The following is a 57,671-nucleotide window of genomic DNA, read 5'->3' as shown; positions in this document are numbered from 1 at the left end:
ACCCTTACTCGCATTCCAAAGGTACTGATTTGAAAGTGTTTGTCGCTGTTTTGCCTTTTCGTTCCAATATTCAAAAGTATAGGTTTTTCCCACAGCTGTTTTAAAATTATCGTTGAACTGTGTTTTGATTACATGCGCAAAATCTGTTTCATATTTATACAGTAATGCGTTGAGTTCAACCAAATTAAAATCTGCACAATTACCTTCTATTCTGTATGAGGTATCATGACCAGATTCTCTTACGGTTCTATCATGCAGAAAATAGGTATCTAAAAAAGGATTATCAATTTCGTTATTTTGGTACTTACGAATATAATCTTCAACAGTACAAGGTTGCTTATTTGCAAAAGGTTTTAAAATAGCATCGTAATGTCCCTCTTCTACTTCTGGTGGTATTCCAATTCCCTCGGCAAAATACCTGTTTAATTTATTGGCGGTAAGTCGTTTTCCTTGAACCATCCAAACTGTTTCATATTCGTGTATAGCGGTTTCTAAATGAGACTTTAGCCAATCTTTATCTTTAGTGATATTAAAAACCTCTTGAATAAGACTTGTATAAAACGGAGGTTGCGTTCTAGTGAGGTAATACGAGCGATTCGCATTCAATATTTTTCCATAATGTTCAATTTCATACTGAAAGTTATCCGCCATGGCTTTTGCTAAATCCTCTCTACCATCTATGAGCAAGCCTATGGATTCAAAATAACTGTCCCATCCATACATTTCGTTAAAGCGTCCTCCTGGAACCACAAAAGGAACACCTTGTATTTTTCCATTTTCCGATGTTAACTTTAAAGATAAAATCCCAGGTTTATTGTTGATGGATTGAACATATTCTGGTGTGATGGTTTCGGGTAACTTACACGTTTTTATCGGTAGTTTTGTTTCTAAGTTTTTGTAATAATGAAACGCTAAGGTATCGTGAAATGGAACATAAATACGCAACGTTGTTGCCGTAAGTGTTTTGTTTTTAGTATCGCTTATAAGCCTTTTAATACCTGTTTCATCCATTTTCCTTGTTAAACTTTCCCAATAATAATCGCGAATCATTCGAGAGGTTCTTTGTACGGGTGGTTCAACAATCTTAGTTAATGGTATTTTTGCTATTGTGTTTCCTTTGTTTTTTGAAATGACCAATTCTTGCAATAAATTGGAAAGATGGTACGTTCCTTTCACCATATATTTTTCACCTGTAACAGATACTATTTCAAAAGCTTTAGAACCCTTATCTTCAATAGTAATTTTTTTATCACCATCGGTATCTTCTTGTTGCAATAGTTTCTGCAAAATATGGTCTATGTTTAATGAAAAAATCATGGTTATCTAATAACTTGCTCTTTAGACATTTTATTAATTAGTAAAACAAAAATTATTAATAGTCCCATCGGAATCAACAAAAAATAAAAGGCACTGGCTCCTCCAATGTTTTCGAATAACTCACCTACTATTCTAGAACCAATGGTACCTCCGAAAGCAGAAAATATAATAATTAAACCCGACATTGGGGAATGTAAACTTTTAGGAAGGGAACTTAATACCGTTGAATTTAAAAGAGGGTAAATTGGTGCTATAAATAACCCTATTAGCGGTAAAATAAAGCCTAGCCACGGTACATTCGATAAGCTAGAAATCTCACCAATGACTTTAGCTTCGCCTTGCAATTGTGGTAAAATATACATTAAAATGCCTCCAGAAATCACGACACAAATCACGACCAAAAGTACCCAATTAACATACTTTGTTAAAAATCCTGCGATAAATCTTCCTAAGGCTAACGAAAGTGCTAATATACTGGCCATTTGTACACTTAATACTGAATTAAAATTGAATATTTTCTTATTGAACGTGGGCAACCATGTCATTATGCCCTGCTCTACCATTACAAATAGAAATGCAGAAATAATAAAAACCAATACCAATGGCACCACCATAAGTTTAATAGATTCCTCTATATCTTCCCTTAAGGTCGTACCAATAGGCTCTACTTCATACGGAATTTTAGAGAACAGCAAGAACAAAAAAGAGATGGCTATAAACCCACATAGCAAATAATACACATTAAGCCATGAATTTTCATCTTCTGAATAAAAAGCAGGAAAGAGAAAATAAGCCAAGGCAATTCCAATCATAAAAAAACCTTCGATGGAACTCATCATCGAGGCATGTTCTTTTTTAGAATCTGTTAAAATTCCAATGAGAGAATACACCGAAAGCTTTACTAATGCAAAGCTAACACCAATTGTTAAAAACAAAACTTTGGTATGTAAAAATGAATTTCCAAAAACCATCTGCGTGCAGCCAAGAAATACAATGACCAAGGCTGTGAGCATCGCTTTTTTATAACCGAAGCGTGGTAAGAAGGATGCTACTAGAAACGATACCAAAGCAATAGGTAAATCTTTAAACGCTTCTAAAACAGAAGCTTGAGATTCGGTGACTTTGTATACATCAATAGATTTTTCGATAACTATACCAACGCTATTCAATAAAATGGCAAATACAAAATAATTGAGGTAAATAGCTATTTTAGCACCTATATTTCTCATCTACTTAAATTATTAGGGTTAAAGTCTTCTGTACGACCTGAAAAATCAATAGTATCATTATCGCTAATTTCTAACGGCTCTTTAAGACGCAATGCTAACAGTGCTGCTATTACAAAAAATACACCACCAAAAATAATAGCGTTAATCGGGCTATCGTTTAATGTGTATTTTACAATGGGGCCAAAGCTCACAGTTTGTATGAGCATGGGAATAACTATCATCATATTAACAATACCCATGTAAACGCCTCTTCTTTCAGATGGTATAATTTTAGACACCATAGCGTAAGGTATGCCCATCATAGCTGCCCAACCTATACCGAGCAACACCATGGGCAACAAAAGAGCATATTCATTTTTTATATGAGGCATACTTAACATGGCTATTCCTGTTAAAAATAGGCTTATAACATATACTTTTTTAGAACCGTATTTTTTAGCAAATGGTACCAATGCCAACGCCACGATCATAGTAACAAAATTGTACGTACCATTCATTAAACCAACTTGTGCCAGCGCCTCATTGGCTGTAATGTTAGGTAAAGAACTTTTTAGCATAGGAGAAATAAATTGCCAATATACAAACAAGGCATACCACTGAAAGAAATAGACACCAGCTAATTTCCACATAAATCTTGGCATATCTTTTATGGCTTCTGCAGCTTCTATAAGTGGCATTAATAAGTCACCAAATTTTCTAATGAAATTAACCTCTGGATTATTTTTTATTAAGCGATATAGCAAAAACAACCAAGCAAAAGCAAAAACCAATATAATGATGGCCAAAAGATTGTAATTCTCAAACAAATAAGGAGCTAGTGAAGCTACACTAAAACCAAGCAAAATAGGAATAGATAGCACGACCAATAAAGCACTAAAAACCTGAATTAGTGGGTGTGGCTTTCCTTCGTTAAATTCCTTGATTTCTTGCAATTCTTCTTGAGATGGAGGTATTTCAGGAGTCTTTAAAACAGACCATAGCACCGTTGCCACAGATGCGAATGCACCTAAAAAGAAAGAATAATATACCCAATTAGGAATGGTATTCACAGCCTCTATACCTGATGTATCGCTGAACCATTTTTGAAAAACAAATAACGAAAAATTAGCGATAGTGATTCCCGCTCCTACAAATAGGCTTTGCATTTGGTAACCAAAAGTTAATTGTTTATCGGGTAATTTATCTCCAACAAAGGCTCGATAAGGTTCCATGGCTATATTGTTGGCTGCGTCCAATACCCAAAGCAAACCTACTGCAAACCATAGACTTGGACTGTAGGGAAAGGCAAACAAACACAAGCTTGCCAGAATGGCTCCTATTAAAAAAAACGGTTTTCTTCTTCCATATTTAGGTGACCATGTCTTATCTGAAATGGCTCCAATAATAGGTTGAATTAACAATCCGGTCACTGGACCTGCTAAGTTTAATAAGGGTAATTCATCGTGGTGAGCGCCAAGAAATTCAAAAATTGGATTTACTGCTGATTGTTGTAATCCAAAACTGAATTGAATTCCAAAAAAACCGACATTCATATTCCATATTTGCCAAAATGACAATCTCGGTTTTGTTAGTTTCATTTGTTTCGTTTTTGCGATATTAAAATAAGGTTAAAATATCGTCAGTCTATCTTGATGATTTTATAGAAAAAACTTGATGACGTATTTTAACCTTATCGTTGAATCTAGTTGTTTGTTATGTTTTTTTCTATTTTTCCATAATACTTATGGCAAATCCGCCTCCTGCGGCTAATTGTATATCTAATTTAGAGGTGTTGGTTACGTCTATTTTTTCAATTTCAAAAGCTTGTGGATTATCATCCCAGTGTGAATCGGGTGCATCTTTATAAATAATAGCTTCATAAGTTTTATCAGCTTCTAAAAAATCGAAGTTTACAGTCTGTTTTCTCGCATTGTCACCGGTAATACCTCCCACAAACCAATTTCCTGTTTTACGCTCTTTACGTGCAATAACAACGAAATCGCCTACTTCACCATCTAGTACTTTGGTTTGTTGCCAATCAACCCCAACATCTTTAATAAATTGAAGCATTGGATGTGTTTTACCATCTAACATATAATGTTCTGGCAAATCTGCCACCATTTGTATGGGGCTATAAATAACTACATAAAGTGCTAGCTGATGTGACAATGTGGTACTTACTTGATTGTTCTTTTTATACTCATCAAATTTTATATTGAATATTCCTGGGGTAAAATCTATTGGGCCAGCCAACATTCTGGTAAATGCTATTATTGGTAAATGTTCTGGTGGGTTACCCCCATCAGTACCCCAAGCGTTAAACTCTTGACCTCTTAAACCTTCACGAGAAATAGCATTAGGATAGGTTCTGCGCTTACCTGTTGCCTTAATAGGCTCGTGTGCATTTACGGCGACTTTCTTCTCTGCCGCTTTTTCCAATACTTTCTGATAGTGGTTTACCATCCATTGTCCGTGGTGATATTCTCCTTTTGGAATAATTTCACCAACATAACCTGTTTTTACTGAGTTCATACCATTATCTTTCATAAAAGTATACGCTTCATCCATTTGCTTTTCATAGGTTAATGGTGCTGCCGAAGTTTCATGGTGCATAATTACTTCTACACCTTTGTCTTTCGCATACGCCATAACTTCATCAAAATCGTAATCGGGATATGGTGTCATAAAATCAAAAAGCCCTTCTCTAATATCGCCATTGGCTCGCCATTTTTCCCATCCAGTGTTCCAACCTTCAACTAATAACCCTTTGAAACCATTTTCTGATGCAAAATCAATATATATCTTGGCATTTTCGGTCGTGGCACCATGTTTTGATCCGCTTTCTTTATCACCCATCCAAGTGCTCATATCTTGCGTTGCACTCATGTCCCAGGTAGATTTACCTATATGCATTTCCCACCAAATACCAACATATTTCATTGGGGTAAAATAACTTACATCGCCTATTTTATTAGGGTCGTTTAAGTTTACAATAAGTTTCGATTCTATTAAATCACCAGCACGTTCTGCAATTTGGATGCTTCGCCATGGTGTATTAAATGGTACTGTTAGTTTTGCCTTACCTCCTAATCGTTCTGAACCTACCAACTCACTTTGTAAAGCTAAATTTTCACGATCGACTTTTAAGGTCATTCCTGCGTAATTTGTTAGGTCGGCTTCGTGAAAACTTAAATACATACCATCATCTGTTTTCATGGTAACAGGTGTATTTACTGCGTTTTGTGGTATGTGCACTGCATGTAAGTCAGGATTATCTTTTAAGGAAATGGCATCTATTTTAGAAAGTTTTGTTGCATGGTATAAATGCTCGTAGAGATCCCAATCTCCAGGTTGCCACCATACATCATGATCGCCAGTTAAATTAAACTGAGTGTTTTCATCTGTTATTAAAACTTCTTTTAAGTTGGGTTGCTCAGGAAATTCGTATCTAAAACCTACACCGTCATCATACACTTTAAAATGAATGTTAAGCTGTCTTTTGGTTTGAGAAGTCTCTTCTAAGTTTACAACAAATTCGTTGTAATTATTTCTAACGGTAAGTTGTTCACCCCAAGGCATCTCCCAGTTTTCATCAACACTATTAGTAGATGTACCCACAATTTTAAAATCATCTTTCATCGCTGGCAAATCTTTAAATTCGAAACTCATAAATGATGAATCGATAATAGTTTTGTTTTTATAGTCAACCTTATACATGGGCTGACCAGAATTTGTAAGCGCAAATACTACTGAAATATTGGCATCTGGTGAGTTGACTGTAAAACTACTTTCTTGTTTTTGACAAGACATAAAAAACGGTACACTTGCAAAAAGTGTGACGTACATGAGTTGTTTTAATTTATTCATAATTGGTTTTTGTATTTTAAATTATTATTTAATTGAAAGTAGTACCGCTTGGTAAGCTTTCAATGTAACTTGTTTTTCTAAAATTGTTAAAACATCATAATTATTGATAAGGATTTCTTTGTTATTACTAATTTCTGATAATTCTATACTTGAATCATGATCTGTAAAATTTAATAGAACCAAGACTTTTACGTCATCTAAAGTTCTTGTAAAACAGTAAGTTTCGTCATTTTCTGCATCTAGTAATTGATAATCTCCATACACCAAAACTTCGTTTTCTTTTCTTAATTTGACCATTTTTCTAAAGTGATTCAATACACTATTAGGAGACTTTTCTTGGTTAGCAACATTAATTTCTTTGTAGTTATCATTTACTCGTTTCCAAGGCGTTCCTGTGGTAAAACCTGCATTTTCAGAGTCATCCCATTGCATGGGTGTACGTCCGTTTTCTCGAGAGTTATAATTTAACTGTTTCATAAATTCCTCCATATTATCACCTCTTGCCTTTGCCATTCCATATTCTCCTATTGCAGATACATCTACATATTCTTCTATCCTTGGCATATCTATATTGGTCATACCCAATTCATCTCCGTAATAGGTATAAGGTGTACCTCTCATACTTAGTAAAAACGTATTTAACATTTGGGTAGACACCCTTCGGTAAGCTGTACTGGGGTTTCCAAATCGGTTGACCAATCTAGAATTATCATGATTCGATAAAAAGATGGCTAACCATCCTTTTTCAGCAAAAGAGGTATCCCACTTTGTGAAAACAGTTTTGAAATCAGTCAATTTATAACCAGCTGTGGTTCTAGACATATCGACATATTCAAAATGGTAGGCGGTTTGCAATTCTTTTCTGTCTTCATCAACAAGGTCGTGCGCATCTTGTAGCGTACTTCCTGCTCCTTCGGCAACAGCAAAAATGTTATATGGTTCTATCACCTCTTTATACATTTCTTTAAGATAAGTATGTAATTGCGGGCGCATGCCATGCCATTTTATAAAATCTTTTTCATATCCTTCTGGAAATTCTGGATATGTAGTGTCTTTACTTGAAAATTGAAATGCATCTAAACGAAAGCCATCAACTCCTTTTTCAGCCCAAAATTTCATTATATCATACACTTCTTGACGTAACTTAGGGTTTTCCCAGTTTAAATCAGGTTGAGCTTGGGCAAACGTATGTAAATAGTATGAATTCGTCGCTTTATTGAAATGCCAACCACCTTCAGGGTCGAAAATACTATGTCTATGTGGCGGTTTTCCTTTTTCTGCCGGCCACCAGTGATAGTAATTATAATATTTGTTATCTCTAGAACTACTTGCCTGTTTGAACCATTCATGTTCGTTACTACTGTGATTTACAACGATATCTAAAACAAATTTGATTCCACGGGCTTGCATCTTTTCAATCATTTCCTTAAAATCATCCATGGTACCATACCTAGAATGAACTGCTTTATAATTGCTTACATCATATCCATTATCGACTAATGGAGATTCGAAAAAAGGGTTCATCCAAACCATTGTAATTCCTAAGGATTCGAGATAATCTAGTTTTTCAATAACACCTCTAAAATCACCAAAGCCATCACCATCGGAATCTTTAAAACTCTGTGGATATATTTGATATAAAACTCCTTCTTTCCACCATGTTTTTGAATCTTTTGATATATTCTCTTCTTTAAATTCCTCCATTTTTTTCCCTTTGTTTTTGCAGGCTGACGTAATTAAAATTATTAAAACAATCGCTATTAGTTTATCCATTTACTTGACTTACAGTGTTCGTCAATTGATCTACACCTCTACAATTTCTAGATAAATAAAATATTTAACAATTTTAGACACTAAAAAAGGATGATTTATCAATCGAAATCGTTTTCGATTTTTGAATATTTTTTAAGGCTTGTGATCTGAAATTTTTTCTAAATAAAATACCCAGATGCAAGCATACTGGGTATTGAAAAAAAATAGTTGCGTATTTCGAAGCAATCCTCTGTTAATTAAAAGCTTGGCTATTGCCTTGCAATTAAAACAAAACTAGATTTTCTAGGTTAATTCTTTAATGGCACATATATTTCTGCTTGCCAATCTAGTTCATTACCTCCCGAATGCGGATCATTTAAAAAAACTTCAATAGGTAAGGTTTTAATAGCTATATTTTTTCTATCGGCATAATCTAACAAGGTAAACCAGCCTCTATCTGATATTTTGTAGTTTCCGTTGAAAACTGTTTTTAAAGCTTTTGTTTGTTCAACAGTTTTAATTTTTATTAGTTTTGATTTTGGGTAACTTTTATCATTTGCGATTGGAAAGCAAAAATCAAATGTGATGAAATCTTTGTTCAAATCCCATTGTGTAACTTGAAGAAAAGGGTTACCAATACGTTCAATTTCGTTGTTTCTTAAATAGTCCATAACATCAATAGTATGGGCTATCATTAGTTTTGCTTTTTCATTCATCTTGCAACTCAAAGTAATGTATGCACAGGTTTGCTTAGTAAAAACAGCTTCTTCTACTAAAGACAACTTATATTCTGTATTATGTATTTTGAGTCCTTCTCTAATATGTTTTACTGTTGTAAGACTTCGTTTTACAAAATCTGTTTTAGAAAATGGAATCATCATTTTTTGATGCAAGCTATGTTTTACATCCTTTAATAGGGCAGTTACTTTTGTAATGGAATCTGATTTTCTTTCGATTAACCAATTAATAGTAATAATAGAATCTGAAACATTCAGTTGCTGAGTCAATTCTGAAAATGGAACTTTATAATTTGTAACCACTGCCTTTTTGTTTATTGGCTCCCAATTATTCCATCCCAAAAGAGTATTATAAACGATACCAGGTGCTTGATTTGTACTAAATGAAATTTTATAATCGTAGTCTTTCACAAAAAAGTACCAACCTATAACTATTAGAAATACTATTATGCTTCCTGATACAATAATTTTCTTCATACTTTCTATAATCTATGGCTTCATCTTGATTTTTTCGACAACTAATTCTCCTACATTTTTTCCTTGTTTGAATCCTTCTTCTATGGCTGCTTTGTAGTGAATACCTCCGTACAATCTACTAATTGCGGCTTCTTCTGCTGCTGCATTAAATGAGGTAAATGTTCTCTTGGGCAATCCAAATTGAACTTCTGTGTCATCAATAAATCTAAAATTATCTCCAAAAATTGATGTGAGTATTGCGGATGCAGACCCCGATACTACCGAATGTCCACTGGTATATTCTGGAAACGGTGGTGTTTGCAAGATTGGTTTCCATTTTTCATCAAGATGTTGATTAATCAAGGTTTCTGGTCTTATCAGATTACTTCTATACTTTTCATCCCAGCAGCTAATAAAGGCTTCAAAAATACCTATAGAGGTTTTTGTAAATGCATAAACAGTTTCGTTAAAATCAAAATTTTTATTTTTCGATGCTATCTTCGTAATACCAATCCAATGGGCACCTGGTGAAATCTTTTTTGTTGCAAACATTAAATGACCACGGGTAACCGACACAAATGGGTTACAATCCCAAAACTGAGCAATCTCTATTTCTTCACAATCATCTCCTTTTTTTGTGATATCTTGACTTACCGTATAAACCTCCATTAGCTCCTTGTGGAATTGCGAGCCCTCCTCTAAAGAAAACTGCGGAGGCGGAATTGGTTTAAACTGCGAAGCGGAATCTAAAACCATAGTTCTAATTTTGTTCCAATGCGGTTCAATTCCATCCATATATGCAGGTGGTGTTGGTTGCCAACGTGATGGGTCGTCGGTATCTACATTAAACTTATGCATTGTTCTAGTTTGGTTATAGTTATCCGAATCCATCCAATTTTTAATATGATCGGCAACTTTTAATCCATAGGCTTCTGAAGCTTTAAACTCCGCTTCATTTTTATCACTCCATACCCCGTACAAACTATCTCTTAAATGAATCATTTTATCTTCAGAAAAAATGAGGGCCTTACTTAGCTCCAGGTGAGCCACCAAAGCCGAAACTTTTAAATTTACGCTTGGGTTTTCTGTCTTTGGTATTGGGGTTAATCCGTTTAGTTGTTCAGATAAAGATGTATACGCTTCATTATTTTGAGCTATAATTTCAAAAGCAGCTATGTTGGGATATACATAAACCCGGCTTGCTACTGGAGGTGAAAAAACATCGTGAATCATGATTTCTGTAACCAAATCAACAGCATCAAAATAATTTAAGGGGGTTACTTCGATGGGCTCTTTTTTAGTGTTACAACTTTGTAATATTGCACATCCTGCAAGTATTACACATGCCTTATTTAATTTCATAAATTTGAACATCGTCATTATGTATTACAGCGATTAGGTATTGTTTGTTATTGAAGGTTACGGTTGTTAGTTTTGTAACAGCTTTGTTGAAAAAGTCTAACCCCAAAGTGTTTCCTAATTCAATTTCATTTTCGCTTGAAATGAGCGCTCCTAAAAAACCATCAAAACGACCGTGATATGGTTTTACCCCAAAATAATTTCCTGCACAAAGCACACGGTCTTTTCCTGATACAGTAATTTTGACAAAACTATTTATGGGGGCAACCTGTAACTGGTTACTATAGGGTTGAAAAGTAAACTTTCCGTTATTATTTTTTAAAATGCCTGAGGCCAACGTATGAACTTCAAAAACTTTCGCTTCATTCAAAACCGAGCTATCAAAAACCTGATTGATTGGTTTCCCTGCAAAATCTTTGTAAGCCGTAAATTTCTTTTTGGTTAAACTAACTAGCTGAGAACTTAATTCATCCAATCCTTCTAAGGTATAATATTTTCCTTCTTTTTCGGTAGCTAAAAGTGTTTCCGTTTTTGAATTTTTATCAAAATCGGCATAGTACATAAGCATTGGGAATTTTTCAGAGGCTTTAAACTTTGTGTTGGTTCCCCAATTACCGAGCATATAATCTAAATCACCATCATTATCTACATCAAAAGGAATAATAGCACGCCATAAACCGTTTAAATGAGTCGATAAATAATGGTTCGTTTTATCAATGAAATTACCGTTGTTATTCTCAAAAAACACGGGTGACATCCACTCACCAACTATGATTAAGTCTACTTGATTATCGCCATTAAAATCTGTCCAAACGGCATCTCTTACCATTCCTACCTTACCCAACGATTTTTTACTAAACGCAGCACCATCGTTCTGCAAAAGGTAACTTTCTGGAATCTTCCCAAAATCATTGGAGATACTTGCATTTCCTACAAACACATCCAAATCACCATCAACATCAAAGTCAACTGCTTTAATTATAGCGGTATCTTCATAGCCTTCAAGAATGTTTGTAGTTTCCAGCCCTGTTTCTGAAATGGTATATACGCTATTTTGAAGTGCTTTTGATTTGCCAAAAAACTCACCGCCTCCAGCTGCAATAAACAACTCATTTTTTTTATCGTTATTGAAGTCTGAAATGATAGCTGAGCTCTCTTCGACAAGGGCATTGCTTTGTAAATGTTCATCTTGATATTTCTCAAATCCAACGTTGTTTTGGAGGTATATTTCAGCGGGCACGTGTTTGCCATTGCCAAAAAACACATCGTGTTTTCCATCGTTATTTATATCGCCTAAAGCGATTGCTGGACCTCTATCAGAAATTTGATAAGGGATTAATTTATTGCGATTGGAATCGATATAATTATTATCGGTATGCCTATAATTGATACCTAAATTGTCTTCAACTTTTTTAAAAACTTGAGGTTTTTGATTTTTTAAAAGACTGTATTCATAAGGTTTTGCGTTTTCATACGAAACGGTCAAGTTTTGATTTGTATGTATGTTTTTTAGCGTTTGATATGTTTTATTTGGCCAAATTATTTTTATAGAGTCAATGGTTTTTAAACTATCCAATCCAAAATGCAACATAGGTTGCGAAGAAGACTGAAATCCGCGTTGCTGAAACAGTTCTTTGAATTGAATACCTCCCCTATTATATAGCTTAACTTTTGTACCTATACCAAAGCTATTGTTTTTTAGATAGTTGAATTGAATTTTTAGATAGTTTTTTTTAGTATTGGTATTGTTAATGTACACCGTTGCTGGCTCACCAATATTATTTGTTACCAAATCTAAATCGCCATCATTATCTAAATCTCCATAAGCCGAACCGGTAGAATATGACGCCTTTTCTGTAACCCAAGTTGCTGTTTGATTATTGAATTTTAAATCGATGCTTCCTTGGTAAAAGCCATTTTTCAATTTCCCATCGGGCATATAATTCAGGGCTTCTTTATCTATTAAATTGGTGGTTTCTATTTTCTTTTTAATTTGACTGTTTGAGATGTATTTGATATAGTCTAAATCGTTTGGACGTTTAGGAATTCCATTGGCGATAAACACATCTTGATTTCCATCCTGGTCATAATCTGCAATTAATGCGCTCCAGCTCCAATCTGTGGCAGCCATATTGCTTAAAAACCCTATTTCTGTGAAACTGTCGGCTCCTTGATTTATCTGAACCATGTTTCTGGCATATTGATAATAGTAACCAAATTGTTTGGTGCGTAAGTTTTGCAATTGAATGTTATCATCTCCAGCCGATGATTTTAAAACCTTTTCATCGTCGGGAAGCATATCTAAGGTTATTAAATCGGTATATCCATCGTTATTGATATCGGCCGCATCGTTACCCATTGAAAATTTGCTAACATGCCCAAAATAATCTTTTAAAGATTCTGAAAATGTACCATTACCATTATTCAAATAGTAATAATCGTCTTCATGAAAATCGTTACTTACATAAATATCTGGATATCCATCTTGGTTAAAATCTGAAATCGCTAATCCTAATCCATAACCATTTGCTCCACCAAAAACACCTGCACTTTCACTAACATCAACAAACTTATTGTTATCATTCCTCAATAGTTTATCACCACTTTCATAAGTTCTATGGGTTCTTACACTCGCTTTACCAAAAGATTCTTCGGTATGAATGGCATGGTTTAGTAAGTACAAATCTAAATCGCCATCTAAATCATAATCGAAAAACGTAGCAGAGGAGCTATAATTATCAAAATCCAATCCAAATTCTTCTGCTCGTTCGGTAAAGGTAAGATCTCCATTATTTATAAAGAGTTCATTTTTACCAACAAATCCATTGGTTCCAGTTACAGCGCATACATATATATCGAGCAAACCATCGCCATTTACATCGGCCATAGTTACTCCTGTACTCCAATCATTTTCACCACCAATCTTAGCTTTTTCAGTAATATCTTCAAATTCAAGGTTTCCTTTGTTTAAATACAGTCTATTCTGGTTTTGGTTTGATGTAAAAAATATATCAGGAAGTTCATCATTGTTTATATCGCCAATAGCTACACCACCACCATTATAATAATACAAGTAATCTAATATATTTTGACCAACAGTATCTTTTAAGCTATTGTTAAAATGGATTCCAGAGTCTTGGGGTGATAAGACAGAAAATAACTTTTTTGGCTCTGTATTACAACTCAAAAGAATTATTGAAAAAATGATATATACTATGAATTTATTCATTGTTTATTCTAAATATTCTTGGCTGTTCACTATTAATACCAACGATTAAACCCGTGCCCTGTTTTGTTTTTATAATTGAAATATTTTTGACTTCACCTTTGACAAAAAAACCAGAGTCTTCATAAGCTACCCAATCGAACATACCGCTGCCGTCACCTAACAATAAACTGCCATAATTGGCGTCTAATCTGGCATATTGGGGTTTAAAGTTGTATTGGTTGCCTCCTAAAACTAAATCTAAATTCGAATCATTATTTGCATCTAATACCGCAATAGCTTCTACACTTGAAAACTGTACTTGATTGGGTAGAGGTAGTATTTTAAAATCGCCTGATGTATTATTTAATGCGACAACTGATTGAGAAGTAGTAACCTCCCTAACAATAGACTGCGCAATGATTTCTTCAGAAAACAATTCTTCAATAGATTTTGTAGCGTATTCTGAAAATTTTAAGTTTTTCTTTTTTAATGAAACTATTTGTGCGGTGAGTTCGTGTTTGGTAATAATTGGTACATTCTTGCCATCAATGGTTTCGGTTAAAATTTGTTCGATGGTACCATTATTGTCAAAATCGTTAATAAATACTTTTATTGGTTTTTCCTTTGAAGGCTTATAGGGCAAATTCAAACCATTATTACCCAAAATCAAATCAGGCAATCCATCATGATTAACATCGACAACTTTTACGGCATTCCACCACCCTTTAAACTCACTTAAATTAGTACTGAGTTCGATTAACTGTTTGCTATTGTTTTTAAAAACTCGTGGGCTTCCCCAGTCTTCTGTTAGAATCAAATCTTTTTTTCCATCACCGTCAAAATCATGCCAACTTGCATCTGTTACCATGCCTATGCTATTAAAAGCATAGGCTCTATTTTTGGTAACATCTTTAAAACCGCCTTCGCCATCATTCTCCAATAATTGGTGTTTAGCATTAATGCCGTAAATAGCTGGAACACTTCTACTTCCTACAAAAACATCGATATCTCCATCGTTATCAAAATCACAGGGGGTAATGACTGATGCATTGTGAAATGTCGCCTGAATAGTCTTATTGGCAATACTAAAATATCCTTTGCCATTATTAAGATACAATCTAGTTTTGTAGTTTTTTTCATCCTGTGTCTCATTTCCTCCTGTTCCCACCATAAGGTCTAAATCACCATCATTATCAGCATCAAAAAAAGCCGAAGCAGTATCTTCAAGGTCTTTGTCCTTTTCAAACCCTTGTGATTTTGAAATCACAAAATCTCCAGAGTTTGTTTGAAAAAATAGTTTGCTTTCCTGTCCTTTTGCGCCTCCAATAAAAACATCGTCTAGCCCATCACCATTAACGTCAGCAACCGATATCGTTGGTCCTTCTTTAGACATCATTTGCGGTATTAAGCCTTCATAATTAAAATCGTTATGACGATTTTCTTTATGCGATTCTAAATTGGTATCTATCTCAGAAAAAATTGTGTTGTTGTTGTTGTTTGAAATTGTTAACTTTTGTAAAGCGTCTTCTTGTTTAAAAATATACTTCTTATCTGAAAGGATACCTGTTAGTGTTTGAAAAGAATCATCTGGCCATATAACCTGAATGGAGTCTATTTTTTTCGTCCCTATTCCAATAGTTTGGAGATAATCAACGGATGATTGAAATCCTCTAGAAGGAATAACTTCTTGAAGAATGATTTCTTTATTTGAGAACAGTTTTATTTTGCTTCCTATAGCATTGCTATTTGGCGATTTTCCTTTTAATTGGATTTTAATATAATTATTTTCGGTTAGGGTCTCAGCATTGTTTCTGTAAACCAGTGCTTGTTGATTTACATTATTAATAACTAAATCTAAATCACCATCATTATCTAAATCACCATAAGCTGCACCATTTGAAAAGGTTGGCTTATCAAAGCCCCATGATGTGGTCACGTTGCTAAACGCTAAGTTTCCCGAATTTTTAAATGCATAATTGGTTATTGGGTTGCTGGGCATTTTATTTATAATGTTTGAAACTTCCTCTTTTTTTCCTGTTAATACCATATTTTGGATAATATCATTTGCAAAAAAGGTCATAAAGTCTTGATTGGTTAAATCATGGTATATACCATTGCAAACATAGATATCTTTATAGCCGTCGTTGTCCATATCGAACAAGAGTGCTCCCCAACTCCAATCGGTTTTAGCGACACCACTAAAATTAGCTATTTCTGCCATGTGATTATCTCCTAGATTTAGCTGTAAACTATTTTGCATGTACTGATGGTCAAAGTCTAACCCTAGCTTTCTTTGATACACATCATAAGTTTCAAATTGGGTAGTTTCTTTAACCCTTTTATTGTGCTCAGGCAACATATCTGTTACGAACACATCTGGATTTCCATCATTATTGATGTCTGCCATATCGGCTCCCATTGAGGATTGGCTAATGTGTGCTGTCCAATCTTTTATTGACTCTTTAAAGGTTCCATCTTGGTTATTTATATATAAATAATCATGCTCATAAAAATCATTTGAAACATAAATATCTAGGTAACTATCGTTATTAATATCACCTACTGTTACCCCCAATCCAAAACCAATTAAACTACCAAAAATTCCTGCTTCTTCACTTACGTCAACAAATTTTCCATTATCGTTACGCAGTAACTTATCGCCTCCTCCCTTCAGTAAATTTGGCACATCCCAATCTTTAGCTCGAAGCTCCCTTTTGTTAGCATAGTTTAACGAGCTTACGGGGATGAAACTATTGTTGAGGATGTAAACATCCAAATCACCGTCTTTATCATAATCAAAAAAGGCGGCATGAGTTGTTAAACCATTTTCAGCTAAATTGTATGCAGCTGCCTTTTCAGTAAACGTTAGGTCGCCATTATTTATAAAAAGCTCATTCTTTAGATTGTCTCCTTTAACGTTCCCAGCATTACACACATAAATATCTAACAAGCCGTCATTATTAATATCTACTAGTACTACACCTGTTGACCATAGATTTTTACCCCCTATATTTGCTTTTTTAGAAATATCTTCAAATTCAAAATTCCCTTTATTAAGATATAATTTATTAGGGCCTTGATTGGCTGTAAAGAATATATCTGGCAAGCTATCATTATTAATATCTCCTATTGCTACCCCTCCACCGTTATAAAAATTACGATAGGTAAAAATGTTTAACTCTTTTTGATTTTCTATGGCATTGTTGAAGTTAATACCCGTTTGACTTTCGTCTAATTTTGTAAAGAGCTTGTTCTTTTCTTTAACTGAAACAGAATTAGTACAGGAAAATATAGATAGTGCTATAATAAGGTATATAAAGGGATTTTTTAATTCCATAATAATAAAAGGGCTCTAAGTTGTTTCTAATTTCAAGAAGATAATCAAAGATTTGATTTACAGATAATTACATTGAAATTTTTAAATATTTTTTCTGAATACCCAGTATGCTTGTATCAGAGTAGTTTATTATCATCTTAAATTTAATCAATAATTTTAAAAAACGAGAATTTTTTATCTCTCTTTTTCGTTTTAAAATAAAGAGTTTCTTGAAACGAGCAATCCTCGAGGCAGAGCCATCGAGGTGTTTCGCTCTTTTCATTTCGGTTTTATCAAACCAAAAACCTGAATTTTCTTATTTAGATTCAAATGATATTTTCAATAGAAACCCCGACGCAAAACGTCGAGGAATCCTCTTTTAAAAACTACCAATCAATAATTAATTCAAATATTTAATATCCTGGATTTTGCGTTAAATTAGGGTTTGTACTCAATGCTTTTGCAGGAATTGGATATATAATCTTTGTTCTATCTGTAGATTCAGGCTTTTCCTGAACAGGATCTAAGAAGGTACTAAAACGAATTTGATCCTGTCTTCTCCAACCTTCCCAATACAATTCCCTAGCACGTTCATCTAAAATATCATCTAAAGTAGCTCCTGTATAAACGCTTTCAACACCTCTGGCTGTTCTTAATACATTTAGCGGTCCTGAAGCATCTCCTCCCATTCTTGTCATGGCTTCTGCTTTCATTAAATAAACATCTGCCAATCTAAAAATTACAAAGTCATTGGCTGGCCTATTTAAGTTAGCATAATCAGGCATATACTTGATAACTCTCATACCTTTTTCTTCTGTTGAGTTGGCCAAAGAAAACTCTTTTGTAAAAGCCAAAGGCTGACCAGCTCTGTCTTCGATTTCATTACCCGCTTCATCATACTGCTGGCCAACCAAAAATCCTGTTTTCAAACCTGATACGTCTGTTAAACCATCATAATCTCCTCCAATACGAGGATCGCTGTCATCAAATTTATCATATAAATCAGTTAGTGCTACAAAACCATTCCATCCACCCGGATTATTATTGTAATGCAGTGTCATGAAATAGAATCTAGCCAGCTCACCACCAGTTTTGTTATCGTTTTCAGAGGCAAAAATAATTTCTGTACCTATATCTGTGTTGTTTGGTGCAAAAGCATCAAAGTAATTGGCTTGTAATGAAAACGGACCAGATAAAACAGTATCACAATAATCAACTACTTTTTGCATGTCTGCATTATCAAAAGCAAATGGTCCTGTTTGTGGCGTACCATCTTCATCAGTAGCTTTATACACGGCGCGATTTAAATACATTTTAGCTAATAACGTTGCTGCTACATATTTATTAACACTATTACTAGCCGAACCGCTAGGTAAATTGTCATAAACAGCTTCTAATTGCGAAATAGCTATATCTATAGCTTCTGTGCGCTTTAAAACCGTTGGGAAGTCTCCATAGCTTGTGCCAATCTCTCTGTTTGGTACTTGGCCCCATAAATCTGTTGCTGTAAATATATAGAAACTAGAATAGAATGTAGCCATGGCTCTTTCTTCATCATTGGGCTCATTGTTGAGAGCATCAATTGCTGAAAACAAGCCACCTAAAATCTGATCCCAAGCACCAGAAATCCTTGGATGAGATGAGTTCCACTGATGCAGGTGAAGTGCTCTCCATGCACCACCATCGTCCCAATCGGCACCTCTGGTAGGACCCGCCATTTCATCTGTAGGGTGCTGTTGTAATACATATTGAAACTCCTGATGTTGAAATGAGCGCAACTGGCTGTAAGCATTCACCAATTGTCCTGTAACGATTTCTTGTTTAGTTAGACCACTTTTGTCTAAAAGTCCATCTAACTCCTTATCTAAATCAGTACACGAGAAGATAAAAAATGTACTAATTGTAAAAATTAAATATTTTTTCATGATTCTTTTGTTAGAAATTTAAATTTAAACCTAATGATAATGAACGTGATCTTGGATAACCAGAATATTCAATTCCAAAAGAAGGTACACCATCTACTTGTTTGTTTGTATTTACCTCTGGATCAAACCCACTATACTGTGTAATGATGAATAAATTCTGACCCGTTAAAGCTAAGCGCATACCTTTTAAATAGTTACCTACCTTACCTAAGTTTTCGGTATCGAATGAATAACCTATGCTCAAATTCGACAGTCTAAAAAAGTCACCCGATTCCAAAAAGCGAGTAGATACTTTTAGGCTTGATCCTGGATCTTCACCATTATCTACAACACTGGTTATTACATTTTCACCTCTAGTATAAAGCGCATTGGCATTGAATAATGCGTTTGCTGTGTTATTGTAAATTTGATGACCATAAGCCCCGTAACCATTAACGGTGAAATCCCAATTTTTATAATTACCTCTAATATATAATCCAACATTAATATCAGGATTTGGATCCCCTACAAAAGCTCTGTCACTATCCCCTCCTGGTTGGTCAAAGTCGGTATTGACAACACCATCACCGTTTGTATCTGCATACACAGCATTGCCACTAGAATCGAATCCTTCAAAAACAGGTAAATAGAAGGCATATAATGGCTGTCCATCATATAATAACTGTAAACTATCGCCAGACAGGCCTTGACCACTTGCGGATCCCGTAGACGTTCCAAATCTCGCAAATGCTTCTTTCCCATTTATCTCATTTTTTAAGAAAGAAATGTTTCCTCCAATTTCCAAAGAAAAATCTTCTTTATCAAAGGCCTTATAATTTAGGCCAATCTCCACACCTGAGTTGATAATTTCATCATCAAAATTAGACCAGCTAAATGATCCTACAGGACCGGGCTGTGCAACAGGAAGTCTGAATAATAAATCATTGGTCTTTTTGTTAAAATAATCTAAACTACCAGATAATTTGCTATCGAATAATCCAAAATCGAAACCAAAGTTCAACTGGGTGGTCGATTCCCATTTCAAATCAGCACTACCTATATTAAGGCTTGATGGCTGGCCAGTATCTTTAATAACATAAATATCGCTAGCTGCTTCAGCACTAAACTCTTGATTTCCAGTTTGTCCCCATCCTGCTCTAAACTTTAACTCATTAATTGTTTCAGGCAAGAAACCTTCCTCATGAATTTTCCAAGCTGCCGCAAAGGATGGGAAATACCCATATTTGTTATCTGATCCAAATCGACTTGACCCATCTGCTCTTACAGTAGCCGTTAAAATATATTTATTGCTTATATTAACGATACTTCGTGCAAAATAAGATTGCAATGAAACTGGCAGAAAACCAACATTAACAATTTGATTTCTGTCTATGCTATACCCGAAAGAAGAATAGTCATTTCTTTCAATAGTTTGAGCAGCAAAAATATTATCTAAATAGCCTTGTTGATCTTCTTTTGAAAAATCCCTAAAAGTAATATTTTCTCCACTACCTTGGTAATCTTCATAACTATGCCCGATAACAGCATCGATGTTTACATTTTCTGAAACATCTTTTTTGAATGATAATGTATTGGTTATCAGTATGTTATTAAATCTTGAGTTCTGAACATTTGCATAACCTCTACCTAACGTTTCCTGCGTATTAAAAGCACTTGAGGCTGCAATACCTCTGTAAGCATTGGTTTTGTCAAAACCATAAGTAAACTCATACTTTAAATCGTCGGTAAGTTTGATATTTGCCTTCACATTTCCAAAAAGCTTGGTTGTTTTGGTATTGTCATTAAAATAGTTTAAAAACGCTAATGGATTTCTTTGATTCGCAGAAGGTTGTACAAAAGACCCATCTGCCGCATAAAAAGATTGCGTAGGATTCCATTTTAAAGCAGACATCATTATATCGCCTTCGGCACCAATAGATTCTGAAAGTGCAGTGGCTTCATTTTCTATTTGAGAAGCTGTTAAGCTGACAGAAACCTCTACTATATCTTCAAAAAACTTTTGCGAAATGTTGGTATTTAAGGTGTATTTGTCCATTCCAGTGTTTTTTATTACACCCTCTTGGTTCAGCGCACCTAAAGATACTCTGTACTTGCCCTTCTCAGAACCACCAGAATAAGATAAATTATGCTCTGTAGTTAATGCGGTCTTGCTAATGGCATCAAAAGCATCTACACTACCACCAGCATCAGCACTGGGATTCGCTGCTGCAAACTGATTGGCATTTAAAAGATCGTAAGAATTGGCTACACGAGAAGAGGTAGTAGTAATCGAATAATTAAGTTTTCCTTCACCTCTTTTACCAGATTTCGTGGTAATTATAACTACTCCATTTGCCGCTCTTGCCCCGTAAATAGCTGTTGCCGAGGCATCCTTAAGAATTGAGATAGACTCAATATCGTTGGAGTTGATAAAGTTTAATGGGTTTTTAGCACTGGAAGATCCAGAAATTGTACCGGTATTTGAACCTGGTGCATTGCTACTATTATTAAAGGGTACCCCATCGATAACGTATAAAGGATCATTTCCTGACCTTACGGAAGACGAACCCCTAATACGTATGGTAGCACCAGCTCCTGGTTCGCCACTAGAAGTCGTTACTTGTACACCGGCAGATCGTCCCTGTAACAATTGCTCTGGTGATGTAACAACACCTTTATTAAAATCTTCTGTACTTACAACATCTACAGCTCCCGTAGCATCTTGTTTTTTTACAGATCCATACCCAACAATAACAACTTCATCAAGTTTATCTGTATCTTCTAGAAGAGTTACATTCATTGTTGTATCTGACACAACAACTTCTTGAGTTTGATAGCCAATAAAAGAGAACACCAAAATGTCACCCTTATTAGCTTGTATCTCAAACTTACCATCAAAATCAGTTGCAGTTCCAACAGTTTTCCCTTTTACCAAAATGTTAACTCCTGGTAAAGGTTCTAAAGCATCAGAAACTGTTCCTGTAACAGTTTGTGCATAAACATAATTTCCGAGTAAAAGAATAAACGGTAGGAAAAATGTTTTAAGTAATTTGCTTTTCATAATTAAAATAAATTGTTTACTAGTGTGTTTTTTAATGTCTGTTGGATTTTTAATCTGTCTTCTGATTTAAACTAATCCGCCAAACGATAATAACAAAGATGTTTATTAAGTTCTTCCATTGTATAAAATTTTAAAAAAAACATTTAAAAACGAGCCGAAAACGTTTTCGATTTTGATATATCAACAAAAGTTAGTTAGCTTTTTTATATAATACTCATAAATTTGTGAAAAATTTAACCAATATTATTATTTTTAAAGTAAGTTATGATAATTTGTTTTTAAGAATTTTATTTGTAACTTATTTGTTCAAAAATCCCTCGATATGAAACATATTACTTTAAAAGATTTAGCAAAACAACTTGGTTTATCTACTGCTACCGTTTCCAAGGCTTTAAAAAATTACCCCGATGTTAGTGATGAAACAAAAAAAAGTGTTCAAGATTTAGCAAGAGAATTGAATTATGAGCCTAATTCATTTGCTTTGGGTCTTCGTAGCAAGGAATCTAAAATCATAGGCGTTATTATTCCAACAATGATTCATTATTTTTTTTCAAGCGTACTTGATGCAATTTTTAAAGAAGCTGAACAAAGAAACTACATGGTTATTGTCATGCAATCGAATGAAGAATATTGTAACGAAAAAAAGCAAGTAGATTTATTATTAAACAAGGGGGTTGATGGTATCTTAATTTCTTTATCTAATAAAACAAATGATTTTAAACACTTGCAAAAAATAATCGATTACGACATTCCTCTTGTTCTGTTCGATAAAATTGCCAAATTAGTAAATTGCTCCAAAGTATTTATAGATGACAAGAAGGCCGCCTACGAAGCCGTTTCTTATTTAATAAGTAAAGGGTACAAACGTATCGCCCACTTTAGAGGTGATCTTAATCCCCAGAATTCCATTGACAGGTTTTTGGGGTATAAAAAAGCACTAGAAGACCACGGCATCACTTTTGACCCTTCCCTAGTTTATTTATGCGATAATAATTCTGATTTTTCAGATGGTTATTCATCTGCTAAACAAATACTTCTTGACCATGGAGACAATGTAGATGCTATATTTACTGTTAATGATTTAATGGCAATTGGTGCGATTAATTATTTTAATGAAAAAGGTATAAAGATACCAGAACAAATAGCCCTATTTGGGTTTAGTAATTGGTTTATGGCTTCTGTTATTACTCCTTCCTTATCATCAATCGATCAAAACGCCTATCAAATGGGGAAAAAATCTATTGAAATTTTGTTTGAAGAAATATTAAGCAAAAAAAGTAACAAACCCTTTACCCATAAAAAAATCGTCATCGACACCGAACTAGTTATACGAAATTCGTGTTAAACTAGTCATTACCAAAAGAGTACATTTTTACCGCCCCGCCTTTTTAAATGAGATTGTAATCTACTAAGATTATATTCACGAAATACCATAAAATTTTTATATTTGCACCAGCAAAAATCAATTCAACTTAATTGAGAATGAAGTAACGTTCACGAGTTGTATACACGATTTTTGAAATGAATCAAAAAGCTTATCAATACTGAAGAAAATGGCTTAAGTTATAGCTTCAGTTTGGTTATGAAAGTTAAGCTCAAGTTTCACTTTTTTAGTTTATGCACGTATGGCGGAATTGGTAGACGCGCAGGCTTGAGGGGCTTGTTTCCTACGGAAGTGCAGGTTCGACTCCTGTTACGTGCACGATAAAATCACAAATAGTTCTTCAATGAGCGTTTGTGATTTTTTTTGTGGAATGATCTTTGTTATCATGTTAGCAATTTCACAGATAATTAACGAAATAACCTCTATTAATTCTTATTATTGCAGTATGCAAAAAAAGTACCTCATTTTAGTATTGTTGTCAATATCATCATTTATAACAATAGCACAAAACACAGATAGTGGCAAGCTTAAAGGACAAATAATCGACTCCGAATCTAAAAAACCTTTAAGTGCAGCTCATATACTAAATCTTAATTCTGTTATTGGTACGATAACTAACGAAAAAGGTCTTTTTGACCTTGTAGCACAAGCAAATGATACTGTACTCGTTTCTTATTTAGGCTACGCCTCTATAAAATTAAAAATTACAAACGACCTTTTAAAAGGAAATGAAGTCGTAATTTCACTAGAAGAAAAACCAGAAGAAGTAAAAGAAGTCGTCATTAAATCTACTCAATTAATCGGAGTGCTAGAAGTAGATGTTAAACAAGTACCTAAAGATCGTTTTACAAGAATACATATTAACGGGTTGCCGCAAACATACGAAGTAGGAAGACCTCAAAAAATCTCCTCTCCTATTGCAAAACTCTTAAATCCTGTTGATTTGGTATATAATCTCTTCGGAAATAAGCCCAAACAACTTAAAAAATTAAAAAAGCTTAAAAAAGAAGACGATTTGCGTAAAATGTTAGCGGGTAAATTTGACCGTGAGGTGATGATGGAATACTTAGAAATGGACAGAGCTGAGTTAAACAAACTACTTTCTGATTGTAATTATTCTGAATACTTCATAAAAAAAGCCAGTGATTTACAGTTGATTGAAGCTGTATTAAACTGTTACGAAAGCTATAAAGCCGTGAAAAAAGGAAAAATAGAAAGAGATAGAATACCTGATAGAGATTAACATAAAAGCAGCAAAATTTTGCTGCTTTTTTTATGTTTATATTTCAACCAAAAGAACTAAATTTACACCTTCAAAAAACACACAAACACAACTAATAATGATTCATTTCTTTGGAAACGTAAACAGTAAGGTCTTTGCTGTTCAAACAACAGAAGAATTAACATCTGAAACAATTTCGAAATTAACTTGGTTATTTGGCAACCAACCGAAAATAAATGCGGCGTCTCTCGACGCCTTTTTTGTTGGACCAAGGGCAGCAATGATTACTCCTTGGAGTACCAATGCAGTTGAAATTACTCAAAATATGGGGATTTCTGGAATTATAAGAATCGAAGAGTTTGAAGCAGTTGCTGATGATTTTTCTGATTTCGACCCAATGATTTCTCAAAAATTTAACGGATTAAACCAAGAGACTTTTACAATCAATATTCAGCCAGAACCTATTTTAGAAATTGAGGATATTGCTGCATATAACGAGCAAGAAGGATTGGCGTTAAGTGAAGAAGAAATTACCTATTTAGAAGAAGTTGCCACAAAAATTGGTAGAAAACTAACCGATTCTGAAGTATTTGGATTCTCACAAGTAAACTCAGAACACTGTCGCCATAAAATTTTTAACGGAACTTTTGTAATTGATGGTGAAGAAATGCCTACTTCACTTTTCAAATTAATTAAAAAAACTTCCGAAGAAAATCCAAACGACATTATTTCTGCTTATAAAGACAATGTTGCTTTTATTCAAGGACCTAACGTAGAGCAGTTTGCTCCGAAAAGTGCTGAAAAACCCGATTTTTACGAAACGAAAGATTTTGAATCTGTTATCTCTTTAAAAGCAGAAACGCACAACTTCCCTACCACTGTTGAACCGTTCAACGGTGCTGCCACTGGTTCTGGAGGTGAAATTCGTGATAGATTAGCTGGCGGAAAGGGATCGCTACCATTAGCGGGTACGGCGGTGTATATGACCTCGTATTCTCGTTTAGAAGAGAATCGACCTTGGGAAAAAGGAATGGACGAGCGCCAATGGTTGTACCAAACTCCCATAGATATTTTAATCAAGGCTTCCAATGGAGCTTCTGATTTTGGAAATAAATTCGGACAGCCCTTAATCTGCGGTTCTGTATTAACTTTTGAACATGACGAGCAAAGCGATAGCACACTAGAAGGGGCTCAACCTAGAAAACTTGGTTTCGACAAGGTTATCATGCAAGCTGGGGGTGTTGGATATGGAAAAAAAGAACAAGCGTTAAAAGATACTCCGAAAGAAGGAGATAAAGTGGTCATCTTAGGTGGTGAGAACTACCGCATTGGTATGGGAGGAGCTGCGGTTTCTTCTGCCGACACTGGAGCGTTTTCTTCAGGAATTGAGTTAAACGCTGTGCAGCGTTCCAATCCTGAAATGCAAAAACGTGCTGCCAATGCCGTTCGTGGTATGGTAGAAAGCGACGAAAATTATATTGTTTCCATTCACGACCATGGAGCTGGTGGACACCTTAACTGTTTGTCAGAACTGGTGGAAGACACGGGAGGAGTTATTAATTTAGATTCGTTACCCGTAGGTGACCCTACCCTATCAGATAAAGAAATTATTGGTAACGAGTCACAAGAAAGAATGGGATTGGTAATTGCAGAAAAGCATATCGATTTCCTTCGTCAAATTGCTGAACGTGAACGTTCACCTATGTATACAGTAGGTGATGTTACTGGAAATCATCGTTTTACTTTTGAATCTAAAACTCATTGTAACAAACCAATGGATTTGGCTTTAGAAGATATGTTTGGAAGCTCTCCAAAAACAATTATGACGGATAAAACAGTCTATAGAAACTATGCCGCCATTGACTATTCAAAAGAAAACTTTACGAGTTATTTAGAACAAGTACTGCAACTAGAAGCTGTAGCTTGTAAAGATTGGTTAACCAATAAAGTAGACCGTTGCGTGGGTGGAAAAGTAGCCAAACAACAATGTGTTGGTGCCTTACAACTTCCTCTAAACAATGTTGGTGTCATGGCGTTGGACTATAAGGGTAAAGAAGGAATTGCAACTACGATTGGGCACGCTCCTATTGCTGGTTTAATCCACCCAGAGGCTGGAAGTAAGAATTCTATTGCAGAAGCATTAACAAATATCGTTTGGGCACCTTTAAAAGAGGGGTTACAATCGGTTTCATTGTCCGCAAACTGGATGTGGCCTTGTAGAAATGAAGGCGAAGACGCGCGCTTGTATAAAGCGGTAAAAGCTGTTTCTGAATTTGCTATTGATTTAGGAATCAATGTTCCCACAGGAAAAGATTCGTTATCAATGAAACAGAAGTACCCAAATGAAGAAGTTATTTCTCCAGGAACTGTAGTGATTTCTGCAGCTGCAAATTGCAACGATATTACCAAAGTGGTAGAACCTGTTTTACAACCTAACAAAGGAAGTATCTACTATATTAATTTGTCGCAAGATGAATTCAAATTAGGAGGAAGTTCGTTTGCACAAATTGTAAACAAAATAGGGAGCGCTACTCCTACTATTACCAATACCAAATTCTTTAAATCTGCATTTAATGTAGTTCAGAATTTAATCAAAAAAGGAAAAATAGTTGCGGGTCACGATGTGGCATCTGGAGGATTCATCACAACTTTACTAGAATTGTGTTTTGCAGATGTTAATGTAGGTGCTAACATAGACTTGTCTTCTTTAAATGAAACAGATAGCATTAAATTGCTATTTGCTGAAAACTCAGGAATTGTTTTCCAAGCGACAGACAATTCAGTTGAGCAAATTTTAACTGAAAACAATATTGAATTCTTTAAAATAGGTACTGTAACAGAATCTGATCGATTGAATATTAAAAACGGATCTGATGTTTTTGCCTTGTCAATTGCTGAATTAAGAGATACTTGGTATAAAACATCCTATTTATTAGATCAAAAGCAAACAGCGAATGGTTTAGCCAAAGATCGTTTTGATAATTATAAAAATCAGCCGTTACACTATACCTTCCCAACGCATTTTACAGGAAAGTTAAAAGACGTCATTGCGAGTAAAACGAAGCAATCTGTTCGTCCAAAAGCCGCTATCATTCGAGAAAAAGGTTCAAACTCTGAACGTGAAATGGCAAACGCAATGTATTTAGCCGGTTTTGATGTAAAAGATGTTCACATGACCGATTTAATTTCTGGTCGTGAGACGTTAGAAGATACTCAGTTTATTGGTGCTGTTGGTGGTTTTTCTAATTCTGATGTGTTAGGTTCTGCTAAAGGATGGGCGGGTGCATTTTTATATAACGAAAAAGCAAATACTGCGCTACAGAATTTCTTTAAAAGAGAAGATACGCTCTCTGTAGGTATTTGCAACGGATGTCAGTTATTTATGGAGTTAGAGTTAATCAATCCAGAGCATACCAAACATGGAAAGATGTTACATAACGATTCTAAAAAGCACGAAAGTTCGTTTACTTCTGTAAAAATTCAAGAGAATAACTCCGTAATGTTATCTAGTTTAGCAGGAACTGAGTTAGGTGTTTGGATTTCTCATGGAGAAGGAAAATTTCATTTACCAGAAACTGAAGAAAATTATAACATTGTTGCTAAGTACGGATATGAAGGATATCCTAACAATCCGAACGGTTCTGATTATAACACGGCTATGCTGTGTGATTCAACAGGGCGCCATTTGGTAACCATGCCACATATTGAACGTTCTACTTTCCAATGGAATTGGGCAAATTACCCACAAGACAGAGAAGATGAAGTTTCTCCGTGGTTAGAAGCTTTTGTAAACGCTAGAAAGTGGATAGAACATAAAAAGTAATAATATAAATACTTCTTTCAATTTTCGATATAAAAAAGGCACTCTGTAAAGGGTGCTTTATTGTTTTACAAAAGTAAACAATTGTAAAATAGATTATTTACAAATGTAAATATTTGTTTAATTTTATTCATTGTACTCTTGTATACAATAACCTTTTTACTAAAGTAATGTGAACTCTGTATGCTATATACTGATTTTAAGTTACTTACGATTATAATCATAAATCGAATTAAAAGAGAAGTCTGATTTAAGTAAATAACTCTTGCTTTTAAGAGGTTATTAGTCACACTTCAGTCAATCGACATAGCACATTATTGATTTTGGGATTAATAAAGTATAAATCTGCTAAAATTAGGTTAAAATAGAGTCTTAGACCTCTTGTATCTTTTATTTAAGTAAACAATCTATTCTATACTGATTTTATGGAACTTATGGGTAATATATAGTCCTCTATTAAGGCAGCTAATCGCACATGAGAGAGGGATAGCTATAAAGTATATTATATATGTGAATCAATTAGACAAAGAAGTAATCTTAACTAAATATTTCACTGTTTACAAAAGTAAATTAATCAAAGAATCGCACATTTGTTTACGATTGTAACTTACTTATTCTTGTTCGCTTATAAGGTGTTAAATAACTTTTATCTATATTAAACAAATAAAATGCTGTTTTTTAGTATTTTATATATATTCAACTAAAGTATTTGTTTATATTTTAAACCTTTCTACTTGTAATATTACCCTTTTTATTTTTTTACATGTGTTAAATTGCATATATTTACATAAGTAAACAACTTGTTATTGTTACATTTGTAAACAAATGATAGAAAGATTAAAAAAAATATTAGCGTATTACGATTTATCAGCTTCTAGTTTTGCAGATAAGATCGATGTGCCCAGATCTAGTATTTCTCACCTACTTTCGGGAAGAAATAAACCGAGTTTAGATTTCATTATAAAAGTTGAAAAGGCATTTGATGAAGTTGAACTCAACTGGTTGGTATATGGCAAAGGTAGTTTTCCTCCTAACATAGAGAAGCCTGAAAAAAAGGAAAGCATTGAAAATTACAGCACTCCTTCTCTATTTGCTGAAAATCCTGTATTTGAGCAAGACTCCGAAGAAAAATCAAATACGCAATTCTCAGAGAGTCATCAAAAATCAGAAAAAGTAGCTACATCAAAAGAAATTAAAAATATTTTGGTTCTATACAATGATGGAACTTTTGAAGATTACAGAAAAAGATAACACATCATTGAATACCATTTACAATTTGAAGTAACTGGGATGAACGAAAAAAGTCTGTATCAGAATTGATACAGACTTTTTTTTATTTAGTATAATGTAAAAATTTTATGTTAACATTCCTCCATCTACCGATAAGGTTTGTCCTGTGATATACGAACTCATATCTGAAGCCAGAAATACACAAGCATTGGCAATATCTTGGGGAGTTCCTCCTCTTTTTAAAGGAATTTCATTTCTCCAACCTTCCACTACTTTTTCATCAAGTTTTGCGGTCATTTCAGTTTCAATAAAACCAGGAGCAACTACGTTGCTACGAATGTTACGAGAACCTAATTCTAACGCAACCGATTTTGAAAAACCTAAAATTCCTGCTTTAGAAGCAGCATAGTTTGCTTGCCCAGCGTTTCCTTTTAAGCCCACCACAGAACTCATATTGATTATTGAGCCTGCACGTTGTTTCATCATTGGTCGGATAACTGCTTTAGTTAAATTGAAAACCGATTTTAAATTTACCTCGATTACTTTATCAAAATCATCTTCAGAAATACGCATTAGCAAGTTGTCTTTAGTAATACCTGCATTATTTACTAAAACATCAATGGTTCCGAATTCTTCTAAAACATTTTTCGCCAATTCTTGTGCTGCATCAAACTCTGCAGCATTTGATTGATACCCTTTTGCCTTTACTCCTAATGCTTTTAATTCATTTTCTAAGGCTGTGGCCGCTTCAACTGAAGAGTTATACGTAAATGCAACGTTGCATCCTTGGTTTGCAAATTCTAGTGCAATTCCTCTACCTATACCTCTAGTAGCACCTGTAATGATTGCTGTTTTATTTTCTAAAAGTTTCATTTATTAGTTGTTTTAATCGTAGTGCGATAGCCAAGGTTTTAATTTTCTGTGGCTTGCCTCTAAATTCTTAAATAATTTTTTTGAATACCCAATATGCTAGTATCTGGGTAGTTTGTTGGGTTCAAATATAAAAAGAAATTCCCGTTAAAAACGGGAATTTACATATATGTGTATGTGTTTGTTATGCTAAAACTTTGGCTACCATTTCTCCTATTTTAGCAGGAGAATCCACCACGTGAACTCCATTTTCTGCTAAAATTTTCATTTTTGCTTGTGCTGTATCATCAGCACCTCCAACGATAGCACCAGCGTGTCCCATTGTTCTACCAGCTGGGGCAGTTTGTCCTGCTATAAAACCAACCACTGGTTTACGGTTACCATCCGCTTTTATCCAACGCGCTGCTTCTGCTTCTAGATTCCCTCCAATTTCACCAATCATAACGATGGCTTCTGTTTCATCGTCATTCATTAATAGCTCAACTGCTTCTTTCGTAGTTGTTCCAATAATTGGGTCTCCACCAATACCAATAGCAGTAGTAATTCCGTATCCTTGTTTTACTACTTGATCGGCTGCTTCGTAGGTTAATGTTCCTGATTTAGAAACGATTCCTACTTTTCCTTTTTTAAAGATGAAGCCTGGCATGATTCCAACTTTTGCTTCTTCAGGAGTAATTACACCTGGACAGTTAGGACCTACTAAAGTACAATCCAACTGGTCGATATAGGCTTTTACTTTTACCATATCAGCCGTAGGAATTCCTTCCGTAATACAAATAATTACTTTAATTCCAGCTTCAGCAGCTTCCATAATAGCGTCAGCAGCAAATGCTGGTGGTACAAAAATAATAGAAGTATCAGCTCCTACTTTTTGAACAGCTTCATCAACGGTATTAAAAACGGGTTTTCCTAGATGCTCCTGGCCTCCTTTACCTGGTGTAACACCTCCAACTACGTTTGTTCCGTAATCGATCATTTGACCAGCGTGAAAAGTACCTTCACTCCCTGTAAAACCTTGAACTATAATTTTTGAATCTTTATTTACTAAAACACTCATTGGTTTGCTTTTTATTTTATTTTTTTGGCTTCACAAAAGTAACTTTTTGTAATTGATTTGTAAAACTTTTACTTCTTTTTTTGTTCTTTTAAAAATTGTTTTATTTCAGCGAGTTCTTTTAATTTTTCTCTAGACTCTGATATGGGTGTTCCGAAATATGATTTTCCGCCTGGTACAGATTTGGTAACTCCTGTTTGTCCTAATATTACCGCTCCTTTCCCTATGGTAATTCCGCTATTAGTACCAACCTGACCCCAAATAGTCACTTCGTCTTCAATAACAACACAGCCTGCAATTCCTGTTTGAGAGGCTATTAAGCATTTTTTTCCTATCACAGTATCGTGACCAACATGTACTTGGTTGTCTATTTTCGTACCGTTTCCAATCGTAGTGTCACCTGTTACTCCTCTATCAATAGTACATGAAGCACCTAAATCTACATTGTCTTCTAGTACTACTTTTCCTCCTGAAATCAATTTATCGAAACCTTCAGGACGATTTTTATAGTAAAAAGCGTCGGCACCTAAAACTGTATTTGCATGAATGGTTACATTGTTTCCTATAACGGTGTTGTTATAGATGGTTACATTGGGATGTATTACACAGTTTTTACCTACGGTAACATTCTCTCCTATAAAAACATTGGGTTGAACAATGGTTCCTTCACCTATAATTGCAGTATCTGCAATGGTCTTTTTAGAGGCTATAAACGGGTTGAAGTGTTTTGTAATCTTATTAAAATCTCTAAACGGATCGTCAGAAATTAATAATGATTTTCCTTCTGGGCAAGCTACTTTTTTATTGATTAATATGGTGGTCGCTGCTGAGTTTAATGCTTTGTCGTAGTATTTTGGATGGTCTACAAAAACAATGTCTCCTTTTTCTACGACATGAATTTCGTTGATTCCTGTAATAACAAAGTCTTTAGCTCCCACAAAATCAACGTTTAATAACGTTGCTATCTGCTCTAAAGTTTGAGGCTGTTTGAATTTCATCTTTTAAAAAGAAATTCCCGCCAAAGCGGGAATAGTATTTATTCTTTAATACGCTCTGAATATGCGCCTTTCTCTGTGTCTATTTTTATTTTATCTCCTTCGTTGATAAAAAGAGGAACATTTATTCTAGCTCCTGTTTCCACTGTAGCGGGTTTGGTAGCATTGGTTGCCGTATTGCCTTTTACCCCTGGTTCAGTATGAGTAACCTCTAAAATAACGTGTGATGGCATTTCTACGGATAGCGGCATTCCGTCTTCAGTATTGATAAGAACTGTAACTATTTCTCCTTCTTTCATTAAATCAGGAGCGTCTAACACTGATTTTTGAAGGGTTATTTGATTGTAATCTTCAGTATTCATAAAGTGATAGGTATCTCCTTCTGGATACAAGTATTGAAATTTATGCGTTTCTACACGAACGTCTTCAATTTTATGACCTGCTGAGAAAGTATTGTCGATTACTTTTCCTGAAGTAACACTTTTTAGTTTTGTACGTACAAAAGCAGGTCCTTTTCCTGGTTTTACATGTAAAAACTCTATGACTTTAAAAATGTCATGATTATATTTTATACACAATCCTTTCTTAATATCTGATGTTGTTGCCATTTATTTAATCTTTATTAATTGCTATTTTAAATGCAATTGTACTATTTAATTTGTTTTAAAATATCCTTTCATAATTCCGCGATGCGAATCTTTGATAAACTGAATAATTTCGTCTCTTTCTGAGGTGGCTTCCATTTCAGCTTCTATAATTGCAATCGCTTGTGAATTGTTATAATTCTTTTGGAATAAAATTCTGTATACATCTTGAATTTCCCTAATCTTTTCGGTTGTAAAGCCTCTTCTACGTAAGCCAACTGAATTGATTCCTACATACGACAAAGGCTCTCTTGCTGCCTTTACATAAGGGGGTACATCTTTTCGAACCAACGACCCTCCTGTTACAAATGCATGGCTACCCACAGCAGCAAATTGATGCACGGCTACCATACCTGCCAATACTACATTGTCGCCAATAGTAACATGACCTGCTAGGGTTGAGTTATTTGAAAAGATACAATTATCTCCCACTTTGCAATCGTGAGCAATGTGGCAATATGCCATAATTAAACAGTTGTCTCCTACTACAGTTTTCATTCTGTCTGAAGTACCTCTGTTAATCGTTACGCACTCTCGTATGGTAACATTATCTCCTATTTCTACAACGGTATCTTCATCTTCAAATTTTAAATCTTGAGGAATTGCTGAAATAACGGCTCCGGGAAAAATTCTACAGTTTTTTCCGATACGTGCGCCTTCCATAATGGTTACATTGGAACCTATCCAAGTACCTGATCCTATTTCTACATTTGCATGAATCGTTGTAAACGGTTCTATAACTACGTTACGGGCTATCTTTGCTTGCGGATGTACGTATGCAAGTGGTTGGTTCATAATTATTTTACTTTTGAAATTTGTGCCATTAGCTCTGCTTCTGCAACTAACTTTCCATTGGCATAGGCATAGGCTTGCATGTGACAAATACCTCTACGAATAGGTCCCATTAATTCTGCTTTAAAAATTAAGGTATCGCCTGGTAATACTTTTTGTTTGAATTTAACATTGTCCATTTTCATGAAATAGGTTAAATAATTTTCAGGATCTGGAACCGTGCTTAACACTAAAACTCCACCACACTGTGCCATAGCTTCTACTTGAAGAACCCCTGGCATTACTGGTGCTCCTGGAAAATGTCCTACGAAAAAGTTTTCATTCATCGTAACATTTTTCATTCCAACCACGTGTTTATCAGATAGTTCTATAATTCTATCAATTAATAAAAATGGTGGTCTGTGAGGTAAGATATCCATTATTTTATGGATATCCATCAGTGGTGCTTGGTTTAAATCATAGGTTGGAACATTGTTTCTTTTTTCCGTCTTAATGATTTTTGCCAATTTTTTTGCAAATGTGGTGTTAACCGCATGTCCTGGTTTATTAGCGATTACCTTACCTCTAATTCGAGTGCCTGTTAATGCTAAATCTCCTATAACGTCTAACAACTTATGTCGAGCTGCTTCATTTGCCCAATGCAGGGTTAAGTTATCTAATACGCCGTTAGGTTTTACCGTGATATTATCTTTGTTGAAAGCCTTTTTTAACTTTTCCATCGTACTATCAGACAACTCTTTGTCTACATAAACAATGGCATTGTTTAAATCGCCTCCTTTAATCAAATCGTTTTCCAACAACATTTCAATCTCGTGTAAAAAACTGAAGGTTCTTGCGGCAGAGATTTCATTTTTGAATTCAGAAATTGTATTTAAGGTAGCATTTTGAGTTCCTAAAATTTTAGTTCCGAAATCTACCATTGTGGTCACCTGATATTCTTCTGCTGGCATGAGAATAATTTCACTTCCTGATACTTCATCTTTGTATGAAATTATTTCTTTTACCACATATTCTTCTATCTCGGCTTCTTGCTCAACAATTCCAGCTTTTTCTAAGGCTTCAATAAAAAATTTAGAAGACCCATCCATAATTGGTGGTTCAGAGGCATTAATTTCTATCAATAAGTTGTCAATATCTAAACCGACTGCGGCAGCTAAAACGTGCTCAGATGTTTGAACTTGAACTCCATTCTTTTCAAGGTTAGTGCCTCTTTGTGTGTTTGTTACATAATCTGCTTTTGCCTCTATTATGGGCTCTCCTTGTAAATCTACTCGCTTAAAAGCAAATCCATGATTTTCAGGAGCTGGCTTAAAAACCATTGTAACTTCATTACCAGTATGTAAGCCTACACCTGATAATGTAATTTCATTTTGTATTGTTTTTTGTTTCTTACTCATTTTTTGTTTTTTGAGCATTCAACTCTTTTTCTATTTTATGTACTTTTGATGCTAGTCTTGGCAGGTTTTTAAAATGCACATACGATTTATTATAGTCTGTGTACCCAAATGCTGGAGTACCTTGTACTACTTCTTCGTCTTTTAAGCTTTTTCCTATTCCTGATTGTGCTTGGATTTTCACATTGTTTCCGATGGTTATATGTCCAACAATACCTACTTGCCCACCAATCATACAATTTTCTCCAATTTTTGTAGATCCTGCAATGCCTGTTTGAGAAGCGATTACGGTGTTTTTACCTATTTCAACATTATGAGCTATCTGAATTTGGTTGTCTAGCTTTACCCCTTTACGAATAATGGTAGACCCTAAGGTTGCTCTGTCGATGGTTGAATTAGAGCCTATATCGACATTATCTTCTATAATAACATTTCCTATCTGTGGTATGGCTTTGTACTCTCCGTTTTCATCTGGCGCAAATCCAAAACCGTCAGCTCCGATTACCGTTCCTGAATGAATTTTACAATTCTTACCTACAACGCTTTCAGAATATATTTTTACTCCAGCAAAAATAACCGTATTATCACCTATTGTTACATTGTCTCCAATGTAAGAATTCGGATAAATTTTAACGTTGTTTCCTAAAATTACATTTTCTCCAACATAGGCATACGCACCGATATACTCATTTTCTCCAATAGTAGCTGAGTTAGCTATAAAGTGAGGATTTTCTCTTCCTTGCTTATTGTTTTTAACTTGGTCGTAAAATTCTAGAAGTTTTGAAAATGATTTGTAGGCATCTTCAACCTTAATTAAGGTCGTTTGTATTTTCTTTTCAGGAACAAAACTTTTATTTACGATAGCTATTGAGGCTTGAGTCGTATATATATATGAGTTATACTTAGGATTCGACAGAAAGGTTAAAGAACCTTCCTTACCTTCTTCTATCTTAGAAAGTGTAGATACTTCAGCTTCTGGATTTCCATCAATCTCTCCTTCTAAAATATCGGCTATTTGTTTTGCTGTAAATTTCATTATTTGCAAAAGTAATTATTTTTGTTCAAATACTTCTTTGTTACGATTTGTTTCTAGTTATGCGATTACTTTATTTTCTTCGGATAACACAAATAATATTTCACAACAGGCTTTGTTAGCGCTTTGAGGTTTAACTGGTCTGATGCTTTTGCAATGTCTTTTAATTCCCCCTTTTTAGTATAAATTTTTATAGGTTTTTTTGTGTTGTATGCCTGATGTTCAATTTTATTAGAAAACACAAAATAATTAAGTTCTTGTTCACTCAAGTTCATGAGTTTTCTAAGTTTTGTTCTTCTCTTTTCGATATAGTCTTCGGTAAATGGTTTTTCTTGAACTTCTACTTTTAACAAGTTTCTATCTATAATTTTTGTTGCCAATGTTGCCAAAATAAAATCATCGTGGGTTTTCCATTCTTTTACGGCAGCTAATACATCGTAATCGTCTAATGTAGAAAACACCTGTAATGTTTTATCTGAAAAATTTTCTTTGGTTATTCGATTGTATAAGAAATACCTAAGCGCTGTACTTGAAGGAAGTTCTACTCCTTTTGTAGCTAATTCTTTGGCTCTTTTTAAAACACTTACCAAAAGGTTTTCGGCAACCAAACCTGTTTTGTGTAAATATACTTGCCAATACATTAAGCGACGTGCTATGATAAATTTTTCTACTGAATAGATACCTTTTTCTTCAATAACCAATTCATTATCTACCACGTTCATCATAGCTATCAATCGGTCGGATGATATATTCCCTTCTGCAACCCCAGTAAAAAAGCTGTCTCTTTTCAAATAATCTAGCCGATCGATATCTAACTGACTCGATATCAACTGGTATAAAAACTTCTTATGGTAGTTTCCTTCAAAAACTTGAATGGCTAAATCCAGCTTTCCATCAAACTCATCATTCAACGCTTTCATAAACTTTAATGAAATTTCTTCATGAGTAATTTCATTTACAATACTATGCTCTAGAGCATGTGAATACGCTCCATGCCCTATATCATGCAGTAAAATGGCTATGTACAAAGCATTTGCTTCTTCTTCTGAAATAGCCACATTCTTCATTCGTAAAACGCGTACTGCTTTTTGCATTAAGTGCATGCAGCCTATAGCGTGATGAAAACGTGTATGGTTTGCCCCTGGATATACTAAATTAGACAATCCCATTTGTGTAACTCTTCGCAATCTTTGAAAATACGGATGCTCGATAATATCAAAAATGAGAGAATTAGGTATGGAGATAAATCCGTATATGGGATCGTTAATTATCTTCAATTTGTTCGTTTTTGAGTAGTTCAAAATGTATAAATCCTTGAATTTTAAACAAAAAAATCATAATTTATCTACAAAACCAAATTAACAAGAAATTAATTAACGTATTTTTAGCTTTTAGCAAACAACAAAACTATTTTTAACCGTTATGTAAATAGCAATACGTTGAAAAATTATGATAAAAAACATACATATTCTTTGGGTAGATGATGAAATAGATTTATTGAAACCCCACATATTATTTCTAGAAAAAAAAGACTATCAAGTTACTACTTGTACCAACGGTAGAGATGCTATTGACTTGGTAGATGAAAATAATTTTGACATTGTTTTTTTAGATGAAAATATGCCGGGAATAACTGGCTTAGAAACGCTTGCCACTATTAAACAAAAAAATGCAAACCTTCCTGTCGTGATGATTACTAAAAGCGAAGAAGAGTATATTATGGAAGAGGCTATTGGTTCTAAAATTGCCGATTATTTAATTAAACCCGTCAATCCTAATCAGATATTACTGAGTTTAAAAAAGAATCTAGATCATTCTCGCTTAATTTCAGAAAAAACAACGTCAAGCTATCAACAGGAATTTCGAAAAATTTCGATGGACTTGGCCATGGTAAACTCTTATGAAGAGTGGGCTGAGCTTTATAAAAAACTGGTTCACTGGGAACTTGAGCTTGAAAATATTGACGATACAGGAGTCTTGGAAATTTTAGAGTCTCAAAAATCTGAAGCAAATTCTCAGTTTTTTAAGTTCGTTAAAAAAAACTATCAACATTGGTTAACAGGAGCTGATAAACCTACGTTTTCACATACCTTGTTTAAAGATTATATCGTTCCCAACCTCTCAAAAGAACAAGGTGTTTTATGGGTAATTATCGATAACCTTCGCTATGACCAATACCGAGTTTTAGAGCCCTTTATTAATAATTATTTTAAAAAGGAAGAAGAATACTCTTACTACAGTATTTTACCCACCGCAACTCAATATGCTCGTAATGCTATATTTTCTGGCTTAATGCCTTCTGAAATGGAGAAAAGATATCCAAACTATTGGAAAAATGACACTGATGAAGGTGGTAAAAACTTATTTGAAGCTGAATTTTTAAGTGAACAAATAAAACGTTTAGGATTAAATATTACTCATGAGTATTATAAGATTGTCTCTTTAAAAAACGGAAAAGATTTAGCCGACAATTACAACGGAACACGACAGAATAACCTTACTGCTGTCGTTTACAACTTTGTAGACATGATTTCTCACGCAAAAACAGAAATGGAAGTCATAAAAGAGCTTGCTGGTGACGACAAGGCATATCGTTCTTTAACCGTGAGTTGGTTTAAAAACTCACCTTTGTATGAGATTATTCAAAAGGCTCAAAAACTAGGTCAAAAATTAATTATTACCACAGACCATGGTACCATAAATTGCAAGCATCCTACCAAGGTAATTGGCGATAAAAACATTAGTGCTAACTTACGATATAAAACTGGAAGAAGTTTGAGCTACGAAGACAAAGACGTATATGTTGCTAAAAACCCAAAAGACATCTTTTTACCTTCTGTGGCTATTAACAGTCCTTTTATATTTACAAAAGAAGACTTGTTTTTTGCATACCCTAACAATTACAATCACTTTGTAAAGTATTATAAAAACACCTATCAACACGGTGGTATTTCGTTGGAAGAAATGGTAATTCCTTGTGCTATTTATAACCCAAAGTAACTTATTGGTTGCTTCAAAATTGTTTAAAAATGAAAAATAGTAAATACTTCCTGTTTTTATTTTTCTTTGCTTGCTTTGGTGTTATACATGCTCAAGAAAATAAACTTGCCACAGCTGCCTTAGAACTAACGAAAGAGAATGTTACTTACGACCCTAGTTACTTTTCTATATCGTATCCAAACGGAGATATTCCTAAAAGCAAAGGAGTTTGTACCGATGTAGTTATTCGTGCTTACCGTAAATTAGGGGTAGATTTACAACAAGAGGTGCATGAAGATATGAAAGCGAATTTTTCATTGTATCCTAACATATGGGGATTGAAAAGAACCGACACAAATATTGACCATAGAAGGGTACCCAACTTAATGACTTTTTTTAGTAGAAAAAAAGCTGCCAAAAAAATCACTTTAAATCCTTCTGATTATTTGCCTGGAGATATTGTTTGTTGGGGTTTGAACGGAGGTTTAACTCATATTGGAATTGTTTCTTCTAAAAAATCTTCAACAAATAATCAGCGATTTTTAATTGTTCACAACATTGGAAATGGTCAAGTTTTAGAAGACTGCTTATTTAATTTTAAAATTATTGGACATTACAGGTACAAGAACAAATAAATTATAGAATTTAATCATCTTCTTTGCTATTTTTGCTATCTATGAACAAAAACTATTCATTAAACGAATTAACAGCCATCGCCGAAGAAATTATTGCTGTTGCCCAACATAAAATATTGCTTTTTTATGGAGAAATGGGCGTTGGTAAAACAACTTTAATTAAAGAAATTTGTAATGTTTTAGGGGCAGAAGATATCGCCCACTCTCCTACTTTCTCTCTTGTAAATGAGTATAAAACAGACACAAACAACACGATTTATCATTTCGATTTTTACCGTATTGAAGACGAAGAAGAAGCGTATGATATGGGAATTGAAGACTATTTATACAGTAATCATTGGTGTTTGATTGAGTGGCCCGAAAATGTGAAAAATTTACTACCTTTAGACGTTGCTTCTATATCAATTAGCTTGTTAGAAGATGGGCAACGAAACATTTCAATTAAAAATTAACCAAAAAATTTAGATGGGGTCTATTTCACCTTTTACCAAAGAGCAGTTAATGCCGCAAACCGAAATGCTTGAAATTAAAAAGCAAAAAGGAGATTTATTTATAGGGTTGCCTAAAGAAACACATTTCGAAGAAAAACGAATTAGCTTATCTCCCGATGCCGTTGCCGCATTAGTAGCTCACGGACATAGAGTTGTGATTGAAACAGGGGCTGGAGAGGGTGCTAACTACAGTGATAAAGAATATTCTGATGCTGGTGCAAAAATATCATACGATGTAAAAGAAGCTTTTGCTTGTACTGTGGTACTTAAAGTAGAACCCCCTTCTTTAGAAGAAATTCAGATGCTGAATCCGCAAACAGTTTTAATTTCTGCACTACAATTAAAAACACAAAATAAGAAATATTTTGAGGCGTTGGCTAAAAAGCGAATCACGGCTATTGCTTTCGATTATATAAAAGATGACCATGGGGTGTTTCCGATAGTAAAATCATTGAGCGAAATTGCAGGAATTGCCTCTATGCATATCGCCGCCGAACTCATGACAGCTTCAAATGGAGGAAATGGCTTACTTTTAGGAAATGTCGGAGGTGTTCCTCCTACCGATGTGGTTATTTTAGGAGCAGGTACTGTGGGTGAATTTGCCGCTAAAACTGCTATTGGTTTGGGAGCTCGTGTAAAAGTATTTGATAATTCAATTACCAAACTTCGTAGTTTACAGGCGTGCGTACAAGCACCTATCTATACTTCTACCATACAACCTAAAACCTTGCATAAGGCTTTGATGCGTTGCGATGTGGCTATTGGTGCTATTAGAGGAAAAGACCGATCTCCTGTTGTAGTTACCGAAGAGATGGTAGAACAAATGAAAGATGGTGCAGTTATCGTTGACGTAAGTATTGATAGAGGTGGTTGTTTTGAAACTTCTAATGTTACCACACATAGCAAGCCTACTTTTTCAAATCACGGAGTGATTCATTATTGTGTGCCTAATATTCCCTCTAAATATTCTAGAACGGCTTCAGTGTCTATCAGTAATATATTTACTCCTTACTTACTACAAATTGCTGAAGAGGGAGGCTTCGAAAATGCTGCCCGTTTTGACAAAACTCTACGTAACGGAATGTATTTTTATCATGGAATTTTAACAAATAAAACCGTAGCTGACTGGTTTGACCTTCCTTACAGGGATATTAATTTATTAATTTTGTAATTCGATTTTACGTACTTTTGCGCTTCAATTTTTAAACTATGCAGTGGTTAAAACGAGTTGGTTATTATTTAGTAGGGTTGACTTTAGGGTGTCTCGTCGTACTTTTTATATGGAAGGGAAAAGATGTTTCTTTTGACTATGGAATGGACGCACGTACTTTAAAAACCATTAGGATAAAAAAACGTTTGTTCTCTGAAAATGCCCTAAAAGTACTCGCTAACTCCGAAATTGATACTGCTACGATTGCTGCAATTCTAGTTCATGGAGATGTTAATTTTGGTAAAAGCAAACCTCGATTAAAACCTTGTGCAGAATATTTTATTACAGGAAAAGACAGCTTAAAACACATTGATTTGTATGTGATTCGATGTGATTCAACTGCTACGGTTGATAAAATTTTTATTAAGTAATAACAAACAAATTGTATTGTAAAGAATTTGCATCTTCTCTTTCCTATAATAGGCACTTTCATAAAATAGAAATCCCTTGTTTTTACAGGGGATTTGTTGTACCTTATCTTCAAAACAAACCCCGAAAATCACCTAAAAAGGCAAAAAACGGGGTTTTCACATTACTTAATTATGAAAATACGAAGAATTTCTGAAATGCAACACCGTATTTCAATTTTTTCCCCTAAGCGAGAATTATGATGCTCATTATGCACGTTTTTTGGAGGGAGATTTAGGCAAAATCCATGCTGCTATTCCTTGGGATGATTTGGTAAATACTTTTGGTATCCATGAACAATCAACAGGGCGAAACTATCTTTTTAGTCCTAAAGGGAGGCTTGGTTTAATGTTTTTGAAGCATTACGCTAATTGTTCAGATAAGAAATTAATAGAGCAATTAAATTCCAATCTTGATTATCAATTTTTTTGTGATGTTGAACTAGGATTTGAACGTTTGACCAATAAAATAGTAAGTCAAATACGTTGTGAATTATCAGAGAAATTAGAGATTAGTTCAGTTGAGAAAGTTCTTTTTTCTTTTTGGAAAGGTCAAATAGAGAGCGCCAATCAAATAGTTATGGATGCAACTTGTTATGAGAGTGAACTATCTTATCCTAGCATTCAAAAATTACTTTGGCAGTCTGTGCATTGGCTTTATAAACAACTACAAAAAACCTGCTCAGTGTTAGGAGTTAAAATGATTCGAAGTAAGTATTTGAAATGGAAGAAACGTTATCAAGGGTTTAGTAAAATGCGAAGAAAAACCAAATCAAAACGAATCTCATTAACTAGAGCATTATTAAAATTACTATTGAAGTTTATCAATTTTGAAAAAGAACTACAAATCCATTCTAAACTAGAGTTTACCCCACAATATTATAAGAGAATAGCTACAATTCAAAAGATTTACGAGCAACAAAAGCATCACTTTGATACAGGAGAGAAAATAAAGGATAGAATTGTGAGTATTCATAAGGATTATATTCGTCCTATTGTCAGGGGAAAAGAAGTAAAACCTGTTGAATTTGGAGCAAAAGTGAACAAAGTTCAAATAGACGGGATTAGTTTTATAGAACACATCAATTTTAATGCTTTTCACGAGGGAAATCGTTTTATACAAACGGTTCAAAAAGTGCAAGGATTAACTCGAAAGAAAGTAAAAATAGCTGGAGCAGATAAAATTTATGCCACCAATAAAAACAGAAAATACTGTAGTTCTAAAGCTATACAAACAGACTTTATTCCTAAGGGGAAAAAATCTAAAAACCACAAAGAAAAACAGAAACTTAGAGCTATTATTTCCAAAGAAAGAGCTACAAGATTAGAAGGGTCTTTTGGTAAGGATAAAGAACATTATCATTTAAAAAAGATAAAGGCTAAAACTAAAAAAAATGAGATTCTTTGGATTTTCTTTGGAATACACACAGGGAACGCACTTGAAATTGGTCGTAGAAAAGCGAGAGAAATAGACAAAAAAACAGCCTAATTTTAAAGCCCAAAAATAAGGTTAATGAGAGAGGTATGTCTTGTCGGATCTTTTTCCTAAAATTTTACCTTGAAGAAACTCAAAAAAGCCACTAAAATCAAAAATCGAGATTAAAATTGTAAAATTCGAATACCGATTTTTCTTAAATCTCAGAAAACAATCTGTTTTCTGAAAGTGCCATAATAATGGTAGCTTCAACAGGTGTAATATATGGTTCGCCTTGAATATTACCCGAGCATTTATAAAGTAGGTTTTACTCAGAATTTTATAGTCAAAACTTACGCACCAAGGTCATGGTTAAAAAATGTGCTTATGTTATTTTTTTAGTTTGTATACCAATAATTCTTCATCGTCATTTGGTATTTTTGTCGTCCCCGAATAACTAAGTCCGAGTTTTTCTAGAAGTTTTTGAGAAGCAACATTGTTTTTTGTAGTAATGGCGTTTATTGTTTCTATTCCAAACTCGTTTAATGCCGCCTCTTTTATTCTACTCGAAGCCTCGAAAGCATATCCTTTTTTCTCGTACTCAGGCAAAAAAGCAAATCCGATATCAATTCCTTCCAATCCTTCCCTATCATACAAACCACAAGTACCTATTTTATGATGGTTTTCTTTTCTTAGTAATGTATAATTACCATATCCAAGCCTTTCAAGCTGTGGAATCATTTTTTGTTTAATGTACGCTTTTGCATCTTCTAGCGTTTTTACATTTCTATCGCCAATAAATTCAATCCATTTAGGGGTGTTTAAAAGCTCAAGGATAAATGCAGCGTCTTCCTCTGTGGTTGGTCTTAAAAATAAGCGTTCTGTTTCGAAGGTTTTATAGTTCAAATTTTGGATTTTTTAAAACCTAATTAATTATTGTAAAGTTTAAGAAATTTGCTCTTCTATAGAAATCATCCAATTCACTCCATACTTATCTCGTAACATTCCAAATTTACCTCCCCAAAAAGCTTCTTCAAGTGGCATCATAACGCTTCCCTCATTAGAAAGTCCGTTAAAAATTGCTACTGCTGCTGCTTCGTCTTCAGTATTTATGCTAACCGCAAAGTTATTCCCTTTGGTTAATGTTTCATTTTCGTCTAAGAAATCAGAACCCATGATAGAAAAACTTCCTGCTTCTACAGTACAATGCATTGTTAATTCCATTGCTTCATCAGGAATGTTTTTGTAAACCTCTTCAGGAGCATCTTTAAATTGCATTAACATTGTCATCTCTCCTCCTAAAACATCTGCATAAAAAGCCATTGCTTCTTTGCAATCTCCGTTAAAGTGTAAATACGTACTTCCTTGCATATTCTATTTTTTCTAGTTGGCTACTTCACTGGTAAATTTAATGCGCATTAAGCGTAACTCATCATCGTCATAATCTCCATCAAACTCATCTAAAGCTTCTTGAATTTTATCTGTTTCCGCTTCCATAAAATACTCATGGATTTCTTCTTGCTGGTCTTCATCAAGCAAGTCATCTACTGCATAATCGATGTTTAGCTTCGTTCCAGAAAATACAATCGCTTCCATTTCTTTTATCAATTCAGACATTTCTAAACCTTTAGACTTTGCTATATCTTCTAGAGGTAGTTTTCTATCGGTATTTTGAATAATATATAGTTTTAGTCCTGAATTTACTCCAGTACTTTTCACAATTAAATCATCTGGACGCATGATATCGTTATCTTCTACGTATTTTGAAATAAGTGCTACAAAATCTTTTCCATACTTTCTCGCCTTTCCTTCTCCAACCCCGTGAACTTTAGCTAGTTCATCTAATGTAATTGGATATTTAAGCGCCATGTCGTCTAAAGATGGATCTTGAAAAACTGCAAATGGGGGTACTCCTAAACGTTTTCCAACAGTTTTTCTAAGGTCTTTCAACATTTTTACCAATGCATCGTCTACGCCTCCTCCTGCTGACTTTTCGTTGGTTATAATCGTACCGTCATCTGCTGTTTCATATACATGATTCTCTGTCATCATAAATGATGATGGATCATTTATAAACTCTTTTCCTGCTTTGGTAAGCTTTAAAACTCCGTATTGTTCTATTTCCTTTTGTATCAAATCAGCCACCAATACTTGTCGGATCAAAGCCATCCAATAATGGTTGTCTTTTGCTTTACCTATACCGAAAAAAGGTTGTTCGGTTGTTCTATGAGATTTTAATAAGGCATTTTCTTTACCAATAAGCGTGTTTACAATTTCTTTTGGTTTATACATTTCGCTTGTATCTCTAATTACAGAGAGCAAGGTTACCACTTCATCTTTGGCTTCGTGCTTTTTCTTTGGATTACGCATGTTATCATCCATATTAGCCCCTTCACCATGTACTTCATCAAACTCTTCTCCAAAATAATGCAGTAAATATTTTCTCCTATTCATTGAAGTTTCTGCATACCCCACAACTTCTTGCAACAGTGCATGCCCTACTTCTTGTTCGGCTACTGGCTTATTCGCCATGAATTTTTCAAGCTTTTCAATATCTTTATACGAATAGAATGTTAAACAGTAACCTTCTCCCCCATCACGACCAGCTCTACCTGTTTCTTGATAATAACTCTCTAAACTTTTTGGAATATCGTGGTGTATTACAAAACGAACATCTGGTTTGTCTATTCCCATACCAAAGGCAATGGTAGCTACCACCACTTCACAATCTTCCATCAAGAACATATCTTGATGCTTTACACGTGTTTTGGCATCTAAACCTGCGTGATAAGGAACTGCATTGATACCGTTAACTTGTAAAATTTGTGCTATTTCTTCTACTTTTTTACGGCTTAAACAATAAATTATTCCTGATTTACCTGGTCGTTGTTTTATAAAACGAATAATGTCTTTTTCTACGTCCTTTGTTTTAGGGCGTACTTCATAAAACAAATTGGGTCTGTTGAACGATGCTTTAAAAACATTGGCATCGGTCATTCCGAGAGTTTTTAAAATATCTTCTTGTACTTTCTCGGTCGCAGTTGCAGTTAAACCAATGATAGGTACGTTATCAATTTCCTTGATAATATTTTTCAGATTTCGGTACTCGGGTCTAAAGTCATGCCCCCATTCAGAAATACAATGTGCTTCATCAATCGCTACAAACGATATTTTTTGCTTTCTTAGAAATTCAGCATATTCTTCTTTAATTAAAGATTCAGGAGCTACATATAGCAATTTTGTAATTCCTGCTTCAATATCTGATTTCACTTGTGCTATCTCTGACTTGTTCAACGAAGAGTTTAATACATGGGCTATTCCTTGATTTTCAGAAATCCCTCTGATGGCATCTACCTGATTTTTCATCAGAGCTATGAGTGGCGATACTACAATAGCTGTGCCTTCTTTCATTAAGGCAGGGAGCTGATAGCATAGCGATTTACCCCCACCAGTTGGCATGATAACAAATGTATTTTTATTATTCAATACACTATTCACTACATCTTCTTGTAGTCCTTTAAACTGGTTAAATCCGAAGATTTTTTTTAATGATCCATATAAATCCGTCTGCTCTCTATTCATCTTCTAATATCAAAAATTAAAAACGAAAACTAATTTACAAAAATTAATAACAACAATTAAAGGTAAACTTTCTTTTTAATAAAAAAGATTTTATTCTCAATTATTGCTACTTTTACAATTTAAAATTTATTAAAAACTTTTTTAACTTGAAAGACGCAAATGCTATTCTCTCAACCGCAAAAGAAACTATTCTTTTAGAAAGTAATGCTATTGCTAATTTAGCAAATTTATTAGATAGCTCGTTTACAAATGCTGTTAATTTTATATTGAACTCTAAAGGACGTGTTATTGTAACTGGTATTGGAAAAAGTGCGAACATTGCTACGAAGATAGTAGCAACATTAAATTCTACAGGTACTCCAGCAGTTTTTATGCATGCTGCTGATGCTATTCATGGCGATTTAGGTAATGTACAACAAGACGATGTTGTAATTTGTATTTCTAAAAGTGGTAATACTCCAGAAATAAAAGTACTGGTTCCTCTCATTAAAAATTCTAAGAATAAAATTATAGCCATTACTGGTAACCCTGATTCTTTCTTAGGAAAAAACGCCGATTTTTTACTGAATTCTTATGTTGAAAAAGAAGCCTGTCCCAACAATTTAGCACCTACTACGAGTACCACTGCTCAATTGGTGTTAGGAGATGCTCTTGCTATTTGTTTGTTAGAATTAAGAGGCTTTACTAGTAGTGATTTTGCAAAATACCATCCAGGAGGTGCATTAGGCAAACGTTTGTATTTAAGAGTTTCTGATTTGATTAAAAATAACGAATTACCAAAGGTTAAAAGTACAGACAAAGTTACTCAGGTAATTGTTGAAATTTCTGAAAAACGCTTAGGAGTTACCGCCGTTGTTGATACTGCTGATAAAATTACAGGAATCATTACCGACGGAGACATTCGTAGAATGTTAAGTAAAACAACTAAAATTGATGAGCTTACAGCGGCTGACATTATGAGTACCACACCAAAAACAATCGATGTCGATGCTATGGCTGTGGAAGCTTTAGACGCTTTAGAAAACAATAACATTACGCAAATTTTAGTTACCAATTCAAACAACAATTATGTAGGCGTAGTACATTTACACGATTTAATAAAAGAAGGAATATTTTAAGATGGCAGAAAAAGAAATGTCTTTTTTAGACCATCTTGAAGAACTAAGATGGCATCTAGTAAGAAGTTTTACGGCAATTTTTGTTATTGCAATCGTAATTTTTTTTAACATTAACTTTGTTTTTAATGAGGTACTCTTGGCTCACTTAAAGCCTGATTTCGCTACCTATCAATTTTTTTGTAAAGTATTTACTTCTATTGGAATAGATAGTAGCTTTTGTGCTATTAAATTCAAACAAACATTACAAGCTTTAAATCCTACACAGCAATTAATGACGGGTATTTGGTCTTCTTTAATTTTAGGGTTTGTAGTTGCTTTTCCATATATTTTATGGGAGTTTTGGCGATTTATAGCGCCAGGATTGCACGAAAGCGAAAGGAAAAAATCAAGAGGATTTATTTTTACTTCTTCTCTCCTTTTCTTTTTAGGTATTTTATTTAGCTATTATGTTATTCTACCCATGTCTGTATATTTCTTTTACAATTTTGAAATATCAGACGCCATAGAAAATAACTTTAAGCTAGAGGCTTATATTAGTCTTATAACCAATACATTACTAGGTGTTGCTGTATTTTTTGAGCTTCCTGTAGTCATCTTCTTCCTCACGAAAATAGGATTGATTACTCCAGAATTTTTACGAAAATACCGTAAACATGCATTTGTGGTAGTACTGATATTGTCTGCAATTATTACCCCACCAGACGTAGCCAGTCAGGTAATTGTTTCGGTACCCATTATGATTTTATATGAAATGAGTATTTATGTTTCAAAATTTGTTATAAAACAACAACAAAAGAATGTCACAAAAAGTCCAAGAGTTTAACGACTATCGTGCTAAAATGAACGACAAGATTTTAGCATCTAACAATAAAATTATCAAACGTATTTTTAACCTAGATACCAATGCCTACGCAGAAGGTCATTTACCTGTTAAAACAAAAGAATTACTAGGCCTAGTAGCCTCTGCAGTACTGCGCTGCGATGATTGCATTGCTTATCATTTAAAAACAGCTTACGAAAACGGAGTTACCAAAGAAGAAATGATGGAAACTATGAGTATTGCCACATTGGTTGGCGGAACTATCGTAATTCCTCATTTACGAAGAGCTGTAGCCTTTTGGGAAGCTTTAGAAGACGAAGCTTAATTTTATCACCTAATCATTTAAGAAGATTTTAAGAAACAGTTTTGTTACTTTTATACCTTAAACAACTCCATTTTTCAACAATAATAAATGAAATTAAGAGCAAATAACATACAAAAAATATACGGTAACAGAAAGGTCGTAAAAGGAATTTCTTTAGAAGTTGAACAAGGAGAAATTATTGGACTACTGGGTCCTAACGGAGCTGGTAAAACCACTTCTTTTTATATGATTGTAGGGATGATAAAGCCTAACAATGGTCATATTTTTTTAGACGATGAAGAAATTACTACCGATGCGATGTACAAACGTTCTCAAAAAGGAATTGGTTATTTGGCGCAAGAGGCATCTGTTTTTAGAAAATTATCTGTTGAAGATAATATTATGTCGGTTCTTGAATTTACTGATAGAACTAAAGCTGAAAGAAAAGAACGCTTGGAAGAGTTAATTGATGAATTCAGTTTAGGGCACGTACGTAAAAACCGTGGTGATTTATTGTCTGGTGGAGAACGTCGTAGAACAGAAATTGCTCGTTGTTTGGCTTCTGACCCTAAATTTATTTTATTAGACGAGCCTTTTGCAGGTGTAGACCCCATTGCAGTAGAAGACATTCAGGGTATCGTTGCGCAATTAAAAAATAAAAATATCGGCATTTTAATTACCGACCACGATGTACAGGCTACACTTGCCATTACAGATAGAACCTACTTAATGTACAATGGAGGTATTTTAAAAGAAGGAACTCCTGAAGAACTTGCCGAAGACGAAACGGTTCGTAGAGTGTATCTTGGTAAAGATTTCGAATTGAAGAAAAAGAATTTTGAAAATAATTTAACGATTACTCAAAATCATTTTATCATAGAATCTGCTAAAGAAAATAATGTCTTCTCCTCTTTTTCAGAAGTTTATCATAATCATAATTTAAAGCAAGGTTTCAAGCTCTACAGAAAGAAAGGAAATACTAATTCTTTTCTTGTCATACCTCTAGATAATACTACTTTTGTTCAATTTTGTAATATGTGTATAGATATTAAAGGTATTGATGTAAAAGGTAATATGAAAGTTTCTGACCATAGTTATAAAAGAATAGCTAATTACAACGATTGGTGTAATTTTGAAATAGATTCTGATAAAGTTATCTTAACAAACAGAAATAATGAAAACTGGAATATTTATAAAGACGGAGAGTATTCAAAAAACAATGTTGTAAACAAGTCTTTCGTAGAAGACAAAATATCTTTAGATAACTATCACTTTATTATGGATATTTATGATCCTGAAAAAGACGTATAAAGTAAAAGGCATGGTGCCAAAAATAACCCTTTTTAGTCTAAACTGCATTTATTATTTACGTTATCTAAACGTAAAATCTACTGTCTAATTTTATCTAGTAATTCGCTGAGTTGAATGGATTCTTCTTCCGTAAGGTTCTGAATAAAATCTAAATCTAAATTAGCATTTATTTCTTCTAATAATTCTTTTCCTTGCTGCGTTATATTTATATAGACGACTCTTCTATCGTGCTCACATCTTTCACGATCAATTAAATTTTTCTCGTATAATTTATCCATCAACCTCGTGGCATTAGGAGCTCGTTCGATCATTCTATCTTTTATCGTTTGAACTTTAATCGCTTTATTAGCTCCTTTTAGAATGCGAAGAATATTAAATTGCTGCGCTGAAATACTATATTGCTTGAAAAACTCGTTTTCTTTACTATTGATCCAATTAGCAGTGTACTTTATGTTGATAAATGCTTTGATTTTATTGTTTGGAAACTTTGAGTTAATGTCTTTTGAAATATCTCCCATTGTTTTGGCTGTCAACTATTCGTATTTTTCTGCCCTAAATTAAAAGGTTAGCCTCTTAACTTTAAGTCTTGCATTAATTTGTTAAAAGTATCTGACGATGGCGTTAAATACACTTCATCGTCAACAAATAGCGTAGGATATTTAATTTGCCCCTCGTAAAGTTCTTTGGTATGTTCTTTTGCTTGGTCATCTACAGAAACATCTTTGTATTCAAATGGAACTTCCGCAGATTTTAGAAAATTTTTATATGCAACAGTATGCGCATGTCCTTTTCTACCGTATAATACTATCTTCATTTTGGCCTCTTTATTTTGGGTACAAAAATACAAAACATACATTTATTTACCAAGGAAAATAAATTCTTTGCAAATATTAAAAAGGAAGCTTGTTTACATCAAAACGTCTGAATATTCAGGCGTTGCATCAATAACCGATTTTACAAAAGGACATAGTGGTACAATTTTTATATTCTTATTTCTTGCAAAATTAATTGAGGCTTCTACTAACTCCTCTCCTATTCCTTTTCCTCTTAAACTTGGTGCTACTTCGGTATGGTCTATAATTATTTTGTCATCTTCTGCCCAAGTGTAGGTCATCATTGCTACTTTTTTATTCTCTTTCTCAACAAAGAATTCCCCTTTTTTTCCGTTATCTTCTTGTTTAACCTGCATAAATATTTATCCTTTAAAATTTATTTCCTTGTGTGTACCGTCGCAATACGGTTTATTCTCTGAAGCTCCGCACCTACAAAAAGCAGTTGAGTTATTCTTGGTTTCTGTTTTACCATTTGAAAGAGAAACTTCCAAACTTCCGTGAACTAATAAGGGGCCATCTTCTAAAACTTCTACTTTCATTTTTGCAGTATTTGAACCTTGATTTTCTTTATTCTTTGAAGCACACGATAATGCTCCTGAGGGGCATTTGGCTACTTGTTCTTGTATTCTTTTTGAAGAGGCACCATCCATATTTACCCACGGTCTATTTTGTGGATTGAAAACTTGTATCAAGCCTTTCCAACATTTTTTTGAATGAATACAACTATTTGGCTTCCAAACAACCGTGATATCATCATTGCTATATCTTTTTACAACTTCCTTCGCTTCTGACATAATTTTTGATTTTTTGTTTAAACTGATTTTTGGAAAATTGTAACTGCTTCTTTTATTTTTTGATTAAACTCCTCATTTACAATTCTTCCGTCTTTAAAGTTATCATAAAATTTTGGTAAAGAAAAATCTGTAATGATATTTCCTCCCATATAAGGAAATCCATTTTTAGCTATTTCCATTACTGAAGCTCCTCCTCTACCTCCTGGAGAGGTTGATAATAACAACATAGGTTTGTTGTGCCATAATTTTTGTTCTATGCGCGACATCCAGTCATATATATTCTTAAAAGCCACCGTAAAATTTCCATTATGCTCTGCTAACGAAACAATAACTCCATCAGCCTCTTTAATTTTATCTAAAAATTTCACTGCATTTGCTGGTATACCCTCTTTCATTTCTTTATCGATTCCATAAATTGGTAATGGAAAATCATTTAAGTCTAATATGATAATCTCTACATTATCTACTAAGCTGGAAGCGTATATCGCAAGCTTTTTATTGATTGATTTTTGACTATTACTACCTGCAAAAGCGATTATTTTCTTCATTTATATGGTTATTTTTGATTCTATTTCTGTGGCTTCTTTTACCATTTTGGCGACTGGACATTTTCCTGCTATTTCTAACAGTTTAGCACGCTGCTCTTCTGTAACTTCTTTTTCAAATGAAATTTCTTCTACTAATGATTTTTTAATTCCCTGAGGTGTTAATTGTTCCTTTTGACTCATATTGACCGTGATTTTACCCAAGTTCCAACCCTTTCGTTGTGCATACATACGTAAGGTAATGGAAACACAACCACCTATGGCTGTAAGCAAGTACTCTACTGGAGTAGGTCCATTGTCATCTCCTCCAAAGTCTAAAGGCTCATCGATAACGGCAAAATGATTTCTCATCTTTGCCTCTGCTAAATAATTTTTTTGGGTTAGCGTAACTGTTGCTGTTGTATTATTGCTCATTGTATTTTTTTACTATAAATGTATGAAACAATTAGCAATACCAGTGCAATTATAGCTCCTACTTGTTGTTCATCTCCAATCATGTAATGCGCAAAAAAAGCAAGGATGAATGCAAAAAAGAACCCTGCATACGCCCATTCGTTTAAAAACGTACCTCTAAAAAACCAAAGCGCAACTACTCCTAATAGTTTTGCTATTGCATACGGATAAATTATATAAGTTGGATACCCAAACGTTGTAAACATTTTAGCGACTTCTGCATAGTTAAAAAAATACATTCCTGCCGAAAAAAGTAATAATACCGTTAATAGTCCTGTGGTTACATAAAAAATAATTTTGTCTCTTTTCATTTTACTTGTTATTAAACTGCCCCAATGCAAGCATGCTGGGTATTCAAAAAAATTATTTAAGAATTTCGAGGCAAACTACGAGGATTAAACCCTTGCTATCACCTTACGTTTAAAATTCTTTTGCGAAAGTACAAAAAAATATTAAATATATTCCTTGGAAAATATTTTCTAGGTAATTATTATATTAAACTAATTATTTTCAAATTCTCTGGAAAAATATTTTTACCGACATCAGCACTTATGTTTAAAATAGAAGCATTAAAGGACTTAAAAGAAATATTAAGACCTCAGATTGAAAAAAAATATTGAAACAAGCAACCTGTGCTGTTCACAAAAAGAACCGTTATCTAGAAAGAAAACACGTTTGATAAAAGAAAGAAGTTTTATGTATCAAGGAAAAAAGTTTATAAACAATGTTATTGCTATTTGAAAAAAGGTTCAACTCTAAAAAGTCAAACCCTCGATAAATAAGTTTTTCACACTTTACAGGATAGTACATTCCTATTTCATTCAAATAAGTCCGAAATCTTTGGTAATGGCAATGAGCTGTGTAGGGTTGTTTGCATTGAAATTTTCTTTCAATAACTTCAAGCGTTTTTCTACTGAACTGATGCTACTGGGTTTTATATGGTTTTCTTTCAGTATTTCGCTAATTTCTTTTTGATCTAATCCCTCTGCCAACTGTTTGAGTAAAAATATATCGTAGTCTGTTACTTCAAAACTTACCTTATCTCGTAAGGCATGTGCCAATTGGGGTGTGATAAAAAAGTTACCATTATAAACAGCCTGTACTGCCTTTTTTAACTCTTCTTGCCCATGATTCGATTTCCATACGTAGGCATTTACTTCCAATTCGTTGCACAACTGCTGTACTCGATAGGGTTTCTCTTCAATAGAAAATACAATGGTTTTTAAAGAGGGCTGTAGTTTTTTTGCTTCGGATATCAGTTCTTCTCCAGAGCTAAGTCGCTGCTTATGCATGCCTTCTTTAAATGATAAATCACTCACTAACAAATCGAACGGTTTGTTATCTAACCATGCTTTTTTTAGCTTTAAAAAAGCTTCATCGCAATATTGTGCATAGGCAACTTCAGCTATTTGCATATCTCTAAGGGCTACTTCAATACCACTTGAGGTGTAATCGGCATCTTCGGCAATTAATACTTTTTGAAACATAACTACTTTTTAAATTGAAACTTTGCTTGAAATCCTTTTTCTAGCGCTGATTCAAAAGTAACAAACCCTCCTACTGATTTTATACGGGTTTCCATATTTTGAAATCCGTTTTTCATGACTAGGTTTTCAACCCCCTTCCCATTATCTTGATACACCACTGATATTGTATCTTTTAGTACTGAAAAAGTAATGAGTACCAAGCTTGCTTTACTATGTTTTTTTGTATTAACCAGTAGCTCCTGTAAAACTCTGTACAAAACGATTTGTTTTTCTTTAGACAATTCGTTTAGATTTGCTTCTGATACCCCTTTGTGAATTACTTTACAGGTATCGTTGGTAAAATCTAAAAACAAGTATCTTAAAAAGCTTTCAAACTGTTCTCCCGTATGTACAGGACTATTCTCATGCGATATATCTCTTATTTGCGCATATATTTTCTGTATTCTGGTAAGCAACTTCGTATCTGTAGTAGGATTGTTTTGCAATATACTCATCACTGCATACACATCGTTTGCCGTTTCATCGTGTATCTTTTTCGCCAAGCGAGTTTCTGTCTTATACACTTCAATAATTTTTTCTTTTTTGGTTTGTCCTCTTCTATAAAAGAAATACACGACCGACCCTAATACCACAACAACAACGACAAAAATCCATACTTGCTTTTGGGATTTTTGTTGTTCTAAACTAAGGTTCAATTCTGCAAGATCAGCTTTAACTTCTAATTTTTGTTTTCGTTCTTCTTGAAAATTATAAACGTACGCTATAAATTGAATCTTTGAATTTTCTCTAGCTTTTTGTATACTATCACTTAAATTAATTCTTTCTAGGAATAAAGCTTCTTTTTTGATTTCATTCTTTTCCAATTTAATTATTTTATCTAAAGCTTCTATTCTATCATCTGGTTTATCTAACTTAAGTGCTAATTCATACATTCTATTTGCATTATTAATAGCTTTATTAGTTTTTTTATTACTATAATAATAATCTGATAGATAATTGTAATTCGCTATTAAAGCTACATTATCGTTTAATTCTTTTTTAAGTTTTTGAGCTAAGTAAAAGTCTTGAGTATTAATTTTCAAACCTGCTCTAAACTTTGCGTAAGCATTATTATCAATTATTTTTGCTTTTAAATCCAAAGGAATACTATCAAAATATTTATTTGACTTAATTTTTTCATATAAACTTAATGATTGCTTATAATCTCTTAATTCTCTGTAGTTAATCGAAATATTATTATAATATCTAATCTTATTTACACTATCTCGAGTTGACTTTATAGCTTTTTCATACCAATCATTAGAGTACTCATATTTTCTTTGCTCATAATTATTAATACCCAAACAATTATAAATTGACGGTAGTAAATAAGAATTTATTGGTTTTAAGTATTCAAGGGCTTTTATACATGTTTCATCACTTTTATAGTATAATTCTTTTTCTGATTCGATTTTGGCTATACTAAATAATTTCTCGCCGACTTTAAGACTATCTCCTTCTCTTAAATAATGTTCTTTAGACTTGACAAAATATTTATATGCTTCATTTATTTTATTTAGCTTTTTATAATTAATTCCTAGCCTGTAGAATACCATACCTAATTGTTCATTAGATATATTTTTTTGATTTTTCAAAAATTCATTTATATAAAAAATTGAACTATCTGGCTTTTCTAATTTATTATAACAATATGCTATATTTCTTATAATATTAAAATCATCTAAATTTCCTTTTTTAGATAAATAGTAACTTAACCTTTCTCTATAGGTAAATTGCTTTACAATATCCTCTTCCTTAACGTCTTCCTCATTCTTAACGGTTTTTTTATTACATGATAATAAAGCTATAATAATTATGTAAGTGAGAATTAAAGTTTTATCTTTTTTCATAGGTCTAATTTATAAATAAAAAAGGAGCAACTTATAATTGCTCCTTCATTTTATTAAACTAATTTAATTTCCGTTAACTACCTCCATTATTTGGATCTTCTTCTGGATCTGGGTCTTGGTCAGTTTCTCCACCCGTATCATTACTGGTAGTAGTACTCGTATCATTTGTCGTTGTTTCCGTAGAGGTAGACTCAGGTACTACGGTGGTTGAGTTTGAATTTATGGTGTATAATCCACTAGTCACTAAAAGTGTAATCATTATTAAAATCTTGTCCATTGTTATTTCTTTTAAAATTTTGAGCATTAGAATTCCTTTCCAAGCGTTGGTGCTCAGTTTCGTTTTGCTTGAAAAGCCTAAAAATTTTAAAAGAGTCGCGCGCCTCTTTCGCGGGAAGTGAAGATAAGTATCGGTGTCGTTTCGTAGCTTCCCTTCTAAGAAATTCTACCGATAGTACATCTTGTAATTAAAACCAATCGATGTGTTTGTTTTTGCTTTCTCGATTAATTCTGATACAAACATAGCACTGATTCTAAGAGACATTATGGAAAATGATTAGAAAAAGTATGGAAAAGATTTTCTCGTTTTACGGGTTTCCTTTTCCATACTTTTTCCAAGCTTTTTAACTTTGAAAAAACCAATCAACTATCATGGAAAGTGACTTAAAAACTTCATTAAAAGACATCGAATTTATTTTTTGCTTTAGAAATTTTTTTATGTGTATTTACACTAAGAAAGAAAAAAAGATCCTTTAAAAAGGTTGTTTACTGAATTATTA

At 33.8% G+C, this 57,671-nt stretch carries 45 protein-coding genes, 1 tRNA gene and 1 pseudogene (1 of these 47 only partly in view); 15 read left to right on the top strand and 32 right to left on the bottom strand.

Annotated elements, in window-relative coordinates; translation table 11 throughout:
• The 11 genes from P8625_RS02725 to P8625_RS02675 form a co-directional block, all read right to left on the bottom strand.
• A protein-coding gene (locus P8625_RS02725; RefSeq protein WP_279651968.1) for a trehalase family glycosidase crosses the window boundary here: on the bottom strand, nt 1-1,317 show its 5' portion. It extends 552 nt beyond the left edge of the window; the window shows 1,317 of its 1,869 coding nt (coding positions 1-1,317); it begins with the start codon at nt 1,315-1,317; its stop codon lies beyond the left edge, outside the window.
• 2 nt (nt 1,318-1,319) lie between these two features.
• Entirely contained in the window at nt 1,320-2,546 is a 1,227-nt protein-coding gene (locus P8625_RS02720; RefSeq protein WP_279651967.1) for an MFS transporter, read from the bottom strand.
• A complete protein-coding gene (locus P8625_RS02715) occupies nt 2,543-4,123 on the bottom strand; it encodes an MFS transporter (protein ID WP_279651966.1) in 1,581 nt (526 codons plus the stop codon). Before P8625_RS02715 ends, P8625_RS02720 begins: the two co-directional genes overlap by 4 nt.
• Before the next feature lie 127 nt (nt 4,124-4,250).
• A complete protein-coding gene (locus P8625_RS02710; RefSeq protein WP_279651965.1) occupies nt 4,251-6,392 on the bottom strand; it encodes a glycoside hydrolase family 97 protein in 2,142 nt (713 codons plus the stop codon).
• Nucleotides 6,393-6,416: 24 nt separating this feature from the next.
• Entirely contained in the window at nt 6,417-8,165 is a 1,749-nt protein-coding gene (locus P8625_RS02705) for a glycoside hydrolase family 13 protein (protein WP_279651964.1), read from the bottom strand.
• Nucleotides 8,166-8,452: 287 nt separating this feature from the next.
• Nucleotides 8,453-9,358 (bottom strand): hypothetical protein, encoded by a 906-nt coding sequence (locus P8625_RS02700; RefSeq protein WP_279651963.1) that lies wholly within the window; start codon nt 9,356-9,358, stop codon nt 8,453-8,455.
• Between the two features lie 12 nt (nt 9,359-9,370).
• The gene (locus P8625_RS02695) at nt 9,371-10,699 is read right to left on the bottom strand and encodes a vanadium-dependent haloperoxidase (protein ID WP_279651962.1); all 1,329 of its coding nucleotides are present in this window, start codon (nt 10,697-10,699) and stop codon (nt 9,371-9,373) included.
• Nucleotides 10,686-13,925 carry a VCBS repeat-containing protein gene (locus P8625_RS02690; RefSeq protein ID WP_279651961.1) on the bottom strand — a complete coding sequence of 1,080 codons (3,240 nt, stop codon included), beginning with the start codon at nt 13,923-13,925 and terminating at the stop codon, nt 10,686-10,688. The genes P8625_RS02695 and P8625_RS02690 overlap by 14 nt, the downstream gene beginning before the upstream one ends.
• Entirely contained in the window at nt 13,918-17,241 is a 3,324-nt protein-coding gene (locus P8625_RS02685) for a VCBS repeat-containing protein (RefSeq protein WP_279651960.1), read from the bottom strand. The genes P8625_RS02690 and P8625_RS02685 overlap by 8 nt, the downstream gene beginning before the upstream one ends.
• 392 nt (nt 17,242-17,633) lie before the next feature.
• A complete protein-coding gene (locus P8625_RS02680; protein ID WP_279651959.1) occupies nt 17,634-19,145 on the bottom strand; it encodes a RagB/SusD family nutrient uptake outer membrane protein in 1,512 nt (503 codons plus the stop codon).
• A 10-nt stretch (nt 19,146-19,155) separates the two neighbouring features.
• Nucleotides 19,156-22,185, bottom strand: coding sequence for a SusC/RagA family TonB-linked outer membrane protein (locus P8625_RS02675; RefSeq protein WP_279651958.1), 3,030 nt, complete (start codon nt 22,183-22,185; stop codon nt 19,156-19,158).
• A gap of 322 nt (nt 22,186-22,507) precedes the next feature.
• Here P8625_RS02675 and P8625_RS02670 point away from each other — a divergent pair, with 322 nt between their 5' ends.
• The 5 genes from P8625_RS02670 (at nt 22,508) to P8625_RS02650 (ending at nt 29,862) form a co-directional block, all read left to right on the top strand.
• Nucleotides 22,508-23,530, top strand: a complete 1,023-nt coding sequence (locus P8625_RS02670) for a LacI family DNA-binding transcriptional regulator (RefSeq protein ID WP_279651957.1) — start codon at nt 22,508-22,510, stop codon at nt 23,528-23,530.
• A gap of 274 nt (nt 23,531-23,804) precedes the next feature.
• Nucleotides 23,805-23,887: transfer RNA gene (locus P8625_RS02665), tRNA-Leu, on the top strand.
• A gap of 127 nt (nt 23,888-24,014) precedes the next feature.
• The gene (locus tag P8625_RS02660) at nt 24,015-24,812 is read left to right on the top strand and encodes a carboxypeptidase-like regulatory domain-containing protein (RefSeq protein ID WP_279651956.1); all 798 of its coding nucleotides are present in this window, start codon (nt 24,015-24,017) and stop codon (nt 24,810-24,812) included.
• Nucleotides 24,813-24,909: 97 nt separating this feature from the next.
• A complete protein-coding gene (gene purL, locus P8625_RS02655; RefSeq protein WP_279651955.1) occupies nt 24,910-28,614 on the top strand; it encodes a phosphoribosylformylglycinamidine synthase in 3,705 nt (1,234 codons plus the stop codon).
• A gap of 822 nt (nt 28,615-29,436) precedes the next feature.
• A complete protein-coding gene (locus tag P8625_RS02650; protein WP_279651954.1) occupies nt 29,437-29,862 on the top strand; it encodes a helix-turn-helix transcriptional regulator in 426 nt (141 codons plus the stop codon).
• Nucleotides 29,863-29,967: 105 nt separating this feature from the next.
• Here the strand turns inward: P8625_RS02650 and fabG are convergent, their stop codons facing one another.
• From fabG to P8625_RS02610, 8 genes are all read right to left on the bottom strand, one after another.
• Nucleotides 29,968-30,714 carry a 3-oxoacyl-[acyl-carrier-protein] reductase gene (gene fabG / locus P8625_RS02645; protein WP_279651953.1) on the bottom strand — a complete coding sequence of 249 codons (747 nt, stop codon included), beginning with the start codon at nt 30,712-30,714 and terminating at the stop codon, nt 29,968-29,970.
• Between the two features lie 181 nt (nt 30,715-30,895).
• The gene (gene sucD, locus P8625_RS02640; RefSeq protein WP_279651952.1) at nt 30,896-31,768 is read right to left on the bottom strand and encodes a succinate--CoA ligase subunit alpha; all 873 of its coding nucleotides are present in this window, start codon (nt 31,766-31,768) and stop codon (nt 30,896-30,898) included.
• 68 nt (nt 31,769-31,836) lie between these two features.
• Nucleotides 31,837-32,763 (bottom strand): UDP-3-O-(3-hydroxymyristoyl)glucosamine N-acyltransferase, encoded by a 927-nt coding sequence (locus tag P8625_RS02635; RefSeq protein WP_279651951.1) that lies wholly within the window; start codon nt 32,761-32,763, stop codon nt 31,837-31,839.
• A 38-nt stretch (nt 32,764-32,801) separates the two neighbouring features.
• Complete coding sequence (efp, locus tag P8625_RS02630; RefSeq protein ID WP_279651950.1) at nt 32,802-33,368, bottom strand: elongation factor P; 567 nt, start codon at nt 33,366-33,368, stop codon at nt 32,802-32,804.
• Nucleotides 33,369-33,413: 45 nt separating this feature from the next.
• The gene (gene lpxA, locus P8625_RS02625) at nt 33,414-34,199 is read right to left on the bottom strand and encodes an acyl-ACP--UDP-N-acetylglucosamine O-acyltransferase (RefSeq protein WP_279651949.1); all 786 of its coding nucleotides are present in this window, start codon (nt 34,197-34,199) and stop codon (nt 33,414-33,416) included.
• Between the two features lie 2 nt (nt 34,200-34,201).
• The gene (locus tag P8625_RS02620) at nt 34,202-35,593 is read right to left on the bottom strand and encodes a bifunctional UDP-3-O-[3-hydroxymyristoyl] N-acetylglucosamine deacetylase/3-hydroxyacyl-ACP dehydratase (protein WP_279651948.1); all 1,392 of its coding nucleotides are present in this window, start codon (nt 35,591-35,593) and stop codon (nt 34,202-34,204) included.
• The gene (gene lpxD, locus P8625_RS02615) at nt 35,586-36,626 is read right to left on the bottom strand and encodes a UDP-3-O-(3-hydroxymyristoyl)glucosamine N-acyltransferase (protein WP_279651947.1); all 1,041 of its coding nucleotides are present in this window, start codon (nt 36,624-36,626) and stop codon (nt 35,586-35,588) included. Before lpxD ends, P8625_RS02620 begins: the two co-directional genes overlap by 8 nt.
• A gap of 65 nt (nt 36,627-36,691) precedes the next feature.
• A complete protein-coding gene (locus P8625_RS02610) occupies nt 36,692-37,900 on the bottom strand; it encodes an HD domain-containing protein (RefSeq protein WP_279651946.1) in 1,209 nt (402 codons plus the stop codon).
• Nucleotides 37,901-38,072: 172 nt separating this feature from the next.
• On the opposite strand from P8625_RS02610, the gene porX reads away from it, so the two are divergent.
• The 6 genes from porX to P8625_RS02580 all read left to right on the top strand — a co-directional run bounded on the left by porX (nt 38,073) and on the right by P8625_RS02580 (nt 43,834).
• Nucleotides 38,073-39,623, top strand: a complete 1,551-nt coding sequence (gene porX, locus P8625_RS02605; RefSeq protein WP_279651945.1) for a T9SS response regulator signal transducer PorX — start codon at nt 38,073-38,075, stop codon at nt 39,621-39,623.
• Between the two features lie 29 nt (nt 39,624-39,652).
• A complete protein-coding gene (locus tag P8625_RS02600) occupies nt 39,653-40,237 on the top strand; it encodes a DUF1287 domain-containing protein (RefSeq protein WP_279651944.1) in 585 nt (194 codons plus the stop codon).
• A gap of 41 nt (nt 40,238-40,278) precedes the next feature.
• Nucleotides 40,279-40,689, top strand: a complete 411-nt coding sequence (tsaE, locus tag P8625_RS02595; RefSeq protein WP_279651943.1) for a tRNA (adenosine(37)-N6)-threonylcarbamoyltransferase complex ATPase subunit type 1 TsaE — start codon at nt 40,279-40,281, stop codon at nt 40,687-40,689.
• A 13-nt stretch (nt 40,690-40,702) separates the two neighbouring features.
• Nucleotides 40,703-41,899: an alanine dehydrogenase gene (locus tag P8625_RS02590; RefSeq protein ID WP_279651942.1), complete on the top strand. Its 1,197-nt coding sequence runs from the start codon at nt 40,703-40,705 to the stop codon at nt 41,897-41,899.
• A gap of 38 nt (nt 41,900-41,937) precedes the next feature.
• A complete protein-coding gene (locus P8625_RS02585; RefSeq protein WP_279651941.1) occupies nt 41,938-42,309 on the top strand; it encodes a DUF4258 domain-containing protein in 372 nt (123 codons plus the stop codon).
• Between the two features lie 259 nt (nt 42,310-42,568).
• Entirely contained in the window at nt 42,569-43,834 is a 1,266-nt protein-coding gene (locus P8625_RS02580) for a transposase (protein ID WP_279651173.1), read from the top strand.
• A 315-nt stretch (nt 43,835-44,149) separates the two neighbouring features.
• Here P8625_RS02580 and P8625_RS02575 read toward each other — a convergent pair whose 3' ends face one another.
• The 3 genes from P8625_RS02575 to P8625_RS02565 are packed head-to-tail and all read right to left on the bottom strand — an operon-like array spanning nt 44,150 to nt 47,341.
• Nucleotides 44,150-44,665, bottom strand: a complete 516-nt coding sequence (locus P8625_RS02575; protein ID WP_279651940.1) for a GNAT family N-acetyltransferase — start codon at nt 44,663-44,665, stop codon at nt 44,150-44,152.
• A 39-nt stretch (nt 44,666-44,704) separates the two neighbouring features.
• On the bottom strand, nt 44,705-45,130 hold the full coding sequence (locus tag P8625_RS02570; RefSeq protein WP_279651939.1) for a VOC family protein: 426 nt from the start codon (nt 45,128-45,130) through the stop codon (nt 44,705-44,707).
• Nucleotides 45,131-45,142: 12 nt separating this feature from the next.
• Nucleotides 45,143-47,341, bottom strand: a complete 2,199-nt coding sequence (locus tag P8625_RS02565) for a RecQ family ATP-dependent DNA helicase (protein ID WP_279651938.1) — start codon at nt 47,339-47,341, stop codon at nt 45,143-45,145.
• Between the two features lie 146 nt (nt 47,342-47,487).
• Between P8625_RS02565 and P8625_RS02560 the strand changes: the two genes are divergently transcribed.
• The 4 genes and pseudogenes from P8625_RS02560 to lptB all read left to right on the top strand — a co-directional run.
• Nucleotides 47,488-48,459 (top strand): KpsF/GutQ family sugar-phosphate isomerase, encoded by a 972-nt coding sequence (locus P8625_RS02560; protein ID WP_279651937.1) that lies wholly within the window; start codon nt 47,488-47,490, stop codon nt 48,457-48,459.
• 1 nt (nt 48,460) lies between these two features.
• Entirely contained in the window at nt 48,461-49,282 is an 822-nt protein-coding gene (gene tatC / locus P8625_RS02555) for a twin-arginine translocase subunit TatC (protein WP_279651936.1), read from the top strand.
• On the top strand, nt 49,257-49,604 hold the full coding sequence (locus P8625_RS02550) for a carboxymuconolactone decarboxylase family protein (protein ID WP_279651935.1): 348 nt from the start codon (nt 49,257-49,259) through the stop codon (nt 49,602-49,604). The genes tatC and P8625_RS02550 overlap by 26 nt, the downstream gene beginning before the upstream one ends.
• Nucleotides 49,605-49,691: 87 nt before the next feature.
• Nucleotides 49,692-50,417, top strand: a pseudogene (lptB, locus tag P8625_RS02545) (LPS export ABC transporter ATP-binding protein); the annotation flags it as partial.
• A gap of 554 nt (nt 50,418-50,971) precedes the next feature.
• On the opposite strand, the gene P8625_RS02540 reads toward lptB, so the two are convergent.
• From P8625_RS02540 to P8625_RS02495, 10 genes are all read right to left on the bottom strand, one after another.
• A complete protein-coding gene (locus P8625_RS02540) occupies nt 50,972-51,412 on the bottom strand; it encodes a MarR family winged helix-turn-helix transcriptional regulator (protein WP_279651934.1) in 441 nt (146 codons plus the stop codon).
• Nucleotides 51,413-51,459: 47 nt separating this feature from the next.
• Entirely contained in the window at nt 51,460-51,708 is a 249-nt protein-coding gene (locus P8625_RS02535; RefSeq protein ID WP_279651933.1) for a glutaredoxin family protein, read from the bottom strand.
• A gap of 93 nt (nt 51,709-51,801) precedes the next feature.
• Nucleotides 51,802-52,083 (bottom strand): GNAT family N-acetyltransferase, encoded by a 282-nt coding sequence (locus P8625_RS02530; protein WP_279651932.1) that lies wholly within the window; start codon nt 52,081-52,083, stop codon nt 51,802-51,804.
• Between the two features lie 6 nt (nt 52,084-52,089).
• Entirely contained in the window at nt 52,090-52,521 is a 432-nt protein-coding gene (locus P8625_RS02525; RefSeq protein WP_279651931.1) for a (4Fe-4S)-binding protein, read from the bottom strand.
• A gap of 17 nt (nt 52,522-52,538) precedes the next feature.
• Nucleotides 52,539-53,069, bottom strand: a complete 531-nt coding sequence (locus P8625_RS02520) for an NADPH-dependent FMN reductase (RefSeq protein ID WP_279651930.1) — start codon at nt 53,067-53,069, stop codon at nt 52,539-52,541.
• Nucleotides 53,070-53,480 carry an OsmC family protein gene (locus P8625_RS02515; protein ID WP_279651929.1) on the bottom strand — a complete coding sequence of 137 codons (411 nt, stop codon included), beginning with the start codon at nt 53,478-53,480 and terminating at the stop codon, nt 53,070-53,072.
• Entirely contained in the window at nt 53,477-53,830 is a 354-nt protein-coding gene (locus P8625_RS02510) for a DoxX family protein (protein ID WP_279651928.1), read from the bottom strand. Before P8625_RS02510 ends, P8625_RS02515 begins: the two co-directional genes overlap by 4 nt.
• Before the next feature lie 510 nt (nt 53,831-54,340).
• A complete protein-coding gene (locus P8625_RS02505) occupies nt 54,341-55,006 on the bottom strand; it encodes a DNA-binding response regulator (RefSeq protein WP_279651927.1) in 666 nt (221 codons plus the stop codon).
• A gap of 2 nt (nt 55,007-55,008) precedes the next feature.
• Entirely contained in the window at nt 55,009-56,895 is a 1,887-nt protein-coding gene (locus P8625_RS02500) for a tetratricopeptide repeat-containing sensor histidine kinase (RefSeq protein WP_279651926.1), read from the bottom strand.
• A 73-nt stretch (nt 56,896-56,968) separates the two neighbouring features.
• Complete coding sequence (locus P8625_RS02495) at nt 56,969-57,172, bottom strand: hypothetical protein (RefSeq protein WP_279651925.1); 204 nt, start codon at nt 57,170-57,172, stop codon at nt 56,969-56,971.
• Between the last annotated feature and the right edge of the window lie 499 nt (nt 57,173-57,671).

The organism is Tenacibaculum tangerinum, assembly GCF_029853675.1.
In the GTDB taxonomy this organism is placed as follows: Bacteria; Bacteroidota; Bacteroidia; order Flavobacteriales; family Flavobacteriaceae; genus Polaribacter; species Polaribacter tangerinum_A.
The sequence above is the reverse complement of the archived record's forward strand: the minus strand, read 5'-3'. Positions and strand labels throughout refer to the sequence as shown.

Bases quoted from the DNA above. Each gene is read 5' to 3' on its own strand.
- P8625_RS02720 (WP_279651967.1), bottom strand. From the start codon at position 2,546: ATGAGAAATATAGGTGCTAAAATAGCTATTTACCTCAATTATTTTGTA.
- P8625_RS02715 (WP_279651966.1), bottom strand. From the start codon at position 4,123: ATGAAACTAACAAAACCGAGATTGTCATTTTGGCAAATATGGAATATG.
- P8625_RS02710 (WP_279651965.1), bottom strand. From the start codon at position 6,392: ATGAATAAATTAAAACAACTCATGTACGTCACACTTTTTGCAAGTGTA.
- P8625_RS02705 (WP_279651964.1), bottom strand. From the start codon at position 8,165: ATGGATAAACTAATAGCGATTGTTTTAATAATTTTAATTACGTCAGCC.
- P8625_RS02700 (WP_279651963.1), bottom strand. From the start codon at position 9,358: ATGAAGAAAATTATTGTATCAGGAAGCATAATAGTATTTCTAATAGTT.
- P8625_RS02695 (WP_279651962.1), bottom strand. From the start codon at position 10,699: ATGAAATTAAATAAGGCATGTGTAATACTTGCAGGATGTGCAATATTA.
- P8625_RS02690 (WP_279651961.1), bottom strand. From the start codon at position 13,925: ATGAATAAATTCATAGTATATATCATTTTTTCAATAATTCTTTTGAGT.
- P8625_RS02685 (WP_279651960.1), bottom strand. From the start codon at position 17,241: ATGGAATTAAAAAATCCCTTTATATACCTTATTATAGCACTATCTATA.
- P8625_RS02680 (WP_279651959.1), bottom strand. From the start codon at position 19,145: ATGAAAAAATATTTAATTTTTACAATTAGTACATTTTTTATCTTCTCG.
- P8625_RS02675 (WP_279651958.1), bottom strand. From the start codon at position 22,185: ATGAAAAGCAAATTACTTAAAACATTTTTCCTACCGTTTATTCTTTTA.
- P8625_RS02670 (WP_279651957.1), top strand. From the start codon at position 22,508: ATGAAACATATTACTTTAAAAGATTTAGCAAAACAACTTGGTTTATCT.
- P8625_RS02660 (WP_279651956.1), top strand. From the start codon at position 24,015: ATGCAAAAAAAGTACCTCATTTTAGTATTGTTGTCAATATCATCATTT.
- purL (WP_279651955.1), top strand. From the start codon at position 24,910: ATGATTCATTTCTTTGGAAACGTAAACAGTAAGGTCTTTGCTGTTCAA.
- P8625_RS02650 (WP_279651954.1), top strand. From the start codon at position 29,437: ATGATAGAAAGATTAAAAAAAATATTAGCGTATTACGATTTATCAGCT.
- fabG (WP_279651953.1), bottom strand. From the start codon at position 30,714: ATGAAACTTTTAGAAAATAAAACAGCAATCATTACAGGTGCTACTAGA.
- sucD (WP_279651952.1), bottom strand. From the start codon at position 31,768: ATGAGTGTTTTAGTAAATAAAGATTCAAAAATTATAGTTCAAGGTTTT.
- P8625_RS02635 (WP_279651951.1), bottom strand. From the start codon at position 32,763: ATGAAATTCAAACAGCCTCAAACTTTAGAGCAGATAGCAACGTTATTA.
- efp (WP_279651950.1), bottom strand. From the start codon at position 33,368: ATGGCAACAACATCAGATATTAAGAAAGGATTGTGTATAAAATATAAT.
- lpxA (WP_279651949.1), bottom strand. From the start codon at position 34,199: ATGAACCAACCACTTGCATACGTACATCCGCAAGCAAAGATAGCCCGT.
- P8625_RS02620 (WP_279651948.1), bottom strand. From the start codon at position 35,593: ATGAGTAAGAAACAAAAAACAATACAAAATGAAATTACATTATCAGGT.
- lpxD (WP_279651947.1), bottom strand. From the start codon at position 36,626: ATGAAATTTACAGCAAAACAAATAGCCGATATTTTAGAAGGAGAGATT.
- porX (WP_279651945.1), top strand. From the start codon at position 38,073: ATGATAAAAAACATACATATTCTTTGGGTAGATGATGAAATAGATTTA.
- P8625_RS02600 (WP_279651944.1), top strand. From the start codon at position 39,653: ATGAAAAATAGTAAATACTTCCTGTTTTTATTTTTCTTTGCTTGCTTT.
- tsaE (WP_279651943.1), top strand. From the start codon at position 40,279: ATGAACAAAAACTATTCATTAAACGAATTAACAGCCATCGCCGAAGAA.
- P8625_RS02590 (WP_279651942.1), top strand. From the start codon at position 40,703: ATGGGGTCTATTTCACCTTTTACCAAAGAGCAGTTAATGCCGCAAACC.
- P8625_RS02585 (WP_279651941.1), top strand. From the start codon at position 41,938: ATGCAGTGGTTAAAACGAGTTGGTTATTATTTAGTAGGGTTGACTTTA.
- P8625_RS02570 (WP_279651939.1), bottom strand. From the start codon at position 45,130: ATGCAAGGAAGTACGTATTTACACTTTAACGGAGATTGCAAAGAAGCA.
- P8625_RS02565 (WP_279651938.1), bottom strand. From the start codon at position 47,341: ATGAATAGAGAGCAGACGGATTTATATGGATCATTAAAAAAAATCTTC.
- tatC (WP_279651936.1), top strand. From the start codon at position 48,461: ATGGCAGAAAAAGAAATGTCTTTTTTAGACCATCTTGAAGAACTAAGA.
- P8625_RS02550 (WP_279651935.1), top strand. From the start codon at position 49,257: ATGTCACAAAAAGTCCAAGAGTTTAACGACTATCGTGCTAAAATGAAC.
- P8625_RS02540 (WP_279651934.1), bottom strand. From the start codon at position 51,412: ATGGGAGATATTTCAAAAGACATTAACTCAAAGTTTCCAAACAATAAA.
- P8625_RS02535 (WP_279651933.1), bottom strand. From the start codon at position 51,708: ATGAAGATAGTATTATACGGTAGAAAAGGACATGCGCATACTGTTGCA.
- P8625_RS02530 (WP_279651932.1), bottom strand. From the start codon at position 52,083: ATGCAGGTTAAACAAGAAGATAACGGAAAAAAAGGGGAATTCTTTGTT.
- P8625_RS02525 (WP_279651931.1), bottom strand. From the start codon at position 52,521: ATGTCAGAAGCGAAGGAAGTTGTAAAAAGATATAGCAATGATGATATC.
- P8625_RS02520 (WP_279651930.1), bottom strand. From the start codon at position 53,069: ATGAAGAAAATAATCGCTTTTGCAGGTAGTAATAGTCAAAAATCAATC.
- P8625_RS02515 (WP_279651929.1), bottom strand. From the start codon at position 53,480: ATGAGCAATAATACAACAGCAACAGTTACGCTAACCCAAAAAAATTAT.
- P8625_RS02510 (WP_279651928.1), bottom strand. From the start codon at position 53,830: ATGAAAAGAGACAAAATTATTTTTTATGTAACCACAGGACTATTAACG.
- P8625_RS02505 (WP_279651927.1), bottom strand. From the start codon at position 55,006: ATGTTTCAAAAAGTATTAATTGCCGAAGATGCCGATTACACCTCAAGT.
- P8625_RS02500 (WP_279651926.1), bottom strand. From the start codon at position 56,895: ATGAAAAAAGATAAAACTTTAATTCTCACTTACATAATTATTATAGCT.
- P8625_RS02495 (WP_279651925.1), bottom strand. From the start codon at position 57,172: ATGGACAAGATTTTAATAATGATTACACTTTTAGTGACTAGTGGATTA.